49 protein-coding genes (2 of these 49 cut by a window edge) are annotated in these 57202 nt (G+C 72.1%); 32 read left to right on the top strand and 17 right to left on the bottom strand.

Annotated features, from left to right (window positions below):
• Together ACFT4A_RS04190 and ACFT4A_RS04185 are read right to left on the bottom strand one after the other, a co-directional pair.
• A protein-coding gene (locus tag ACFT4A_RS04190) for an RICIN domain-containing protein (protein WP_382825773.1) crosses the window boundary here: on the bottom strand, nt 1-66 show its start. The gene continues 1347 nt to the left of window position 1, outside the view; only the first 66 of its 1413 coding nucleotides appear in the window; it begins with the start codon at nt 64-66; its stop codon lies off the left edge, out of view.
• A gap of 1 nt (nt 67) precedes the next feature.
• Nucleotides 68-1165: a family 43 glycosylhydrolase gene (locus tag ACFT4A_RS04185; RefSeq protein ID WP_382825771.1), complete on the bottom strand. Its 1098-nt coding sequence runs from the start codon at nt 1163-1165 to the stop codon at nt 68-70.
• Nucleotides 1166-1337: 172 nt separating this feature from the next.
• On the opposite strand from ACFT4A_RS04185, the gene ACFT4A_RS04180 reads away from it, so the two are divergent.
• Complete coding sequence (locus tag ACFT4A_RS04180; protein ID WP_382825769.1) at nt 1338-3437, top strand: autotransporter-associated beta strand repeat-containing protein; 2100 nt, start codon at nt 1338-1340, stop codon at nt 3435-3437.
• A gap of 3 nt (nt 3438-3440) precedes the next feature.
• Here ACFT4A_RS04180 and ACFT4A_RS04175 read toward each other — a convergent pair whose 3' ends face one another.
• Genes ACFT4A_RS04175 through ACFT4A_RS04165 form a run of 3 tightly spaced genes read right to left on the bottom strand, consistent with a single transcriptional unit; the run spans nt 3441 to nt 6809 of the window.
• Nucleotides 3441-4268, bottom strand: a complete 828-nt coding sequence (locus ACFT4A_RS04175) for an MOSC domain-containing protein (protein WP_382825768.1) — start codon at nt 4266-4268, stop codon at nt 3441-3443.
• 21 nt (nt 4269-4289) lie between these two features.
• Nucleotides 4290-5411, bottom strand: coding sequence for an aminoglycoside phosphotransferase (locus ACFT4A_RS04170; protein WP_382825766.1), 1122 nt, complete (start codon nt 5409-5411; stop codon nt 4290-4292).
• A 9-nt stretch (nt 5412-5420) separates the two neighbouring features.
• On the bottom strand, nt 5421-6809 hold the full coding sequence (locus tag ACFT4A_RS04165) for an amino acid permease (RefSeq protein ID WP_382825764.1): 1389 nt from the start codon (nt 6807-6809) through the stop codon (nt 5421-5423).
• Between the two features lie 128 nt (nt 6810-6937).
• Here ACFT4A_RS04165 and mmuM point away from each other — a divergent pair, with 128 nt between their 5' ends.
• Both mmuM and ACFT4A_RS04155 read left to right on the top strand, forming a co-directional pair.
• On the top strand, nt 6938-7849 hold the full coding sequence (gene mmuM / locus ACFT4A_RS04160) for a homocysteine S-methyltransferase (RefSeq protein ID WP_382825762.1): 912 nt from the start codon (nt 6938-6940) through the stop codon (nt 7847-7849).
• A 147-nt stretch (nt 7850-7996) separates the two neighbouring features.
• On the top strand, nt 7997-9055 hold the full coding sequence (locus tag ACFT4A_RS04155; RefSeq protein WP_382825760.1) for a LacI family DNA-binding transcriptional regulator: 1059 nt from the start codon (nt 7997-7999) through the stop codon (nt 9053-9055).
• A gap of 5 nt (nt 9056-9060) precedes the next feature.
• On the opposite strand, the gene ACFT4A_RS04150 is transcribed toward ACFT4A_RS04155, so the two are convergent.
• Nucleotides 9061-10566: a hypothetical protein gene (locus ACFT4A_RS04150; protein ID WP_382825758.1), complete on the bottom strand. Its 1506-nt coding sequence runs from the start codon at nt 10564-10566 to the stop codon at nt 9061-9063.
• A 289-nt stretch (nt 10567-10855) separates the two neighbouring features.
• On the opposite strand from ACFT4A_RS04150, the gene ACFT4A_RS04145 reads away from it, so the two are divergent.
• From ACFT4A_RS04145 to ACFT4A_RS04125, 5 genes are read left to right on the top strand one after another with little or no spacing between them, the layout of a single operon-like run.
• A complete protein-coding gene (locus ACFT4A_RS04145; protein ID WP_382825757.1) occupies nt 10856-14266 on the top strand; it encodes a hypothetical protein in 3411 nt (1136 codons plus the stop codon).
• Nucleotides 14245-15894 (top strand): hypothetical protein, encoded by a 1650-nt coding sequence (locus ACFT4A_RS04140; RefSeq protein WP_382825755.1) that lies wholly within the window; start codon nt 14245-14247, stop codon nt 15892-15894. Before ACFT4A_RS04145 ends, ACFT4A_RS04140 begins: the two co-directional genes overlap by 22 nt.
• Nucleotides 15891-17087, top strand: a complete 1197-nt coding sequence (locus tag ACFT4A_RS04135) for a hypothetical protein (protein ID WP_382825754.1) — start codon at nt 15891-15893, stop codon at nt 17085-17087. Before ACFT4A_RS04140 ends, ACFT4A_RS04135 begins: the two co-directional genes overlap by 4 nt.
• Nucleotides 17084-18412, top strand: coding sequence for a hypothetical protein (locus ACFT4A_RS04130; RefSeq protein WP_382825753.1), 1329 nt, complete (start codon nt 17084-17086; stop codon nt 18410-18412). The genes ACFT4A_RS04135 and ACFT4A_RS04130 overlap by 4 nt, the downstream gene beginning before the upstream one ends.
• 20 nt (nt 18413-18432) lie before the next feature.
• Nucleotides 18433-19020: an SLATT domain-containing protein gene (locus ACFT4A_RS04125; RefSeq protein ID WP_382825751.1), complete on the top strand. Its 588-nt coding sequence runs from the start codon at nt 18433-18435 to the stop codon at nt 19018-19020.
• Here ACFT4A_RS04125 and ACFT4A_RS04120 read toward each other — a convergent pair.
• The 5 genes from ACFT4A_RS04120 to ACFT4A_RS04100 all read right to left on the bottom strand — a co-directional run bounded on the left by ACFT4A_RS04120 (nt 18973) and on the right by ACFT4A_RS04100 (nt 27050).
• A complete protein-coding gene (locus ACFT4A_RS04120) occupies nt 18973-20577 on the bottom strand; it encodes a carboxylesterase/lipase family protein (RefSeq protein WP_382825749.1) in 1605 nt (534 codons plus the stop codon). The two genes, ACFT4A_RS04125 and ACFT4A_RS04120, sit on opposite strands and share 48 nt — an antisense overlap.
• Before the next feature lie 92 nt (nt 20578-20669).
• Entirely contained in the window at nt 20670-21917 is a 1248-nt protein-coding gene (locus tag ACFT4A_RS04115) for an alginate lyase family protein (protein ID WP_382825748.1), read from the bottom strand.
• A gap of 27 nt (nt 21918-21944) precedes the next feature.
• Nucleotides 21945-25292 (bottom strand): alginate lyase family protein, encoded by a 3348-nt coding sequence (locus ACFT4A_RS04110; RefSeq protein WP_382825746.1) that lies wholly within the window; start codon nt 25290-25292, stop codon nt 21945-21947.
• On the bottom strand, nt 25289-26809 hold the full coding sequence (locus ACFT4A_RS04105) for a glycosyl hydrolase family 28 protein (protein ID WP_382825744.1): 1521 nt from the start codon (nt 26807-26809) through the stop codon (nt 25289-25291). The genes ACFT4A_RS04110 and ACFT4A_RS04105 overlap by 4 nt, the downstream gene beginning before the upstream one ends.
• A gap of 91 nt (nt 26810-26900) precedes the next feature.
• Complete coding sequence (locus tag ACFT4A_RS04100) at nt 26901-27050, bottom strand: twin-arginine translocation signal domain-containing protein (RefSeq protein WP_382825742.1); 150 nt, start codon at nt 27048-27050, stop codon at nt 26901-26903.
• A 607-nt stretch (nt 27051-27657) separates the two neighbouring features.
• Between ACFT4A_RS04100 and ACFT4A_RS04095 the strand changes: the two genes are divergently transcribed.
• Nucleotides 27658-28671: a hydroxyacid dehydrogenase gene (locus tag ACFT4A_RS04095; protein ID WP_382825740.1), complete on the top strand. Its 1014-nt coding sequence runs from the start codon at nt 27658-27660 to the stop codon at nt 28669-28671.
• 190 nt (nt 28672-28861) lie between these two features.
• Here ACFT4A_RS04095 and ACFT4A_RS04090 read toward each other — a convergent pair whose 3' ends face one another.
• On the bottom strand, nt 28862-29419 hold the full coding sequence (locus ACFT4A_RS04090) for a hypothetical protein (protein WP_382825739.1): 558 nt from the start codon (nt 29417-29419) through the stop codon (nt 28862-28864).
• Between the two features lie 320 nt (nt 29420-29739).
• Between ACFT4A_RS04090 and ACFT4A_RS04085 the strand changes: the two genes are divergently transcribed.
• The 9 genes from ACFT4A_RS04085 (at nt 29740) to ACFT4A_RS04045 (ending at nt 39921) form a co-directional block, all read left to right on the top strand.
• The gene (locus tag ACFT4A_RS04085; protein WP_382825737.1) at nt 29740-30828 is read left to right on the top strand and encodes a LacI family DNA-binding transcriptional regulator; all 1089 of its coding nucleotides are present in this window, start codon (nt 29740-29742) and stop codon (nt 30826-30828) included.
• A gap of 392 nt (nt 30829-31220) precedes the next feature.
• The gene (locus tag ACFT4A_RS04080; protein ID WP_382825735.1) at nt 31221-32558 is read left to right on the top strand and encodes an ABC transporter substrate-binding protein; all 1338 of its coding nucleotides are present in this window, start codon (nt 31221-31223) and stop codon (nt 32556-32558) included.
• A 7-nt stretch (nt 32559-32565) separates the two neighbouring features.
• Nucleotides 32566-33450, top strand: coding sequence for a carbohydrate ABC transporter permease (locus tag ACFT4A_RS04075; protein ID WP_382825733.1), 885 nt, complete (start codon nt 32566-32568; stop codon nt 33448-33450).
• Nucleotides 33450-34367, top strand: a complete 918-nt coding sequence (locus tag ACFT4A_RS04070; protein WP_382825731.1) for a carbohydrate ABC transporter permease — start codon at nt 33450-33452, stop codon at nt 34365-34367. Before ACFT4A_RS04075 ends, ACFT4A_RS04070 begins: the two co-directional genes overlap by 1 nt.
• A gap of 23 nt (nt 34368-34390) precedes the next feature.
• A complete protein-coding gene (locus tag ACFT4A_RS04065; RefSeq protein ID WP_382825729.1) occupies nt 34391-35980 on the top strand; it encodes a family 43 glycosylhydrolase in 1590 nt (529 codons plus the stop codon).
• A 171-nt stretch (nt 35981-36151) separates the two neighbouring features.
• Nucleotides 36152-37576, top strand: coding sequence for a Gfo/Idh/MocA family protein (locus ACFT4A_RS04060; RefSeq protein WP_382825727.1), 1425 nt, complete (start codon nt 36152-36154; stop codon nt 37574-37576).
• A 142-nt stretch (nt 37577-37718) separates the two neighbouring features.
• The gene (locus ACFT4A_RS04055) at nt 37719-38762 is read left to right on the top strand and encodes a LacI family DNA-binding transcriptional regulator (protein ID WP_382825725.1); all 1044 of its coding nucleotides are present in this window, start codon (nt 37719-37721) and stop codon (nt 38760-38762) included.
• A gap of 119 nt (nt 38763-38881) precedes the next feature.
• On the top strand, nt 38882-39304 hold the full coding sequence (locus ACFT4A_RS04050) for a RidA family protein (protein WP_382825722.1): 423 nt from the start codon (nt 38882-38884) through the stop codon (nt 39302-39304).
• 194 nt (nt 39305-39498) lie between these two features.
• Nucleotides 39499-39921 (top strand): helix-turn-helix domain-containing protein, encoded by a 423-nt coding sequence (locus ACFT4A_RS04045; protein WP_382825720.1) that lies wholly within the window; start codon nt 39499-39501, stop codon nt 39919-39921.
• A gap of 28 nt (nt 39922-39949) precedes the next feature.
• On the opposite strand, the gene ACFT4A_RS04040 is transcribed toward ACFT4A_RS04045, so the two are convergent.
• Complete coding sequence (locus ACFT4A_RS04040; RefSeq protein WP_382825718.1) at nt 39950-40486, bottom strand: peptidoglycan-binding protein; 537 nt, start codon at nt 40484-40486, stop codon at nt 39950-39952.
• Between the two features lie 314 nt (nt 40487-40800).
• On the opposite strand from ACFT4A_RS04040, the gene ACFT4A_RS04035 reads away from it, so the two are divergent.
• Nucleotides 40801-41832, top strand: a complete 1032-nt coding sequence (locus tag ACFT4A_RS04035; protein ID WP_382825716.1) for a DUF5954 family protein — start codon at nt 40801-40803, stop codon at nt 41830-41832.
• A gap of 26 nt (nt 41833-41858) precedes the next feature.
• Here ACFT4A_RS04035 and ACFT4A_RS04030 read toward each other — a convergent pair whose 3' ends face one another.
• On the bottom strand, nt 41859-42266 hold the full coding sequence (locus ACFT4A_RS04030; RefSeq protein ID WP_382825714.1) for an SRPBCC family protein: 408 nt from the start codon (nt 42264-42266) through the stop codon (nt 41859-41861).
• A gap of 142 nt (nt 42267-42408) precedes the next feature.
• On the opposite strand from ACFT4A_RS04030, the gene ACFT4A_RS04025 reads away from it, so the two are divergent.
• Nucleotides 42409-42813, top strand: a complete 405-nt coding sequence (locus ACFT4A_RS04025; protein ID WP_382825712.1) for a VOC family protein — start codon at nt 42409-42411, stop codon at nt 42811-42813.
• Here the strand turns inward: ACFT4A_RS04025 and ACFT4A_RS04020 are convergent.
• Together ACFT4A_RS04020 and ACFT4A_RS04015 are read right to left on the bottom strand one after the other, a co-directional pair.
• Nucleotides 42793-43482, bottom strand: a complete 690-nt coding sequence (locus ACFT4A_RS04020) for a helix-turn-helix domain-containing protein (protein WP_382825710.1) — start codon at nt 43480-43482, stop codon at nt 42793-42795. The genes ACFT4A_RS04025 and ACFT4A_RS04020 overlap by 21 nt on opposite strands.
• Nucleotides 43483-43510: 28 nt before the next feature.
• Nucleotides 43511-44446: an AraC family transcriptional regulator gene (locus ACFT4A_RS04015; RefSeq protein WP_382825708.1), complete on the bottom strand. Its 936-nt coding sequence runs from the start codon at nt 44444-44446 to the stop codon at nt 43511-43513.
• Nucleotides 44447-44527: 81 nt separating this feature from the next.
• On the opposite strand from ACFT4A_RS04015, the gene ACFT4A_RS04010 reads away from it, so the two are divergent.
• The gene (locus tag ACFT4A_RS04010; protein WP_382825706.1) at nt 44528-45373 is read left to right on the top strand and encodes an NmrA family NAD(P)-binding protein; all 846 of its coding nucleotides are present in this window, start codon (nt 44528-44530) and stop codon (nt 45371-45373) included.
• Nucleotides 45374-45387: 14 nt separating this feature from the next.
• Here the strand turns inward: ACFT4A_RS04010 and ACFT4A_RS04005 are convergent, their stop codons facing one another.
• Nucleotides 45388-46554, bottom strand: coding sequence for a YihY/virulence factor BrkB family protein (locus ACFT4A_RS04005; RefSeq protein WP_382825704.1), 1167 nt, complete (start codon nt 46552-46554; stop codon nt 45388-45390).
• 52 nt (nt 46555-46606) lie between these two features.
• Here ACFT4A_RS04005 and ACFT4A_RS04000 point away from each other — a divergent pair, with 52 nt between their 5' ends.
• The 11 genes from ACFT4A_RS04000 to ACFT4A_RS03950 all read left to right on the top strand — a co-directional run.
• A complete protein-coding gene (locus tag ACFT4A_RS04000; protein ID WP_382825702.1) occupies nt 46607-48241 on the top strand; it encodes an acyl-CoA dehydrogenase family protein in 1635 nt (544 codons plus the stop codon).
• Nucleotides 48242-48513: 272 nt separating this feature from the next.
• Entirely contained in the window at nt 48514-49791 is a 1278-nt protein-coding gene (locus ACFT4A_RS03995) for a GAF domain-containing protein (protein WP_382825701.1), read from the top strand.
• A gap of 175 nt (nt 49792-49966) precedes the next feature.
• Entirely contained in the window at nt 49967-51277 is a 1311-nt protein-coding gene (locus ACFT4A_RS03990; protein ID WP_382825700.1) for a hypothetical protein, read from the top strand.
• An 81-nt stretch (nt 51278-51358) separates the two neighbouring features.
• Nucleotides 51359-51931: a GNAT family N-acetyltransferase gene (locus ACFT4A_RS03985; RefSeq protein ID WP_189721513.1), complete on the top strand. Its 573-nt coding sequence runs from the start codon at nt 51359-51361 to the stop codon at nt 51929-51931.
• A 126-nt stretch (nt 51932-52057) separates the two neighbouring features.
• Nucleotides 52058-52141, top strand: a complete 84-nt coding sequence (locus ACFT4A_RS03980; RefSeq protein WP_310591794.1) for a putative leader peptide — start codon at nt 52058-52060, stop codon at nt 52139-52141.
• Nucleotides 52142-52269: 128 nt separating this feature from the next.
• Complete coding sequence (locus tag ACFT4A_RS03975) at nt 52270-53967, top strand: nitrite/sulfite reductase (protein WP_382825699.1); 1698 nt, start codon at nt 52270-52272, stop codon at nt 53965-53967.
• Nucleotides 53964-54143 (top strand): hypothetical protein, encoded by a 180-nt coding sequence (locus tag ACFT4A_RS03970; protein WP_215117804.1) that lies wholly within the window; start codon nt 53964-53966, stop codon nt 54141-54143. Before ACFT4A_RS03975 ends, ACFT4A_RS03970 begins: the two co-directional genes overlap by 4 nt.
• A complete protein-coding gene (locus ACFT4A_RS03965; RefSeq protein ID WP_382825698.1) occupies nt 54140-54850 on the top strand; it encodes a phosphoadenylyl-sulfate reductase in 711 nt (236 codons plus the stop codon). The genes ACFT4A_RS03970 and ACFT4A_RS03965 overlap by 4 nt, the downstream gene beginning before the upstream one ends.
• Nucleotides 54851-54873: 23 nt before the next feature.
• Nucleotides 54874-55410: an adenylyl-sulfate kinase gene (gene cysC / locus ACFT4A_RS03960; protein ID WP_382825696.1), complete on the top strand. Its 537-nt coding sequence runs from the start codon at nt 54874-54876 to the stop codon at nt 55408-55410.
• Nucleotides 55407-56342 carry a sulfate adenylyltransferase subunit CysD gene (cysD, locus tag ACFT4A_RS03955; protein WP_382825694.1) on the top strand — a complete coding sequence of 312 codons (936 nt, stop codon included), beginning with the start codon at nt 55407-55409 and terminating at the stop codon, nt 56340-56342. Before cysC ends, cysD begins: the two co-directional genes overlap by 4 nt.
• Before the next feature lie 2 nt (nt 56343-56344).
• On the top strand, nt 56345-57202 hold the 5' portion of the coding sequence (locus ACFT4A_RS03950; RefSeq protein ID WP_382825693.1) for a sulfate adenylyltransferase subunit 1. 477 nt of this gene lie beyond the right edge of the window; only the first 858 of its 1335 coding nucleotides appear in the window; it begins with the start codon at nt 56345-56347; its stop codon lies off the right edge, out of view.

The following is a 57202-nucleotide window of genomic DNA, read 5'->3' as shown; positions in this document are numbered from 1 at the left end:
GGCGGTGGCGAGGGCGCCCGCCAGGGCCAGGCACAGGGCGAGCAGGGTGGCGTAGGCACGTCTCATCTCAGTCACCCGCCGTTATGGCGTCGGCGACCGGGATGCCGAAGTCCGGGGTGCCGTCCGGCTTCCAGCCGAGCTTCTGGATACGGGTGTGGCGGTTGGGGTCGTTCAGCGGGTCGCCGTTGATCTCCTTGTACTGGCGGGCGTGGTAGACGAGGACGTCGGTGCGGCCGTCCTCGGCGACCGTGAAGCAGTTGTGGCCGGGGCCGTACTGCTTGGTGGTGTCGTTGCTGGTGAAGACCGGGGTCGGCGACTTGGACCAGCTGATGGGGTCCAGGAGGTGGCTGTCGGCGTCGGCGGTCAGCAGGCCCACGCAGTAGTTGAAGTCGGTGGCGCTGGCCGAGTACGTCATGAAGAGGCGGCCGTTGCGCTTGAGGACGTACGGGCCCTCGTTGACCTTGTAGCCGATGCGCTCCCAGTCGTACTCCGGGGTGGAGAGCCGCACCTGCGGGCCCTTCAGGGTCCAGGGGTTCGCCATCTCGGACAGGAAGATGCCGGTGTTGTTGTCCATGCCGGGCTCGTGCTGCGCCCAGGCGAGGTAGCGGGAGCCCCGGTGGGTGAACGTGGTGGCGTCCAGGGAGAAGGTCTCCCAGGCCGTCTTGATCTGGCCCTTCTCCACCCAGGTGCCCTTGAAGGGGTTGGGGTGGGCGTTCTCCAGCACCCAGATGCGGATCGCCCAGACGTCCTCGGCGGGCGCGGAGGCGAAGTAGATGTACCACTTGCCGCCGATGCGGTGCAGTTCGGGCGCCCAGATGTGCGCGCCCATGTTCCCGGTGGGGTGGGCGCGCCAGATGACGGACTCGGCGGCCGTGCCCAGGCCGTTCAGGGTGCGGGAGCGGCGCAGGATGATGCGGTCGTACTCGGGGGCGGTGGCGGTGAAGTAGTAGAAGCCGTCCTTGTGCCGGTGGATGTGCGGGTCGGCCCGGTTGGGGACGAGCGGGTTCGCGAAGGGGGCCGGCTTGGGGTGCCTGCCCGGTGTGGCGGCCTGGGCCACCCCGGGGACGGCGGGAACGGCGGCCAGGGCACCGGCGGCTGCGGCACCCTTCAACAGCATTCTGCGGCTGGGGGGTTCGGGCAGAGCGTGGTCGCGGTCGCGGCTCATGCGGGGGGCTGCCTCTCACTGGCGTTGTCTGATATTTCGAACACCATCTGTCATTACGAACGCCGAAAAGGTAAGGGTGTGTCACGGAGAGGTCAACGGGTCTGACGGGACGAAGACGGGGCGGCTCGCCGACTTTCTGTTATCGGCCGCTCTCCCCGACGTCTCCGATCATGTGCGCAGCCCCACCACCCACACCACAGCAGCGGCCGTCGGCGTTCTCGCGGCGGTCGTGTCCCTCGTCGCCGCTCCCCCGGCGGCGGCCGCCGGTCCCCGGGACGTCACGGCCGCCGTGCTCGCCGGGCGGGATGTGACGCTCACCGGCGACACGGCCGTCACCGTGCCGCCCGGGACGACGACGTACGGCGGCGTGTTCCGGGGTGAGGGGACGCTCACGGTGCGGGGCAGCGGGACGCTGGTCCTCACCGGGGACAGTGACTTCACGCTGCCCCGGTCCCGGCAGCGGCAGACGGTGCGGACGCTCGGCGGGAACCACCCGTATGTGACCGTGGCCCGCCCCGACCCGCCCGCGATCACCGTGGAGCGCGGGGCGACCCTCCAGTACGGCGACGGCGGCACGACCGGGCTCATCGGCCACTTCCCGTACGGCACACCGGCGTTCCGGCTCAACCAGGACAACATCCGGGTCGACGGCACCCTGCGGCTCGCCCTGAAGAGTGCCTACAACCTGGGCACCGTCAGCGGCTCCGGGCTGATCACCCAGCCGCGTTTCCTCTGGGGCACCTGGGACCTGTCGGGGACCCACTCCTTCTCCGGGGTGATCGACAACGGCACGCAGGCGAACGCCGGGCGACCGGAGTACGCGACCTCGCTGCCGCGCGTGCGCAAGATCCTCAACCAGGGCACCTGGACGGTCGACACCCCGCTGGGCAGGACCGTCACCATGGGCATGGACTTCTACCAGCACGAGTACGGCAGCGACATCAACGTCCAGTCGCGGCCGGGCGGCAAGGTCGTCCTGACCGGGCAGTACAGCTGGTCGGACCGGGGCGGCGACACCGACCCCTCGCTCAGCGACCCCGCCCTGAACTGGACACCGGCCCGCAAGAACGTCAACAAGCGCGGCACCAACATCAAGGGCGCGAACGTCCAGTGGGGCGACGGCACCACGCGCGAGATCTTCATGCCGGGCACCGCGGAAACCGTGTACATCAACCTCCTCGCGGCCCGGGAGCGTTCGAAGCTGACCTTCGACTACAACGGCCCGGTGACGCTCGGCGCCCCCATCGGCGGCGGCCGGTTCCACGACACGCTCTCCGCCCCCGGCGCCGGCGACATCGTCATCGCCGGAACCCCCGGCAACGACGTGACCTTCGCGGCCGTCCAGTACTACGACGGCTCCACGACGGTCGAGAAGGGCGCGGTCCTGCGGCTGGGCAGCGGCAAGCGCGGCGGCGACGGCGGGCTGTACACGCGAGGCGCCCGCTCCGAGGTCGTCAACAATGGCTCGCTCGTCCTGCGCAACACGGACAGGCCCCTCACCCTGTCCCGCATCGGCGGCAGCGGCTCGCTCACACAGTCGGGCGCGGCCACGACGACTCTGACGGGCGGCGCGGTGACGTACACCGGGACGACCACGGTCTCCAGGGGCACGCTGGCCCTGCGCCGAGGCGCCACCCTCACACACAGCGAGGCGATCCGGCTCCCCTCGGCCGGAGCCCGGCTGGACACGGGCCGGGCGGGCCTGCGCGTGTCGACCGCCCTGAGCGGCAAGGGCACGGTCCGAGGGGCGGTCACCAACGAAGGAACCGTCACGGCCGGGCTCACCGTCAACGGCCCCTACACGCAAGGCGCGAAAGGCTCCCTGCTCCTGCGGGACGAGCCGCTGACGGTGACGGGCGCGGTGCGCCTGTCCGGAGATCTCGACGTGTCGGCGGCCGGGAGGCGGCCCGCTCGCGTCATCCCCGTGCTCGACAACAAGGGCCGCTCCAAGCCCTCGGGAACCTTCACCGGCCTGAAGGAGGGCGCCCGCCTGAAGCTGGCCGGCACCACGTACCGGATCAGCTACCGCGCCGGCGACGGCAACGACATCGCCCTGACAGCGGCCAACGCCGCCGCGAGCCCGTCCCCCACCGCGTCCGGCTCGCCCGCATCCGACGCGGCGACGCCCCGCAGCGCCGGCGCGTCGGAGAACATCGGCTTCGGCTGGTGGCCCTACGCACTCGGACTGGCCCTCGTGGTCAGCCTCGCCGTACCCATGGCGGCGCGACGGGGCCGGGGCGGCGGGCGTCATGCGGGCCGGGCGCGGCGGTGAGGCTCACACCTCGGACTCGCCCCACGACATGACGGCCGCCTCGTCACCGACCGACACCTTGCCGGGCCGGAGCACCGCGTACTTCGTGCCGAAGGCGATGCCGCCCTGGGACGCACGCCGGTAGGCGGCGAGGGTGCGGAGGGGCTCCGGGCCCGCCCTGGTTCCGGAGTGCTGGTCGACCAGGGTGACCGCGCAGCGGATGGAGAGCTTCGCGTAGCCCAGTTCGGTGTCGCCGATGCGGATGTGGTGGGCGCGGTCCTCGGTGTGGGGGTCGTCCCAGCCGTCGATGACGAGGTTGGGGCGGAAGCGGTCCATGGGCAGTGGGCGGGTGCCGCGCTCGGTCAGTCTCCGGTTGAGCAGGTCGAGGGTGGAGCGGGAGACGAGGTGCAGCGCGCAGCTGTCGGCGTAGCCGGAGGTGCCCGGTGTCATGCCGTCGGTCACCCGGTCGTGCTCCGGCGGTACGCGCACGAGCCGGCTCGGGGCGCCGAGCACGTCCGAGAGCCAGGCGGCTGCCGCGTCGCCCTGGTCGATGCCCTGGAAGGCGTCCCCGAACAGGTCGACCTTCTGCCGGGCGCCGGAGGTGTCCACGCTCAGGTGCAGGACCTCCCGTCCCGGTGCCCGGAGTGTGAGTCGCCCGCCGTCGGCCGTGACGGCCGGCCGGATGAGGGCAAGGCGGGGGTCCCGGCGCTGGGTTCGGTACACGCCCTCCTCGCTGACGACCATGAAGCTGCGGTCGTGTGCCAGTCCTGCGGGGGTCAGCAGCGCCTCCTGGACCGAAGTCCCGGCACACCCTTTGAGGGGGTAGTACGTCAACTCGACCACGCGGGCCATGCGTTTCCCTTCTGTCTGCCGTCAGCGTCCGCTGGGCGCCTCGGGAAAGCCGAGCAGGGGAGCCAGCAGCCGGGCCTCGGCCGCCCAGTCGGCGAGGAAGGCGAGGGTCAGGCCGCGTTCGCGGTAGCGGAGTGCGGCGGGGACGGTGCCCGCGCCGCCGTAGTCCGTCTGCTCGTCGTCCGCGCGGGCCAGCATCAGCGCGGTGAGCCAGTCGTACTTCACGGCTGAGGCGCAGACGCCGAGCCGTACGAGGCGTTCGTCTCCGTGCCAGCCGCTGTGGCGCAGGCCGTGCACATAGGCGTCGTAGGCCGCCTTGGCCAGGCCCGGGAGGTCGGCGGCGGGGACGAACAGGTCGAAGGCGGAGTCGGGGAGGTAGTTGCCGAGGTCCTCGCCGAGCGCGCCGTCGCCGGTGAACGCCCAGTCGAACAGGACGCTGTCGCGGCCGTCGGAGCGGACGTTGGCGGGCCACTGGTCGAGGTGGGAGAAGGCGCGGGGCAGGGATTCCATGACCGTGAGGAACCACTCGCGGTCATGGTGGAGGCGGACCATGTCCGCGCGCAGGCCCGCCGGGAAGTGCTCCCGGACCAGGGGGTGCCGCCAGGCCTCGTCGTCGTCGAGCAGGTCCTGGCCCGTCGTCCGGTCGGCCGTGTAGTCGCGCAGGAAGTTCTGGGACAGCCACGGGTGGTCCTCCCCCGCGGCGACGGCCCCCTGCGCGGCGCCGAGCCGGTGGGCGTGTTCGACGTGCCGGTCGAGCGGCCAGGCCGTCGCGGGTGCGCCGGACACGTCCTCCAGCCACAGCGCCACATCGCCGTCGGGGCGGTCGACGCAGGCCAGCAGCCGGGGCGCGCGGAAGCCGTGCCGCTGCCAGACCTGGGCGAGCCCGGAGCGGTAGACGTACGCCTCGCGGCGCCAGAAGTTCCAGTGGCTCGGGTCGTTCGACGCCGCCCAGGCGACGCTGGTCTCCTTCGTCCGCGTCAGCACCTTCAGAACGGCCGAGCGCCCGCCGCCGGTGACCCGCCACACTCCGGCCGTGACGCCGTTCCACGGGTTGTGCGTGAGCGGTTCGAACACCGCCCTCCCGGCCGGGACTCCCAGGACCTCACGGACTTCGGCATCAGCGACAGCGACAGCGACCTCGGGCATCCCCCGATGCTATGCCGAGGCCCGCGCCGAAGGAGTGTCCTTGCGTCCGCGCAGCCACACGTACACCGGAATCCCGGCGAACAGGAACAGCACGCCCTGGTAGACGGCCGCGTACCCGGCGCCCGCGATCAGCCAGAAGGAGAAGCCGAAGGAGAGGGCCGCGACGATCAGGTCGCGGGTGAGGCCCGCGGGGCGGACGCGGTCCCGGGAGCCCTGGGCCAGCCAGTAGAGCTGGGCCGCCGCCGAGAGCAGATACGGCACGCAGCCGGTGAAGGTGGTGATCAGGACGAGGACGCGGAAGGTGGTGTCCGGGCCGGCCGTGTAGTTGAGGGCGATGAGCAGCGAGCCGAGGACCGCGCAGGCCCACACGCCGAAGCCGGGGACGCCGCCCTTGCCGAGCTTCGCGAACGGTGCCGGGAAGAGTCCGTCGCGGGCGGCGGCGTACGGCATCTGCGCGGCCATGAGGATCCAGCCGTTGAGGCAGCCGGTGATCGAGGCGACGGCGACCAGGGCGATGGCGGTGCCGCCCCAGGAGCTGCCGGTGATGGCGTTGACGGCGTCGGCGAACGGGGCGCCGGAGTCGACGAGCCGGTCGTGCGGGACGAGGCCGAAGACGGCGACCGTGCCGAGGATGTAGACCACGGCCGAGGCCAGGGTGCCGAGAACGCTCGCCCGGCCGACCGTGCGCTCCGGGTCGCGGACCTCGCCCGCGCTGACGGCGGCCGACTCGACCCCGAGGAAGCTGTACAGCAGCAGCGCGGCGGAGGCGGCCAGCGCGCCGGAGACGCTCTGGCCGGAGGCGTTGAACGGCCCGAAGTTGTCCGCGTCGACGAAGAACAGGCCGATCGTGGCGAGCAGGAGCAGCGGTACGAACTTCAGGATCGTCGAGACGACCTGCACCGCGCCGACCCACCGTGTGCCCGCGAAGTTCGCCGCGGCGGGCAGCCACAGGGCGGCCATGGCGACGGCGGCCTGCAGGGCGTGGTTGCCGTGCAGGGGTATGAGCACGTCGACGTAGCCGACGACCGCGACGGCCAGGGCGGCGATGCTGACCCAGCACATCGTCCAGTACGACCAGGCCGACAGGAACCCGGCGAACTCGCCGAACGCGTCGCGCGGGTAGACGTAGAGACCGCCGGTGACCGGGCTGCGCCGGGCCAGCTTGCCGAAGAGCAGCGCGAGCAGCACGGCTCCGACCGAGAGCACGAGGAAGGCGAGCAGGCTGATCGTGCCGTAGGGGGCGACGGTGGCCGGCAGCGCGAAGATGCCGCCGCCGATGATGTTGCCCATGACGAGGGCCGTGGCGGCGGCGAGGCCGAAGGTGCGGCGGGGAGCGGGGGCCGCCGCGGTGGCCGGCTCGGCGGGCTCGGCGGCCTCGGTGGGGCTGGGGACGGTCATGAGGGTTCCTGACAAGCGGAGGGGGAGGGTCCTGATCGTAACCGCCATCCCACATGGTGGTCGACCTGTTCATGTACTGGACACAATCGGCTGGGTTCCGCCGCCGGATCTCGATTACCGTCGTGCCTATGACGAGCACCATCACCCTCGCCGAAGCCCTCGCCGCCGGAACGGTCGTCCTCGACGGCGGCATGTCCAACCAGCTCGAATCGGCCGGGCACGACCTGAGCGACGAGCTGTGGTCGGCGCGGCTGCTCGCCGAACAGCCGGAGGCGATCACCGAGGCGCACCTGGCCTACTTCCGGGCGGGCGCTGACGTGGCGATCACCTCCAGCTACCAGGCCACGTTCGAGGGCTTCGAGAAACGCGGGATCGGCCACGACCGGGCGGCCGAACTCATGACGCTCAGCGTGGAGCTGGCACGGGAGGCGGCCCGCCGGGCACGCGCCTCCCGGCCCCTGTGGGTGGCGGCCTCGGCCGGCCCCTACGGTGCGATGCTCGCGGACGGCTCGGAGTACCGGGGCCGCTACGGGCTCACGGTCGACGAACTGGAGCGTTTCCACCGCCCGCGTCTGGAGGTGCTGGCGGCGGCCCGCCCGGACGTGCTCGCCCTGGAGACGGTCCCCGACGCCGACGAGGCCGCGGCGCTGCTGCGGGCGGTGCGCGGGCTCGGGGTGCCGGCCTGGCTGACGTACTCCGTGGCCGGTGGCCGCACGCATGCCGGGCAGTCGCTGGAGGAGGCCTTCGCCCTGGCCGCCGACGTGGACGAGGTCATCGCGGTCGGCGTGAACTGCTGCGCGCCCGAGGACGTGGACACCGCCGCGGCGACCGCGGCGCGGGTCACCGGCAAGCCGGTCGTCGTCTACCCCAACAGCGGTGAGACCTGGGACGCCGAGGCCCGCGCCTGGACCGGCCGCTCCCGGTTCACCGCGGACCAGGTGACGGGCTGGCAGCAGGCGGGGGCCCGGCTGATCGGCGGGTGCTGCCGGGTGGGGCCGGAGGCGATCTCGGGGATCGCGGGGACGCTGGGCGCGGCGTAGCCGGAAGCCCGGCACCAGTCCGCGCACGCCCCTCCTTCCCTCCCCCGGCCACTGCTAGCCTCCGCCCATGGGAACCGGTTGCCATGGTGTTGCCGCAGCTCCCGAGGGGGCGGGTGCGGGCCGGTGCCCGGGAGAGACGAGGCGGGCATGACGAGGAAGAGCGGGGACGCGAGCCGCAGCACCATCCGGGACGTGGCGCTGCGCGCGGGCGTCTCGGCGTCGACGGTGTCACGGGTGCTGGGCGGTGTGTACCCGGTGAGCGCGGCGACCCGGGGGAGCGTGATGCGGGCGGTCCGTGACCTGGACTATGTGGCCGACGCGCGGGCGAAGGCGATCGCGGGTGTCGGCACGCCCACCCTCGCCTTCGTGCTGGAGGACATCACCGGCCCGTCGTTCGCGCACATGGCCCATGGCGTGGAACGCGAGGCGACCCGCCTGGGCCATCTCTGCCTGGTGTGCAGCACGGAGGGCGATGTCCGGCACGAGCTGGAGTTCGTCGAGATGATGCGCGCCCAGCGGGCCGCCGCGGTGATCCTGGTCGGGGGCAGCGCCGACACCCCCGAGTACCGCGAACGCACCCATCGCATGGCGGACTCCCTCGCCTCGGCCGGTTCCCGCCTGGTCCTGTGCGGCCGGCCGCCGCTGGACCCCGGTGCCCCGGTGACGGTCATCGAGTACGACAACGAGGGCGGCGCCTACACGCTGGTCGCCCATGTGCTCGCCCAGGGGCACCGCCGGGTGCTGTTCCTCGGCGGCCGGGCGGACCACACCACGGCCCTGGGCCGCGAACGCGGCTACCTCGCCGCCCACCGGGCCCGCGGCCTCACCCCCGACGAGTCCCTCGTCCTGCACGGCGACTTCACGCGCGACGCGGGCCACCGCCTCATGCGGCAGGCGCTCGAGGACGATCTCGGCTTCACGGCCGTCGTGGCCGCCACGGACATGGTCGCGGCGGGCGCCCTCACCGCCCTGCACGAGGCGGGCCTGTCCGTCCCGGGCGATGTCTCCCTCGCCGGCTACGACGACATCCCCTTCGCCCGCGATCTCCACCCCGCCCTGACGACGGTCCACGTCCCCTACGAGGAACTGGGCCGTCTCGCCGTCCGCACGGCCCTCGAACACACCCCGGGCGCCGCGGACGAACACCTGCTGCTGGGCACGCACGTGGTGGTACGGGACTCGGTGGGCCCGCCCCCGGCCCGGTGACTCCCTCAGCCGTGCACGTCGCTGCAACGGTTGTCGTAGGAACCGGGTGTGCAGAAGATGCCCGCCACCGAGTCTCCGATGCCGAGGCTGACCGCGCCGTAGGGCACGCGGGCGACGGTGACCGCGTCGCCCGGGGTGTGGCCCCGCTCGTGGGTGTTGGAGCTGAGCACCTTGCCGCGCAGGGCGCCCCGGGGTCCTTCCTTCAGGGTGCCGGTGACGACTCCGCCCCAGGTGGAGGTGGCCTGGTCGTCGCAGGGCGGGGCCTCGGTGGCGCAGTCGCGCAGGAGCCGGTAGCGGTAGGTGAAACCGCCCTGCGCGGTGATCTTCAGTGAGCCCTGGGCCCAGGTCCAGGTGCCGGTGACGGCCTTCAGTCCTTCGCCCTTCGTGGGGATCGGCTTCGGGGCGCGGCCTGCCGGGGTGCCGATCCAGACCCGGGTGCGGACGGGCGGGTGGCCGTCCGGTTCCGGGTCGGTGCCGAAGGCCAGGAGGGTGCCGTCGTACTCGGCGGCGGCGTCCACCCGTACCGACTGCCGGAACCCGTCCTTGCCGCCCGTCGACTTGGTCCAGTTCCGGCCGTCCGCCGAGGACCACAGGGCGCCGGTGCTTCTGGTGGGCGTCTCGGCCGACCCCAGCGCCAGGAATCCGCCGCGCACCGCGACGACGTCGCTGACCGTCCTGCCCTCGTCCCGGGCCCCGTCCGACGGGCCGGCCGTGCCCGCGCGCAGGGCCAGGGGCCGGGGCGGGCCGGCCTGTCTGCGCCAGGTCGCGCCGTCGGCGCTGTGCAGGGTGAAGGAGGCCGAAGTGCCCCAGGGATCCGTGCACTTAGCCCACACCGTGAACCCGTCCTCGTCGGCGAGGGCGGCGACCTCGGGTGCCTGGTCGGGCCACTGGGGGCAGCCGACGTCGTGCGGAGCGGCGAAGGCGCCCGTGTCCGTGGCGCTCCAGACGCGCAGGCTGCGGCCCCTCTTCTGCTCGGTGTTCGGTTCGAACGGCCCGCCGTCGTGTCCGACCACTACGGTGCCGTGCGGTCCCCGGGCCGCCGCCAGCACGATGTCGGAGGAGTCCGCCTTCGGCAGTTGTTCCGCCTTTTCCCACCGGCCTTTTCCGCGGTAGCGGATGGCCACGGGGAAAGTCTCACCGTCCCGGAAGAGGGACCCGGCGGCGATGACCTCACCCTCGTGCTCGGCCAGGACACTCGCCGACATCTGCTGCTCCGAGGGCCGGGACCGGCGCCATGCGATTCCGTCCGTGGAGCGGTATAACTGCGCGTTGCCGCTCTGCGGGCGGGCCGCGAGAAGGAATCCGTCCTTCGCCGCCACGAGTGCGGTGTCCGACAGACCGAAGAAGGCGGGCGGCAGGTCGGCGAGGGGAATCTGACGCCATTGCGCGGTGGCCACATCGGGGCCGGGCCGGTCGTCGCCGCCTCCGCCCTGACAGGACGAGAGCAGGAGCACGGCGGTGAACAGGCACAGAAGCTGCCGGGGACGCCGGGTCGGGGGCGTGGTGGCCACTGCTCTCCTTCGGTCGGGGTGCCGTTCCGGGAAAGGAAGGATGACAGAGCTTCGGAGTTCCTGCGGCATCTCCGTACACACGACAGGGAGTTCGACTTCTCTCGCACGTGAGGACGAATCAATGCGCCCCTGAAACTCCTGTTTCTCGTGCTTCTGATGATGCGTCTGCGATCTCGCGCAAGCGTCCGAGAATCCAACTCCCTCTCGAATTCAGGGTTTCTGGCTGCTTTCCGCCCTTGTTTGCTGCCAAGATGACCTCCCACAAATAGTGCAGTCATGAAAGGCAGTCGTGGCCGAAGACCCCTTGCTCCCCTCCGCGGTCCGCGCACTGCTGCACCGCCTGCCGCCCGGGACCAACACCTGGGATCTCAGAGACCCCCTCACCGGCAAACATCAGCCGCTGTGGGGCTTCCTCACCGACTGTGTCGCGAGGGACGACGAGGCGACGCTGCGTCAGGTTCTGGCCGATCAGACGCCGTTGCACGACATCCTCGACGAGGCCCACTCCTACACCCGAATAGAAGAAGCCGCGAACGCTCCCCTCGTCGTGGGCGAACCGGCCGCGGCGCGCGCGTTACGTGCCTACGCCGCTCTCGGGCTCGCCCTGGTCGGGGACGCCGACGCCGCCGGGCACCATCTGCGCATCGGAACGTCCTGGCTGGCGCGCAGCTTCGCCGCCGCGCGGGCGAACGGCCCTCAGGCGGCGGAGTGGACCGCGCCGGACGGCTCGCGGCACGGCGAGCGGCTGGCCTCGCTGATCGCCTCCGACAGCGTGGACGACTCGCTCCGGAGCCATCTCGCCCTCATGCTGATCGCTCTCGACGGGGCGCTGCCCAAACCGCTGAGCGGGCCACGCCTTTCGGTACTCGCCGAACGGGGCGATGTCGGCGCGCGCTTCCATCTCCGGCTGGACCTGGTCCGCGGGCTGCCCGCCGGGCTGCTGCCGGATCCACGCGTCATGTCGGGGTTCCTCGGCGACGAGGGATTTCGCAGTGCGCTGGAAGACGCCTGGCGGATCGCGCGCCCCGCGAAACCGAAAGGCGCCGTGCTCTGGTCGCTGCGGACCGGGGACGGCCCCGTGGACCACGTCGGCGACTCCTCCTTCGGCGCGGCCTTCGCCGTCCTGCTGTCGGAACTCGGCAGGACCCGGGGCAACCCGCTCGGGCCGCTGCGGTTGAGCAGGGTCAATCCCCGTACGTCCGTCGTCGGGGCGATGTCCGCCGAGAACACCCGCGTCATCCAGTCCGTGACCGGGTACCGGGCCAAGCTCAGCGCGGTGCAGGACGGCGAACGCGTCGTCGTACCGGAACGGGACGAGCGGCAGGTCCGTGACCTCGGCGGCGGCGCGAGTGTCGTCGGCGCGGCCACCGTCGAGGAGGCCGCCAAGGCGGCCCGGCGGCTCGACGTGCGCGCGGCCTCACGGCTGGTGGCCGGGGTGCTGGCGACCGGCCTCGTCGCCTCCCTCGTGGCGTGGGGCTTCGCCAGCGGCGAGAGCGAGCGGAACAACCGCCGGGCGGTGGCGGCCGGACTCGCCGCGCAGGCGGTCCGCATGCGCGGCAGCGAACCGCGCACGGCCGGTCTGCTGGCCCTCGCGGGGTACCGGATCGATCCCGGGAACAAGGACGCCGAGAACGCGATCCAGGAGGTCCTGGAGACCAACCGCAACACCGTGCGCAGCTGGAAGGCCGACCGGACCGTCAACGTCCTCGCCGTCGACGACGCCGGGCACCGGGCGTACACCTCGGGCATCGCCGACACGATCCAGGTGTGGGACACCGGGTCGGGGCGGAAGCTGGCCGAGGTGAAGGGGCGGGCGGCCGGTCTCGTCCGGGGCGTGGAATCGGGCATCCTCGCGGCCCATGACGGCAGGGACGTGAGGCTGTTCGACGCCTCCGGCGACAAGCCCGAGAAGCTGGGGACGGTGAAGGCGCCGTCCTGTACCGGTGCCTACAGCGAGATCGTGGGGATGGGCTTCACCGACAACGGGTCAGGGCTCACCACCGTCTGGGACGACGGCGCCGTCAGCGAGATCGAACCCGCCAGTCGCACGCTGACCGGCTGTACGCGGCTCAGGGATGTCGCGGGAAAGACGCTGCTCGGACGGCTGCCGACGACGAACCGGCTGGCGATGAGCGCGGACGTCGTGCCCTCCTATGCCGGCCCCGGCGGCGGCGCGGACCAGGCCGTCCTGCTGCTCACCACGAACGAGGTGGTGTCGGTGAACCTCCGCACGAAGAAGGCGGCCACACTCCTCCCCGCCGAGGACGTCCCCGGCGGCGCCTCACTGGTCCAGGCGTCGCAGGACGTGGTGACGGTGGCCACCAGTGGCGGGGTCCTGGCCTGGGACCGCACCCGCAAGCGCAGCACCTATCCCCTGGGCGGACTGTCCACCCGGCCCACGGCGATGGAACTGGACGGCGACGACGTCGTGATCGCCGGCCCGGGCGGCACGGCCGTGATTCCCGTACGGTCCTCCCCCGACGGCGCCTCGGCACCGCTGTCCGTGCCGAGCGGCGGGCGCACCGTCGCCGCCGTACGGGCCGGAGACGGAACGGTCGTCACGGCGGGAGAGGGCCGCGTCACCGTGCTCGGCAACACCCCGGTGCACCGGGCCCTGCCCCCGGCGCAGCCGTCCACGGGCTCCGTCTTCGGCCCGGGGAACATCCTGCTGCTCACCGACTTCATGACGAACACCTCTTACGGCGCCTACTCGATCGACCTCGACTCCGTGCCCGAGACGATCAGCGCCGCGGGAGCCTCCTACGAGCACGTGACCGAGTACTCCGCCTCGGGCTCGTACATCAACGCCCTCGCGCTGTCGGACAAGTTCGTGGCCGCCGTCGGCCAGAGCCGAGGCATCGGGACGGTGACCTTGTGGAAGCGGGACGGCACGTATCTCCAGCAACTCGACATGTCCCCCGAGGAGGACCGCAAGCGCGCACAGCTTCCCGAACGCATCGTCTCCCAGGTCGACTTCGTGCCGAAGCACCACCTGCTGGTGGCTCGGCACGTCAGCGGAGACGTGGGGATCTGGCGGACCGGGACCTGGCGGCGCCTGGGCACGATCGACCTGGCGGCCGGTACCTCGGACATGGCGATCCACGGCAGGACCGGTGTCTTCACCGAGGGCGAGGGCGACAGGACCCGGCTCGTCATGGTGGATCTCGTCACCCGCCGGAAGCTGCGCTCGGTCGCCGCTCCCGGCGTCATGCGGGTGTCGTACTCGCGGGACGGCTCGCGGCTCGTCACCCTCGACATGACCAGCGGCACCGTGCGGCTGCTGGACGGCAGGAAACTGACCGCGCTGGGCGACCCCCTTCGTATGCCCGAGGGCGAACTCGCCGTCGACAGCGCGATCTCGCCGGACGGCCGGCTGGTGGCGACGGCGATGGGAGACCGCGTCCTCGTCCACAACCTCGACTCCGGGCAGCAGTCGATGCCGCCACTGCGCGATGTCAACGGCACCGACGTGGTGCAGGTGAAGTGGTCACCGGACGGTACCTATCTCGCCGGGGCCTCCCTGCCTCCGCAGCGCGAGCACAAGCAGCCGGGCGCCGTCAACATCTGGAAGATGACCGAGGGTTCCCTCGAGAAGCGCATGTGCGACTGGACCGACGGCGGTCTGTCGCGCGACGAGTGGGAGAAACACGTGGACGAGTCCGTGTCGTACATCGAGCTGTGCGAGGACGTGAGCGGGTGAAGCGGCTCGGCGCGGGGGTGAGACGGGCGGCGGCCCTGGTGGTGGCGGCAGCGCTGCTGGGCGCGGGCTGTGACGTGCCGGGCGGCGGGGACGACGCGTCGGACGACGGGAACCGGCCGAACGCCGCGCACGGTGCGCCGGTGCTCGCCTTCGTCCGGCCGGTGGCCCGGGAGATCGTCCTGGCGGACGCGGCCGGCCGGACCTGGCGGGGCGCGAAGCTGACCGCCCGGGCGGACGATGTCCGGTGGTCCCCCGACGGCTCCGCCCTGGCCTGGATCGACGACGAGGACGACAGCCCCGACGGACGGCGCCTGCACCGCCTCGACATCGCCTCGGGGCGCGAGCGGACAACGCCCTGTGCCTGCCGGGGAGTCGGCTTCCTCGGTGACGCCGCGGCCACGGTGAACACCAGCGGCGACGCGCTGCTGCTCTACACCGCCGACGGGCGGGTCCGGCGCGCACAGCTCAGCACCCCGGTGTCGCCCTACGCCCGGGTCGCCGCCGGCGGCCGGGACGCCGTGACGATCGCCGACCTGCTGCCCGAGGAGAAGGCGGGCCGCGGCCAGTTCCAGATGCTGGCGGTCGACCGGTCCGGAACGGTCCGCCCGTTCCGGCCGGCCGGTGCGCCCACGGCGTTCAGCGAGGGCGTGCAGTCCCCCGACGGGCGACGCATCGGCTGGTCCTCGCACGACTCCGGCGGAGCCTGCTGGAACGTCGGGAACGTGCGGGTCGCGGCCTACGGGCAGAAGGGCCGCGAGGAGCCCGAGCGGCCCGCCTACGTCGCGATGACCCGCGCCCTGCTGGAGGACCGGCTGCACGTGACCGGTCTCGCCTGGGCGGGCGAGGGCCTCACCGCGACGTTCGGGCCGATGGAGGGGTGCCAGGCCGTGCCTCCCGAGCGCTTCGTGTCGTACTACCTGCGCGACGGCGCGTGGCGCTACATCGGCTCGGGCATGCTCGCGGTCGGCTACGGCGCGAAGGGCCGGGCCGCGCGGCTCCTGGCGCCCGAGCGGCCCCGGCCCGAGAATCCCGACGAGACGTATCATCCGCCGCTCGGCGACCTGGAGTTCACGGACGGGGACGGTGAGCGCCGGGTCATCGGCACCCGGGTGTCGTCGTTCGTGTTCACCTCGGCGGAGAGCGCCGGGGCCGCCGTACCCGAGGCGGCACCCCAGCCCGCACGGACCGGCGTGGCGAGGACGACCGACCGCGGGGAGCCGGTCCCGGCCCATCTGCGGGCGCTCGCGCAGCGCATCAGGGACGCGGCCGAGGACGACGACGTGGCGGCGCTGCGGGCGCTGTGCGACCACTGCGACGACGAGACCCGGGCGGCCCTGCGGAGCGCCGAGGGCCGCCGCGAACTGGTGCGGCTGCTGAGCAGCCACCCGGGCCTGAAGGAAGGCGGCATCGTGTTTCCGGGGCTCGCGGCCCACCGCTGCGTCGACCACCCCGCGCAGGACATCACCTGCACCGCCGCGCAGATCCACGACATCGCGCTGCTGGACATTCCCGAGGCGGACCAGGACACCTACGAGGGCACCGTGTACGAGGCGGATTTCGAGCAGCGGCTGCAACTGCGGACGGGTTCGGGCGGCAAGGCGCTGTGGGTGGGGAGGTGGGCGCCGTGACGTGCGCCGACGAGATCGAGGGCCCGGAGCAGGACGGCGCGGATTCGGCGGCGGAGGCGACGGACTGCCTCTGCGGCCGCGGCTGTCCGCCGTACGCACCGGGCCCCGAGGCGGTGGAGTCACGCGCCTCGCACGGGCCGGTGATGGCGGGGGACGTGCTGCGCGGGGAACGCGTCGTCGGCTTCGCCTACACGCAGCCGCCCCACGGTCGCCTGCCCGAAGCGCGGGACGACCGGCTCCTGACCGAGGCCGATCACCAGCCGGATGCGCCTCCGCAGCGCCCGGTGCCCACGGTCAGGCCACCGGGTCCGGGCGACGAACGGCTCCCCCACGACCGGCTGTCGGCGCGTGCGGTGGTGCCCGCCGCCCGGCGGTCCCGGTGTCTGCCGGCGGCGGTGGACGGCCTGCTGGCCGACGGGTCCGCTCCCTGGGCGCGGGTCCTCGGTCCCATCGCCCGGACGGTACGGGAGGCCGGGCACGAGCTCTGGCTGAGCGGCGGGGCGCCCCGGGAACTGCTGGCGGGCAACGGCCGTGAGGCGGTCCGGGATCTGGACCTGACGGGCACCGCGCCGGCGGGCCGCTTCGCGGAGCTGGCACGCCGGACCCTGGAGGAGGACGGCGAGACGTACGAGCTGAGGGCCAAGGTGAGCCCCGACACCCTGGTCTGCACCGTCCACCGCGACGACCGGCCCACCCCGCTCATCGAGTACCGGGGCCTCGGGGTCGGCGGCTTCCGCTTCCCGGCCACCGGCACCGACCTCGTCGCCGACAGCCTGCAACGGGACTTCACCGTCAACAGCGTCCTCTACGACTTCGAGCGGCACCTCGTCCTCGACCCGAGCGAGCGCGGCCTGCCGCATCTGTCGGTACCGGGGCGCGCCCTCGTCCCCGTCAGCCCCTCGGGCGACCCGCTGGTGCAGGCCGCTCTGGCAGTGCGGGCGGTGAAGTTCCTCGCACGCTGGCAGGCCGACGGGAAAGTGGACACACGCGAACTGCGCGCGTGGACCGACGAGTTCCCCGAGGACCTGGCCGACCACGTCCGGGAGCGAGGAGACCAGGCATGGGACCAGCTGCTGGCCCTGCACCACGAATGCCTGGGCGGCGTCCCCGCGCAGCGGCAGACGGCGGTGGCGAGCATGCTCGGAGCGGGCGTGGAGCGGCTGCTGAGGACGCTGCTGGGGAGCCCCGAATGAACGGCCCCGCGCACCGGCCCCTCTCCGGCTGGGTCGCCCGCCTCGGCGCCCCTGGATCCGCAGCGGGGTCGCACCGCGTCACCGGGCCGGTGAACGACGGAGCCGAACGGACCGACGCGCGCACGCTCCCCCTGTTCCAGGACCCGGCGTGGCGCAGGACGGGCCTGGTGGCGCGGCGGGACGGCGGCCCGGACGTACACGCCCTCGCGCTCAGCCACCCCGGCCGCGGCATCTCCTACGTGGAGCTGGACGACCTCGGCCGGCCCCTGCCCGCGAGCGCGGAGGGCACGGAACTGGTCGCCCGTATCGAGGAACGCTGGGCGGCCCCGCCCTCGGAGCCGGACGTCCTGCGGGTCCTCGCCGGGGAGAGCCTCGACCTCAGGCATGCCCTGCTGTACCGGCTCGCCTCCGAGACCGCCGCGCCCCCCGTGCTCTTCCACGCGCTGCCCTGGAGCGATCTGGACACCGTCACGGGCAATGTGCTGGCCGTGCTCGACGGGGCCACGTCCGTGGAGCCGCCCGGGCTCGAACTCCGCCACTGGTTCACGCCCGCGGCGACCCGGCTGGCCGGGCCCCTGGCGGTCCTGGAACGCGGTATGCGGGAGGGGCGGGACCCTGCCGCTCTGCGGCATGAGGCCGTCTCCCTGCTGACGGGACTGCTGTCCGCCCCCGCGGAGAGGATCCCCGGCCACACCTCCCAGCGGCTCGCCCTGCTGGCCGACCGGCTCGGCAGACGGGACCCGCTGCTCCGGCACACGGCCCGGGTCGTCGCCTCCCGGCTGCGCCCCGGGCCCCGGACCGGGCGCCCGCCGTCCTTGTCCCTCCGCCTGGAGGCCGTGCTGCCCGCGGCGGCCAGGCGGACCGAGCGTTCCTACGGGACCACTGCCGAGGACGAGCTGTTCGAGGCCTCCGCCGAGCACACCCCCGGGGGCCGGGTCCGCGTGACGCTGACGCTGCCGAAACCCCTCCGCACGGCCGAGGAGAGCTGGATCGACGCCTCGGACGGCATCGTGGCGCCGTTCGTGCTCCGCGCGGCCGACGCGGCACCCCGGCGGTACTGGGTCGCCCTGCGCAGCCGGGAGAGCGCCCTGCTCGGTGTCGTCGAGCTGTTCGCCCCGCAGGACCGGTTCGAGCTGGTCGCGGACGAGCCCCCCGTGCCGTTCGCCGCGCTGCGCACCGTGCCCGCGATCGAGCTGGTGCCCTCGCTGCACGCGTCCTCGAACGCCACCCTGCGCCTGTGGGAGGCGGCGGCGAGCACCCTGCCGCCCGACCACGCCGTTCCCGTGGCCCTCCGGCTCCGCCGGGAGGACATCGCCCGCCGGTGACCGACGACGAGGAGGCACACGTGGCAGAGAACCCCGAGCCGGACACGCAGGCCCGGCGGGCGGCGATCGCGGACGAGCTGCGCAGGCTCGAGGAGAGCGCGATGTACAGCGCCCAGACGCAGTTCGAGACGGCGAAGCACTGGCGGGGCGTGCACCTGATGATGGGCATCCCCACCAGTCTGCTGGCCGCGGTGGCCGGCACGACCGCGCTGGTGGAGTCGACGGGGCGGATCGCCGCCGGCATTCTCGCGCTGGTGTCGGCCGGAATCAGCGCCGTCATGACCACGGTGAACGCGCCGCTGCGCATGTCCCACGCCACGGGCTGCGCCAACGCCTATCTCGAGGTGCAGACAGCCGCCCGGCAGGCCCGGACCGTGGATCTGCCCGTCATGCCGGTCGACGAAGCCCGGGTCGTGCTGGCGGAGTTGACCGCCCGCCGGGACGAACAGAACCGGGCCGCGGATCCCCCGGGCCGACGCGCCTACCGGCGCGCCCAGGCCAATATCGGGCGCGGTGGCCAGACGTACGCGGTGGACGACGAACGTCCGGTGGCGGGACGGTCAGTGCCGGCGGAGCGCCCCGGAGCGGCGGAGTCGTCGTACGGCTGAGCGCAGTTCCGTACCGCGTGGGGGCGAAGCGTCGGCGGGGACCGATGCGAGCGTGGGTTCCTCGGGTGTGGCGGCGTCGGTCGCCCAGAGGGCGAGTTCACGGTCCCGGGGGCCGTACGCCGTATAGGCCACAGCGTCCTCGGCGTCCGGTGCGCGGTCTCCGAAGACGCGCACCGGATGGGCCGCGTCCCAGCGCTCCCAGCCCGGGTCGCCGTCCGTGGCGAAGCGCACCCAGGCCGTGTGCATCGCGTCGGCCAGGTCCTGCGGGGCGCCCTCACCGGCCAGTTTGCGGGACTCGGGGACCTCGCCGGTGTCGAAGACGAAACCGAGCTCCAGGGCGTGGCAGGCGCCGAGGCCGGGGAGGGTCGAGGGCCAGGCGAATTCGTAGACGTACGAGGGTTCCGTCCGGGCGTCGGCCAGGTGGTGCAGGGGGATGCGCAGGAGGTGGTCGGTGACGAGCTGGCCGACGAGGTCCGCCGTGCCCGCCCCGGGGTGCAGGGCGCGGTAGCCGCGCGGGACCTCGCTGCCGCAGTGACAGCGGGCCATGGCACCGGCCAGGGCGACGGCTCCGAGGCGGTCGACGCGCTCCAGGAGGCCGCCCGGGACCAGCCACAGCCGGTACTCGTCCCGGGTCCAGCCCGTCAGCAGCTCGACCCCGGGGGCCGCGCCGCCCTCGGTGAGGGCCTCCAGGGGGTCGCGCGGGACGGTGTCGCCGTCGACGACGATGCCGAAGGCGGGGCCGCCGACGACCGGGCTGCTCAGCCTGCCCACCTCGGCCTGGGTGCTCAGCAGCAGGTCGCGGTCGACGGCGGCGAAGGCCTCGGCGGTGGCGGGGATCTTCAGCCGGGTGGCCATACGGCGCACCATCCGCCGTACCTTGGCCCGCTCGGACGCCTCGGGCGGCCCGCTCTGCAGGACCGCCCGCCGGACCAGCCCCTGGGTCTGCGGGGCGGCGATCAGGGCTCCGATGCTGATCGCCCCGGCGGACTGGCCGGCGAGGGTGATGCGGCCGGGGTCACCGCCGAAGGCCTCGATGGCCTCGTACACCCAGGTCAGGGCGGCTATCTGGTCGCGCAGGCCGGGGTTCGGGGGCGTGTCCGGGAACAGTCCGTAGCCCTCGACGCCCAGCCGGTAGTTGACCGAGACACAGACCACGCCGTCACGGGCGAAGGCATGGCCGTCGTAGACGGGTACGGCGGAGGAACCCCTGGTCAGGGCGCCGCCGTGCAGCCAGACGAGGACCGGGAGGCGGGCTCCGGGGGCCGGCTCGGGAGTCCAGACGTTGAGGTTGAGGCAGTCGTCGCCGGGCACGACCGGGTCGGACAGATAGTGGGCGAAGGCGCCGGAGTACGGGGGCTTCGGCGGGGTGGGGCCGAAGGCGCCGGCGTCCCGGACGCCGTCCCAGGGCGGGAGGGGGACGGGCGGGCGGAAGCGGCGGGGGCCGAAGGGGGGCGCCGCGTACGGGATGCCGCGGAAGACCGCGACTCCCCGCTCGAACCTGCCCCGCACGGCCCCGTACGGGCTCCTGACCACGGGATCCGTCTGGTCTGCCGTCATCTGCCCACCAGCCCTTCGCCGAGCTCGTGCACCGGTATCACCAGAGCACCACATCGCTCACGGGTATTCCGGTGCACGAGCCGGTTCGACGGCTATTTGGCGTACATCAGGGTGCCGAACCCGAGCTGGTCGTAGCCGCCGCTGTCGCTGCCGTAGTCACCCCCTCCGCCCTCGGGGGCCACGGAGAAGCACATCTGGGAGATGTACTTGTCGTCGAGGAGCAGCCGCCTGCCGTAGTGGTAGTGGAGCATCGCCCACACGGGTCGGACCTGGCCGCGCGACCCGGCGCCGGGCACGGTCTGCGACTGCGGGGAGCAGTTCTGGCCGCTGCCCCAGTTGTAGGTGGTGAAGGGCACGTCCATGTTCAGGTTGTACTTGGCGACGTACTGGGCGGCCTTCATGAAGCGGCGGCCGTCGTACGAGTAGAGGTCCTCGCCCTGGTTCCAGGCCATCTCACAGATCGCGCCCATCTGACCCATGCCCATGACGGTGTGGCCCTGGTCGCGGCCGGACTCCTGCCACTGGCCGAGGTCGTAGCCCTCGACGTTGCCGTACAGGAACGGGACGGCGTTCTTGATGGAGCCGTTTCCGGCGCCGCTCTTGAAGTAGGTGACGGCCTGGTCGTACTTGGCGCCGTCGTTGTTGAGGATGCCGATGGCCAGCACGGAGGCCATGTTGCACAGATCCCAGTTGGCCCAGTAGTTGGTGATGCAGGCGTCGTTGTGGCCGGTCAGGAACTGGTTGTTGAGCGGGTAGAAGACGTTGGTCATCATCTCCTGGAAGGCGGCGAGGTCGAACGCGCCGTAGTCCCGCATGAGTTCGGCCGCGTTGGCGAACTGCCAGCCGTAGAGGCCGGCGGCGAGGAAGCGGTCGGCGTTTCCGGTGACGGTCGTCAGGGTCGTCGCCCAGGCGTTGAGGATCCGCGCGGCGCACTGGGCGTTGGCCTCGGTGCCGCCGACCCTCCAGCGCAGGGCGTTCTGGTAGGCGGCGGCGATGTCGTTGTAGAGGAGGCCGTAGTTCTGTCCGGTGCCGCCGCGGATGATCGTGGCGGTGGCGCGGTTGGTCCAGGTGGACTGGGAGTGGGAGTTGGCGACGAGCTTGTTCCAGCCGGACAGCCAGGGGTCGTCGCCCGCGGCGACCCTGACCTTGGCGCGGTTGATGTCGCCGGCGTTGTGGAGCATGCCGGGGTGGGTGAAGGTGCCGGGTGCGGCGTCCGCCGTGGTGGCGGTGGCTCCGGCGCCGAGGGCGAGGGCCGCGGTGAGGCCGCCGGCGGTCTTGAGCAGACCGCGGCGGCTCACCTGGCCGCCCTCGTGGTGCGTGTGGGGGGAAGTGCGGCTCATGTGGGGGCTTCTCCGTTCGGTGGAGGCCTACAGGGGGGTGATGCTCACCTCGTCGAACTCGGTGGTGCTGCGGGCCAGGGGGTCGCGGGAGCAGACCACGAGGCCCACGTGATAGGGGGCGTCACCGAAGCCGGGGAGGTCTCCCTCGGCGAGGGGGGTGAAGGTGGCGCCGCCGTCGGTCGAGGCGGATGCGGTGAAGTGCGTCCCGGTGCGCCTCAGCCGCAGCAGGCAGGGGGCGGCGACGGCCGCGTTGCCCGTGAAGGTGGACTTTCCGGCGACGGTCGGGCGCAGCATCAGCTGGGCGCTGGTCCCGCCGGTGACGATCGCCCCGGCCGCCTGGTCGAACGGCGACAGGGACTTGGCCATGAGCAGGCCGACCCGGTCACCGGTGGCTCCGGTGCGGGAGACCAGCCGGACGGTGACCTCGCAGTCACCGCTGACGGGCCGTCGTACGAACTGGCCCGTCATGCCCTGGTTGTTGACCGTGAGGTCGGTCCCGGCGCCCCGCACCACGAAGGTCCCGTCCTCGTGGGCGGTGGAGCCGGGGGTCTGGACGGCGACCACGCCGAGGGTGCCGTAGGCGCGGTCGTCGAGGATGACATCGCCCAGGTCGCCGTAGCTCCAGGGCGCGGGCGTCGGGGTGTCGACCGTGACGGTGAGGGTGCCGGTGGTGTCTCCGGCGGCGTTGCCCGCGCCGGTGGTGACGGTGAACACGCCGGTCCGGGTGGGGGTTCCGGAGATCAGGCCGGTGCGCGGGTCGACGCGCAGCCCGTCGGGGAGTGCCTTCGCCGTGAACCGGATCGGCTCGTGCGCGGCGCGCAGGAGGTGCTGGAAGGGGACGCCCTTGTTCGCGAACGCCGCGGTGAGTGAGGTGAGTCGGGGCGCCGACGGCGTCGGCATCACGACCTTCGCCGCGTCGGACAGGGGCCCGCGCCCGGAGCTGTTCGTCTTGGCGACGGCGTAGTGGTACGTCGTGCCGGGCCTGCCCGTGGCGTCGGCGTACCGGACGCGGGTGCCGAAGCCGACGGGGCCGATGCCGGTCGCGATCGTCTCGAACGGCCCCTTGGCGGAGGCGGAGCGCAGCACCGTGTAACGGGCCGACAGATCCGGGTCGGTCCAGGCCAGCTCGACCGCGTCGGCGCCCGCGACGGCCCGGAGGTCACCCGTCGCCCGGGCCGGGCGCGGCACGGACCAGAGGTCACCGCCCGTGAGGGAGGTGACGCTGACGTTGTCGAAGGCGCCGGTGCCGGTCTCGGCGTAGTTCTCTGCCACCCCCAGGCAGGAGGTGAGGGTGAGTCCGACGTGTACGGTCCTTCCCAACTCCACCTGGCTGGAGCCGACTTCGGTCCAGCGGACGCCGTCCGGGGAGATGGCGCCGGTGCAGTGGTCGCCCCGACGGGTCACACGGACCCAGTACGGCATGCGGAGCCGGTAGCCGTCGCCCGCGCCCTCGACGTACGGGGCCTGAAGCGGGGTCGCCGACTCGGGCAGCTCGCCGAGGGAGGAGATCGGGAAGGCGGCGCCGGTCGTGATCGTCTGCTGCTGGGACGGCGGCACGGGCGTACTGCCGGTGCCCTTGACCCCGGCCCCCGCCTTCGCCCGTACGCTCCACACGCCGCTCCAGGTGTGCAGCGGCAGGCCCTGGATCAGCATGGCGGCGTGGGCCGCGTCCGCGTCCAGGCCGGCCCGTACGGTGACGCCGATCCTGGAGTACTGGGAGCTGAGCGGCCACACGATCCGCGCGGTGATGGTGCCGTCGCCGCGCAGCGGCAGATGGGCCAGGCGGTGGGTGTCGGCGGTGCCGGAGGCCTCCAGCACGAACCGCTCGCCGTCGAACGCCGCCGAGCCGGGGATCCTGACGTCGCCGATGTCCCGGGTGGACCAGGGTGTGGGCAGGCCGGGCACTGCGGAGGCCCATGCGGAACTTCCGCTCCAACCATGGGAGTTGACGGCTTCCACGGTGTAGTACGAGATGCGGCCCGGGCGGGCACGGCGGTCGGTGTACGTCGTCCTGCCGACCCCGGTGGCGATCTTCTCGTACGGCCCGTCGGCGCCGCTCGCCCGCAGGACGGTGTACGACTCGGCCCACGTCGAGGGCAGCCAGGCCACGGTGACGGACCCGTCGCCGCCGACCGCGGTGACACCGGCCGGGGCCGTGGGCACGGACGGGGCCGGGGCCTTCGTACCGGCGAAGGTGAGGGTGCCCCAACTGGGTAGGTCGTCGTTGCTGCCCTCGACCACGCGGGCACCGTCGGCGCCCCGGAAGACGGCCGCCTTGGTGTACGGGGTGTCGAGGCCGCGGACACCGGCGTAGTGCGCGTACGCCATCTCGTAGATGGGGGGCAGGGTGCCGCGTCCGACAGCCGAGACCGACGTCTTTATGTACTTGCCGGTGCGGTCGAGGTCGGGGACGAACGGGACCTCGCCGCCGAGGTTGTAGCGGGCGGCGTACTCGACGTTCCTCAGCAGCCGGTTGTCGTCGAAGGCGTACAGGTCGACGCCCTGGTTCCAGGCGACCTGCGCGGCGTCGGCGAGCAGGCCGACGGCGAGTTGCTCGTGGCCCTGGTCGCGGCCGGACTCCTGGCCCTGTCCCGCGTCGGTGACGATGCGGTGCGGGACGCTGCCGTTGCCGGCCCCTGCGGCGGCGAAGCGCAGGGCGTCCTCGAAGAGGGTGGGCTCCTCGCAGAACACGCCGATGGCCAGGATCGACTGGACGGAGGTGAGGTCCCAGTTGCCGTTGGCGTAGAGCATGTAGCCGGAGATGGCGGGATACCAGACGCGCAGGAAGGACTCCTCGCAGCGGGCGATGTCCTCCTTCGCCCAGCCGTCGTAGCCGCTGTGGCGCAGCAGTTCGGCCGCGTTGACGAACTTGAAGGCCTGGAGGCCCGCGCCGAGCGGCCCGTCCGCTCCGGTGACGGCGGTGAGGGACGCCGACCAGGCGTTGAGGATGTCCCGGGCCTTGTCGGCGTAGGCACGCTCGCCGGTGAGACACCACATCAGCGCGGTCTGGTAGGCGGCGGCCGAATCGGCGACGGCCTGGTTCTGGTAGTTGGAGGGGCCCCGGCCCCAGGAGGTGATCTGGCCGGTGTTCTGGATGGTGTACGTCGACTTGGAGCGCGCGTGGGCGGAAAAGGCGAGGTAACCGTCGTAGACCGGTGTTTCCTTCGCGGCGACCGCCGTCTTCATCCGGGCCAGGTCGTCGGCGCTGTGCAGCAGTCCGGGGTGCGTGAATGCCCGAGGAGCGGCGGCTGTGGCGGCCCGGGCGGTGCCGGGAGCGAGCAGGCCGCTCGCGCCGGACACCAGCAGCAGGGCGGCGGCACCGCCGAGGAAGCCGCGGCGGCTCGGTGCGATCGGTCTCAGGGGGCTGGTGCTCATGATGCGGCGGCCGCCTCGGCGGTGGTGAGGAACTTGAGGTTCAGCACATGCTCGTTGGCGTGCATCGGGACGGTGTCGGTGGTGAGGTACCAGGTCGGCTTCTTCATCGAGTCGGCGATGACCGTCCCGTTGACGACGAGGTTCTCGAAGGTGACGTCCTTGATGGCGTGCTTGGCGTCGTAGCCGAGCAGCAGGCAGGTGGCGAGCGGCTTGCCCGTGTAGGAGAGGTCCTTGACGTGGACGTTCTGGATGCCGCGGCCAACCGAGGTGTTGTACTTCGTGTTGTACATGATCCGCATATGGATGAGCTGGCCCCAGCGGAAGTCCTCGACGCGGACGTTGTCGACCTTCACGTTCTTGATCAGGTTGCTGTCGCCGGGGTTGAGGGCGATGCAGCCCTGGTAGCCCATCTGGGGCTCGCGGTGGTCGCAGATGTCGAGGTTCCTGAAGGTGAGGTTCTTCAGTACCTCGGGGTTGTCGGTGTTGCCGTGGGTTCCGACGTTGATGGGGTGCGCGACGTCCGCCCAGAGGGTGGAGTTGCGGACGGTGATGTTGCTGGTGTCGCCGTAGTACTCCCAGCGGTGGGTGTAGAGGGCGATGCAGTCGTCGGAGTTGCGCATGAAGACGCCGTCGATGACGACGTTGCTGCTGCAGAAGACGTCGATGCCGTCGCCCCAGCCCTTGGAGCTGAAGGAGCCGAGGCCCTTGATGGTGACGCCGGTGGCCTCGCCGAGCTGGACGGCGTAGCCGTTGGGGTTGAGGACGGTGACGGCGCCGATGGAGATGTTCCGCGAGTTCTCCACCAGGGCACCGCCCGCCGCCGTCCCGGCGAGCACGCCGCGGCCGGCGATCCCCGCGTGCTCGACGTTCCGGAAGACGATGGTCGCCTTGAGGACGGCGCCGCCGTCGAGGTACACGGTCTTGCCGGAGGGGACGTTCAGATAGCCGTCGGCGGTGGTGTGGACGCCGGGGCCGTAGTAGAGGACGTTCGGGTCGTCCTGCGCGGGGATCTTCTTCTCGATCGCGCGGGCGAAGAGATGGAGGACGTCGAAGATGTCGTCGTTGATCTGCACGACGACGTTGCGCGGCCGGTCGAGGGTGAACCGCAGGGTGTCGCCGCCCACTTCGGGCTTGATGCCGTAGGAGTCCGGTCTGACCCGGACCTTGGTGGTGCCGCCCTTGAGGTAGGTGACCTCCACCTCGACCGAGCCCTGGAAGTCGAAGTACGCCAGTGACGAGTTGTAGATCTTGCTCGACCCCGTGGTCGGGTTGATCTCCCCCAGCTGGGGCCGCCAGATGTCCAGCGTCTGCCACTCGCCGTCGGGGGCGGTACGGACCCGCACCCTGAAGTTGGTGTTGGTCGGCATGGCGGCCGGGCGGGGGTAGGTCACCAGCTTCGGCGCGGCGGCGGACGCGTCGGCCCGGGCGGCCGTGGCCGTGAGGTCGGTGAGGCCTGCGGCGAGGGCGGTGGCGCCGGCCGCCTGGAGGGCGCCTCGGCGGGACAGGGACGGGGTCATGGTGAGCTCCTTGCGGATACGAAGACGGGAGACGGCCGAGGTCACTTCAGGCCGGTGGTGGACATGCCGGCGACGAAGCCGCGCTGGGCGATCAGGAAGCGGGGCGCGTGACGGTCTCGCCGCCGCTGACACCGATGGAGACCTGCATCGCGCAGCCGCTCAGCGTCGCCGCGCAGGCGCCCGCTGCCGAGAGGGCGAGGAATCGGCGGCGGCTCAGGGAAGCACCAGCACGTGGGTGCATGAACGCACACCTCCTTGCGTTTCCGGCATGCATAGCAACCGGTTGTTGTGCGTGGGGCAGAGCTTCTTCCGGTCGGCATGGCGCGTCAAGGGCCTTGACGAATTTTCGAAAAGACTGTGTAACCTCGGCGTCATCAGCTTGAGGGCGGGTCAGACCCTGCTTTCGGTCGACGTGATCAAGCCATCGAAGAGTGCCCCGACCGTCATGACCAGGGGATGTTCGCGAGGTCCAGTCGGCAGCGGCTCGGGAACCGGTTGCCGAACAGACCATCTGGCCGTCGCGACGCCGACGGCGGTGCGCCCAGGCCCCGCCGACCCTCGCCGAAACCGCAGTAATCGATTTCCACGGCGAGTCTCGTGGCGAGCCGCGCGGACGGGTCGCCACCCCGGCCCGATCCGCCCGACCGCACCCACCCCACTCCCCCACCCCACCGACCTCACCCTCGCCAGTCGGGCCACAACCTGCTCTCATCACGGGCGTTGCGCCGAACCGGCACCTCCCTCCACCATCCCCGCCCAGCCGATTGACCGCCGCTTCCCGGCGGATCTACGGTAGAAGGCGCTTTCTGAAACAGTTTCCGTTCTCCGTCCTCTGCTCCAGGAGAGTCATGCCCAGCCCTCAGCTGCCGCGGACCGTGTTCGCGATGGACCCGGTGCACCTCCCGCTGCTCTTCCCTCCGCCGCTGATGGAGCGACTGAGGCGTACGGCCGACGTCGACCCCGGACTGGTGGTGCGGGACTTCGCCGATCCGGCCGCGGCCGGCGCCCTGGCCTGTGCCGAGGTGCTGATCACCGGCTGGGGCTGCCCGCACCTGGACGCCGGTGTCCTCTCGGCGGTCCCGAGGCTCGACGCCGTGCTGCACGCGGCCGGCTCCGTCCGCTCCCTGGTGGGCGAGGCCCTGTGGGAACGCGGGGTCACCGTCTCCAGCGCGGTGACGGGCAACGCGCTGCCCGTCGCGGAGTACACGCTCGCGATGATCCTGCTGGTGGGCAAGGACACCTTCGACCACCGCGAGCACTTCCGCCGTACCCATGCCTACCCGGGCCCCGCCGAGACCGCCGCGACCGGCAACGTCGGCCGCCGCGTCGGGGTCGTCGGCGCGTCCCGGGTGGGGCGCCGGCTGCTGGAGCTGCTGCGGCCGTTCGACCTCACCGTCCTGCTGCACGACCCGTATGTGAGCCCGGCCGAGGCCGCCGCGCTCGGTGCCGAGTCGCTGTCGCTGGAGGAGTTGCTCAGACGCAGCGACATCGTGAGCCTGCACGCCCCCGACATCCCCGAGACCCACCACATGCTCGACCGCGACCGGCTCGCCCTGGTGCGGGACGGGGGCGTGCTCATCAACACCGCCCGCGGTGCGCTGGTCGACCACGAGGCGCTCACCCACGAGCTGGTCTCGGGCCGGCTCAGCGCGGTCCTCGACGTCACCGACCCGGAGCCGCTGCCCGCCGGCTCGCCGCTGTACCACCTGCCCAACGTGTTCCTCACCCCGCACATCGCGGGCTCCCTCGGCAACGAACTGGAGCGGCTCGGCCGCATCGTGGTGGAGGAACTGGAGCGGCTGGTGGCGGGTGTGCCGCCGGTTCACGAGGTACGGCACGCGGATCTGGCGCGGGTGGCGTGACGCCATGGCGGGCGGGCGACCCGGACTTACGGCAAGCCGGGCGGGACCGGCCCCCCGCCCTGGTGGACACGCCATGACAGCTGGGCCTTTCGGCGACGCGGCAGGGAACCCGCGTGCGCTCCGGCCGGGCGTCGACGGCCGGGCGACCGGGCGACGCGGAAGGACCTCGAAGTCGGCCGGCGAAGCGGCCTCAGTCCGGGGACGGCCTTGTCACTCCCAGGTCCTCACGCATCGCAGTGCGCATTCTGGACAGGTCCTGCCAGCCCTGCCTGATCTCATCCCGCACGCCCTCGATGTCGTCGCCTTCCCGTGTGGTGCCACGGGTCAGGCGGGCCAGGACGCCGTAGACGGAATTCAGGTCGCTGTCGACCCGCTTCACCTCTGTCAGCACGAGGTCCGGCACGATCATCTGGGCCTCGGCGTATCGGCGACGGTAGTCCACGCGGGCCGCCTCGACCGTGGCCAGCGACTCCTGCGGGTCGTACCCGATGCGCAGTACGTGGGAGTGGTCGTTGAGGGTCGCCAGATAGTGGCGGGCGGCGGCGTTGAACTCCGTGTACGCCGCTCTGCGGGTCTCCCGGCCCGACTCCGCCAGCCGGGCGGCGATCTCGGCGCGGCGCGTCCCTTCGAGCCGTTCCCACTCCTCGCGGCGGGACACGTCCCCGCGGCGCTGGGTCAGCCACGCCGACCCCAGCGTGCCGCCCACGCCGACAACCGCCACCAGCAGGCCCGCCACAGCCGAGTCCATCGCGCCTCCCCCGTGCCGCCGGCGCTTCCGTACAGCCACTCAGTGTGCCTGCCGGAGGGACGCCGCCACAGACCGCGTCGCGGCTCGGTGACCGGCGGCGTGGGAACGCGACGCGGGTCGTCACCGCACGGCGGGCGATTCCGGCACGCGTCATGCCGGGCAGGGGCGTTCCACCGCTGTCCACAGGCCCTCCGGCCTTGGAGTAACGATGGGATACGGTTTCCGCACAGTGCCGAAACGACCGATGCAGTCGGCGCGGCCGGGCCCGCCACCGGCCGGACGGCAACGGGCCGGGCCACTACCGTGAAGGAGCCGCAAGGGTGAGTCAGCGCAAGGCGACGAGTGACGCCGGCCGGGCGACCATCCGCGATGTCGCGGAGCGCGCGGGCGTCTCCGTGGCCAGCGTCTCGCGGGTGCTGTCCGGCAACTACCCGGTGTCGGAGGAACTGCGCCGCCGGGTGATGAAGGTGGTCCGGGACCTGGACTACGTCACCAACGCCCACGCCCGCTCCCTCGCCGGCGGCGGCACACCGACGGTGGCGATCCTCATCAACAACATCACCGGCGCCGCGTTCGCGCACGTCGCGAAGGGCGTCGAGGGCGCCGCCACCCTGCGCGGCTGGCTCTCCCTGGTCGGCACGACCGGTGACGACCCGGAGCGTGAGCTGGCCCTGGTGAACATGATGCGGCAGCAGGGCGTGGCCGCCGTGATCCTGCTCGGCGGCGCCTACGACTACGACGAGTACCAGCTGCGCATGGCCCGCTTCGCCCGTTCCCTGGACGCGGCCGGCTCGCATCTGGTCCTGGTGGGCAGGCCCCCGCTGGAGGGCGACGTCCCGGCGACGACGGTCGACTACGACAACGAGGGCGGCGCCCACGCGATGGCCAGCCACCTGCTGTCGGCCGGTCACCGACGCGTCCTCGTCCTGCCCGGGCATGCCGAACTGACCACCGCCCAGGGCAGATTGAAGGGAGCGCAGCGGGCCTTCGAGGCGTACGGCGTGCCCTTCGACCCGGGCATGGTCCGGCACGGCCCGTACGACTACGAGCACGGCTACGAGGCGGTCGAGGCGGCCCTGCACGACGCTCCGGACTTCACCGCGGTGCTCGCCGGCACGGACGTGGTCGCCGCGGGCGCCGCGCAGGCCCTGCGCGCGGCGGGCCTGCGGGTACCCGAGGACGTCTCGATCGTCGGCTACGACGACATCCCGCTCGCCTCCCAGCTCACGCCCCAACTGACCACCGTGCACGTGCCGTACGAGGAGATGGGCCGGGTCGCGCTGCGCGCCGTGGCCGACCGGCGCGAGGGCGGCGCGGGCCGTCGCAAGAGCGCCGACGGCGATCATCTGGTGCTGGGCACGCATGTCGTGGTCCGCAACTCGGTGCGGCCACCGGCTACACGCGTCTGACCGCTGACGCTGACGCGAAGTCGAGTCGTTACGTAACCGGTTTCCCGAGACTTTACGGCCCCTCACGGGTGCCGTCGGCGTGCCCGCCGCAGCGCGGACCGGCGGCTCCGACAGCGCCTTGACCTGTGCGTATACCGAGCCGGACGCGAGGCGACCCCGCGCACCCGGCGATAACCCACCGGACAATCCGCCGTAACAAATTGACGCGCACCTCTTGCTCTGAGCGGATCCGTCCGCCTACCGTCCCAGCAACCGCTTACTACAGCTTCTGCTTGGCCGACCCCCCGCAACCGCGAGCCGACGGTTTTCCGGCCGCCGTTCCCGGCCGGCATCACCGAGCCGCCGCCGTCCTCTCGTTCTGAGAACGTCCTATTCCGAAGGATCACGGTCAGATGAACTTCACCAGCCCCCGGAGAAGGTTCGCCTCCGCCGCTGTCGCGGGCATCGCGCTGACAGGTCTGCTCTCCGCCTGCGGCGGATCCGGCTCGGGCGACGACGCCGCGTCGAAGTCCGGTCCGGTCACCCTCCCCTTCTGGGGCTGGGCCAACGGCCAGGAAGCGGTCGTCAAGGCGTTCAACGCGTCACACAAGGACATCCGGCTGAAGTACACGAAGGTCACCGACCAGCTGACCATGCAGAAGCAGCTGACCAACGCGGTGAAGGCCGGCAACGCGCCCTGCCTGGTGCAGAACACCGCCGAGTACGTGACGAGCTGGGTGTCGCAGGACGCGCTCGCCGACATCACGCGGTACGTCGAGGGCGAGCAGGACAAGTTCAACACCGGCGCCTGGGCGAGCGCGCAGGTGCAGGGCAAGCTCTACGGCGTTCCCACCAGCTCGGCGCCCCAGTTCACGATCTACCGCACCGACATCTTCGAGAAGTACGGCCTGAAGCCCCCGGCCACCTGGGACGAGTTCATCGCCGCCGGCAAGGTGCTGAAGAAGCACGGCATCAAGATCACCAACTACGCCGGTGAGGACCCGAGCACGCTGGAGGTGCTCGCGATGCAGGCCGGGGCGCACTGGTACGCGATCGACGGCAACGCCTGGAAGGTGGACTTCCAGGACGAGGGCACCCTCAAGGCCGCGAAGGTGATCCAGGAGATCATCGACAACGACCTGAACGCCAAGCTGTCCTTCGCCGACTACGCGGCCGTGCAGCGCAGTTACGACACCGGTGCCACCGCGACCCGGCAGATCTCCACCTGGCAGATGGCCGGCATGGTGCAGAACTTCACCAAGTCCTTCGGCGACTGGGCCCTGGCCCCCTGGCCGACGTACCAGGGCGAGGCGGCCAAGACGCCGGCCGGCACCAACCTCACCGGCAGCGTGACCCTGGTGACCAAGCAGTGCGAGAACCAGGAGCAGGCGGCGAAGGCGGCGCTGTGGATGTCGACGAACCAGGACGCCGTCAAGACGATGGCGAGCCCGGAGACCGGCAACGGCGTGATGCCCGCGCTGGCCGACAGCAAGGCCTACGTCGGTGAGTCGATCTCGCGGAAGCTGCTCGGCGAGAACTACGCGCCGGCGCAGAAGGTCGTGACGGACAGCCTGGGCACGGTCACCACCGACTGGACCTACGGCCCGAACTGGACCGCGATGTTCACCGAACTCCAGGCGGGCTGGGCCAAGGTGGTCAACAAGCAGGAGAAGGTCACCGACCTGCTCGCGCACATGCAGGAGTGGACGGTCAAGGACCTGAAGTCCCGCGGTATCAGCGTCAAGGGCTGAGGCATCGATGACTCGCTCCCTGCGCTGGAAGGGCGCCGCGTTCACGGTGCCCTTCCAGCTCGGCTTCGTCTTCCTGTATCTGCTCCCGATCGGCTACGCCGTCCACGAGTCGCTGTTCACGGAGAAGCAGTCCGGGCTCGGCCTCGGCGGCGCGACCACGGAGTTCGTCGGGCTCGAGAACTACACCCAGGGCCTGACCGACTCGGCGTTCATGAACTCCATCCTGCGGGTGGTGCTCTTCGCCTGTGTCCAGATCCCGTTCATGCTGCTGATCAGCCTGCTGCTGGCGCTGTTCCTGGACGCGCTGACCTCCAGGGCGGCGAGCCGGTTCCGGATCCTGCTGCTGGTGCCGTACATGATCCCCGGGGTGGTCGCGGCGATCGTGTGGGTCAACCTCTACAGCCCGGACGTCGGTCCGCTCACCCCGATCGGCAAGACCCTCGGCTTCGACTGGAACTTCTTCGCACCGTCGATGGTGTGGCCGTCCATCGGCAATCTGCTGACCTGGCACGGCATCGGCTACAACATGGTGATCATCTACTCGGCGCTGCAGGGCGTGCCGCGCGAGCTGTTCGAGGCGGCCCGGCTGGACGGTGCCTCCGAGCTGCGGATCGCGCGCAGCATCAAGATCCCGTTCGTGCGCGGGGCGCTGGTCCTGACGGGGCTGCTGTCGATCATCCAGATGCTGCAGATCTTCAACGAGCCGGCGCTGTTCCGGAACATCACTCCGCAGACGGTCAGCGACAGCTTCACCCCGATCATGATCATCTACAACCAGGCCTTCAACGCGGGCGAATACCACTACGCCGCCGCGCTGTCCGTGCTGCTCGCGCTGATCCTGGGCGTGGCCTCCTTCCTCTTCTACCGGCTCACCTCGAAGGAGGCCGACTGATGGTGCTGACCGAGCGGACCGCCACCGAGCGGTCCGAAGTCCGCGGCGTCCGGCGTCTGTCCCGTCCGGATCCGGCCTCGCGCGGGCGGGGCGGCCAGCGCTTCCTTCTCGTCGGGCTGGCCCTGGCGAGCGTGTACAGCCTGTTCCCGGTGTGGTGGCTGATCGTCGCCGCGACCAAGGACCGCACGGCGCTGTACCAGAGCAACGGGCTGTGGTTCTCGGGCTGGCACCTGTGGGACAACCTGCGGCAGGTGTTCACGTACCAGGACGGCATCTTCCTGCGGTGGACGGCCAACTCGTTCCTGTACGCCGGTGTCGGCTCGCTCGGCGGCACGCTGATCGCCCTCGCGACCGGTTACGGACTGGCCCGCTTCGACTTCCCGGGCCGTAACGCGATCTTCGCGTGTGTCGTGGGCTCGTTCCTGATCCCGATCGCGCTGCTCACGCTCCCGCTGTATCTGCTGTTCTCGGCGATCGGCATGGTGGACACCCCCTGGGCGATGCTGATCCCCTGCCTGATCAACCCGTTCAGCGTGTATCTGGCCAAGGTGTACACCGAGGCCACGATCCCCTACGAGCTGCTGGAGGCGGCCCGGATCGACGGCGCCGGCGAGCTGCGGATCTTCTTCAGCATCGTGCTGCGGATGATGACGACGGGCGGCGCGACGGTGTTCCTGCTGGCCTTCGTGAACACCTGGAACGCCTTCTTCCTGCCGCTGACCGTGCTGCGCGGCAAGGAGAACTGGACGCTCAACCTCGGCCTCTACAACTGGACCGGCACCCGGCTGGAGTCCGGCATCGACCTGACCGGTCTGGTGCTGACCGGAGCGCTGCTGTCCATCGTGCCAATGGCGATCATGATGGTCGCGATGCGCCGCTACTGGCGGTCGGGCGTGACGCTCGGCGCCCTCAAGTGATCAACTCCCCGGGGAGCCCTCACGTGACCGTCCTGCACAACCCCGTCCTCCGCGGCTTCGCCCCCGACCCCTCACTGATCCGGGTCGGCGACTGGTACTACGTGGCGACCAGTTCCTTCGAGTGGTTCCCGACGATCCCGGTGCACCGCTCCCGCGACCTGGCCCACTGGGAGTACGCGGGGCACGTCGAGGGGGCGGCGCCCGGGGGCTCGCTGGCCGGGGTGCCCGACTCGGGCGGCATCTGGGCTCCGTCGCTGAGCTGGGACGGGGAGCGGTTCTGGGTGACGTACACCGTCGTACGGTCGGTCGGCACGCCGTACTTCGATCTCGACACGTACGTCTCGACGGCCGCCGAGGTGGGCGGCGGGTGGAGTGCCCCGCGCCGGGTCGCGAGCCACGGCTTCGATCCGGCCCTGTTCCACGAGGACGGGCGGCTGTGGCTGCTGAACCTGCAGAACGACCACCGGCCGGGGGGCCGCAGATTCGCGGGGATCGTCGCCACGGAGCTGGACCGGGACACGCTGGCACCCGTCGGGGAGACGCGTCTGCTGCTTCAGCACGACCGGTTGATCGAGGGGCCGAAGCTGCTGCGCCGCGAGGGCTGGTACTACCTGGTGCTCGCCGAGGGCGGCACGGGCTGGGAGCACGGGGTGCGGGTGGCCCGCGGCAGGGAGCTGACCGGGCCGTACGTGCTCGACGACCGGCCGCTGCTGACGACACGGGACGACGAGGGCGTGCCGTTGCAGAAGGCCGGGCACGGCGAGCTGGTCGAGACGCCGGACGGGCAGTGGCTGCTCGGTCATCTGACGGCCCGTCCGCTGCACACGTCGCACGGCCGCCGTTGCACGCTCGGACGGGAGACCGCGATCCAGGCGGTGACCTGGGACGCGGAGGGCTGGCCCCGGCTGCGGCAGGGCGGTTGGCACCCGGCGGTGGACGTCGATGTGCCGACCAGGCCGCACCCGCTGCCGCCCGCCGCACCGCCCGAGGACCTGTCCTGGCCGTGGAGCACCCCGCGCGAGGCGCCGGACCCGTCCTGGGCCGACACGACGGCACGCCCGGGCTGGATCCGGCTGCGCGGCCGGCACGGGCCGGAGTCCCGCTGGGCGACCAGCCTGCTGGCCCAGCGCGTCACCGAGCACCAGGCGGAGGCCGAAATCACCGTCGAAGCAAGGCCGGTGACCTTCACCCAGGCTGCGGGGCTGGTGCTCTGGTACAACCCGGAGGCGTATCTCAGCCTGGATCTGACCTGGTCGGAGCCGGAGGGCGAGCCGCAGTGCGGGCAGCAGTGGAGCGGGGGTGGCCGTACGGTGCTCAGCCTCGTGGAGCGGGATGAGGGTGGTGCCCGGCAGGTCGCGGTGGTGGACGTGCCGGTGGCGGAACCGGTGACGTTGGGTGTGACGGTCGAGGGTGCCGACGCCCGTTTCTGGTACGTACGGGACGGGGTGCGTACGGCGGTCGGAGCGGCCCTGGACTTCAGCCGGCTGTCCGACGACCACGGCTCCCGGCTGCGCTTCACCGGGGCGATGGCGGGCATCCACGCCCGGGACCTCGTCGACGCGGCGTTCACGGCGGACTTCACGGGGTTTCGGCTGACCTGCACTCCGGGCTGAGCGCGGCGGCACGTTCGGGGTATCGACAGCCGATGCTCGATTCTGCTCGGAACGGCTCCCCATCGAGCACGTATTGACATGTCACGGTCGAAGCCCGCAGAGTCATGCCCCGAAAGTTCCGACAGTGCCCCGGCAGTGATGCGAGCCACCTCATCGAGGAGTGTTGCCGTCATGTCCGAAACACCCGCTGTCTCACGCCGACTGCTTCTGGGCGGAGCCGTCGCCACCGGTGCGCTCGCGGCCGGGATGACCGCCGCGGCCCCGGCCGCCTCCGCCGCGACCGGGCAGGCGCCCCGCCGCCGGCCCGGGCAGAAGTCGATGATCGGCGTGCCGTTCGAGGCCCACAGAACCGTCCGCGTCGGAGTCATCGGCCTGGGCAACCGCGGCGGCGGCATGGTCGAGGGCTGGGCGGCCGTGCCCGGCTGCACCGTGACCGCCGTCTGCGACATCCGCGCCGACCGCGCCCGGCGCGTCGCCGACCGGCTGGTGGGCAAGGGCGAGCCCCGCCCCGCGGAGTACGGCGGATCGGCCGACTCCTACGCCCGGATGCTCCGGCGCGACGACATCGACCTGGTGTATGTCGCGACGCCCTGGGAGTTCCACCACGAGCACGGCAGAGCCGCGCTGCTCAGCGGCAGACACGCCGTGGTGGAACTCCCCGTCGCGACCGAACTGCGCCAGCTGTGGGACCTGGTCGACACCTCCGAGCGCACCCGCAGGCACCTGCTCCTCGCCGAGAACTGCAGCTACGGCCGCAATGAACTGGCCATGCTGAGGATGGCGCACGCCGGGGTGTTCGGCGACATCACCAACGGCCATGGCGGCTACCTCCACGACCTGCGTGAACTCCTCTTCTCCGACACGTACTACACCGACTCCTGGCGGCGGCTGTGGCACACCCGCAGCACCGCGTCCCTCTACCCCATGCACGGGCTGGCGCCCATCGCGGCGGCCATGGACATCAACCGCGGCGACCGGCTGGCCACCCTGACGGCCACCGCGACCGCCCCGAAGGGCCTGGCCGACTACCGCGAGCGCTTCGTCCCCCGGGACCATCCGTCCTGGAAGGAGACGTACATCAACGGCGACCTGGTCACCTGTCTCATCGAGACGGAACGGGGCAGGATCGTCCGGGCCGAGCACGACGTGAGTTCACCCCGGCCGTACAGCAGGATCAACACCCTCGCCGGCAGCCGCGGGATCGTCGAGGACTACACCGGGCCCGCCCCGACCGGCGCGCGCGTCTACCTGGAACCGGACCACGGCGGCCACACCTGGCGCGACTTCGCCGACTACCGCAAGGAGTACGACCACTGGCTGTGGCGGAAGGTCGGAGACGACGCCGCGAACAACGGCGGTCACGGCGGCATGGACTACGTCCTGCAGTGGCGCACCGTCCAGCTGATGCGCGCCGGGCTGGTGCCCGACATCGACGTGTACGACTCGGCCGCCTGGTGCGCGGCGGTGCCGCTGAGCGCGGCGTCCCTGGCGAGGCGGGGCCGCCCGGTCGAGATCCCGGACTTCACCCGTGGCGCCTGGGCCGGCAGGCGGCCGGGCCTCGACTCCGACCCGACGGAGATGCCGCCCGTCGGCTGAGTCCTGCTCCGGATCGGCCGCCACCGCCGACGGCACCCCGCCCGGGCGTGATCGGCCGGCATTCAGTCGCCTGTCTACCCGCCGTCCTGCGCCGCGCCTAGAGTAGGAAGCGCTTTCTGCCCGGTGGAGAGGTGGGTTCCCGATGGTCCGTACGGCGAGTGCGAGCGTGGCGGCAGGTCCGACGCTGGCGGTCGTGGCCCGTGAGGCGGGGGTGTCGGTGCCGACCGCGTCCAAGGTGGTCAACGGCCGGGAGGACGTGGCGCCCGAGACCCGCCGCCGGGTCACCGAGGCGCTCGACCGGCTCGGCTATGTGCGCAGACCCCGGTTCGACGCGGCGAAGGCGCCCCGGCTGGTCGACCTGGTCGTGCACTCGCTGGAGAGCTCCTGGTCGGGCGCGGTGCTGCACGGAGTGGAGGAGGCGGCGCACGACGCGGGCCTGGAGGTCGTGGTGTCGGCCGCCCTGACCCGCTCCCGGGTCGGCCGCCCGGAGCGCGGCTGGCTGGACAAGCTGGTCGCCCGGGGCTCCTCCGGGGTCCTGTTCAACCTGGCCGAGCTGAGCGACTCGCAGTACGCCTGGCTGGAGCAGCACCGCATCCCGTTCGTGATGATCGACCCGGTCCAGGAGCCGCCGGAGGGCGTGGTCTCGGTCGGGGCGGCGAACTGGCAGGGCGGTCTGACGGCCACCGAGCATCTGCTGTCCCTGGGGCATGAGCGCGTCGCCGTCATCGCGGGCGACCGGCGCACGCTGTGCAGCAGCGCCCGGGTCGCCGGTTACCGCTCGGCGCTCGCGGCGGCCGGGGCCGGGCACCGCGCCGAGTACCTCCGGTACGCCGGTTTCGACGAGAGCCTGGCACGCCTCCGCATGCTGGAACTGCTCGACCTGCCCGAGCCGCCGACGGCCGTCTTCGTCTGCTCGGACCGGATGGCGCTGGGGGTGTACCAGGCCCTGGCCGAGCGAGGGCTGAAGGTCCCGCACGACGTCAGCGTGGTGGGCTTCGACGACCTCCCCGAGGCCCGCTGGGCCTCCCCCGCCCTGACCACGGTCCGCCAGCCCCTGTCGGAGATGGCCGCGACGGCCCTGCGCTCACTGCTGCGCATGATGGACGGGAACCGCCCGGAGAGCACGCGGACGGAGCTGTCGACACGGCTGGTGGAACGGGCGAGTACGGCTGCGCCGCCTGCCTAGGGCCCGTCCGACGGGGGCGATGGGCCGGAATACGCCGGTGGACATGGGGAGTTGGCGAGAGTGATCAGGGTCGTCGCCGGTTCGGCGGTGGCCGTACCCCGCGAAGGGACCGACTCGTCATGACGCGCGACTCGCGCACGATCACCAACCCGGCCGCGCTCCACGACCCCACGCCGTTCGGCTACAGCCACGCCGTGTCGGCGCCCGGCGAAACCGTCTTCATCGGCGGCCAGTACGCCTCCGACGCGACCGGCACCCCGGTACCCGGGGACTTCGCCGCACAGGTGGAACTCGCCTTCGACCGACTGAAGTCGGCGCTGGAAGGCGTCGGGCTCGGCTACGAACATGTCGTACGGCTCGGCACGTTCATCGTGGACCACGACCTCGACAAGCTGGCGGTCCTGGGCAAGGCGCTGCACGCCCGCTTCGGGGAGCGGCTGCCGGCGCAGACGCTGAGCGGCGTCGCCTCGCTGGCGTTGCCGGGCATGCTGTTCGAGGTCGACGCCGTGGCGGTGCGCCCTGGTACGGGGGACATCGGCTGACGGGCCCCGCGGTCGCCGTGCCCCGGCGCGCCGTCGTCGAGCGGTGGTCGCTCGGTCGGCCGTCTCACACCCCCTGAGCGCGCCGCGCGCCCGTCGCCACGGGGAACTGGTCCGGACGGGGCGGCGTCGAACGATGCGGTGGGGAGGGGCCGTTGCCCGGGGGCGGGGTGGCGGCGGGCAGTGGGGGGACGACCATGACACGCTGGCAGCCGCTTCCGGACGCACTGCCGAGGGAGGCACGGCATCTGGTCGAGCAACTGCGGGCCCTGAAGGACCGCACGGGTCTGAGCCTGGCCGAGCTGGCCCGGCGGACGGCGTACAGCAAGTCGTCGTGGCAGCGGTATCTCAGCGGGGCCAAGCAGCCGCCGAGGGGCGCGGTGCAGGCGCTGTGCCGGGTGGCCGGGACGGATCAGGCGCGGCTGCTGGCGGTGTGGGAGCTGGCCGACCCGACGTGGCCGCGCGGTGCGATGGTGCCGGCCGGGCAGGGGGTGGACCTCGCGACGCCGCCGCCCGGTGCCGAGTACCGGCGGTGGCGGGCGGCGGCGCTGGTCTCCTTCGCGGTCATCGTCGTACTGCTGGCGGGACTGCTGTGGGCCCTGCCGAGGTGGAGCGGGTGACTCGGGGGTCACCCGCCCGTCAGGGCATTCAGCCGACTGTGCGGTAGTGCGCGTTCTTCCAGGGCCCGACGTTCTTGAGCTTCACCTGGTACTTGCCGCCCACGCGCTTGAAGTTGACGTTCCGCGCGTCGCCCTTGTACTGGACGATGTTGCCCGGGAGGCTCTGCAGCCGGGTCTGGGCGAAGTCCCAGCTCTCGCTGACGACGGTGCCGTCGGTCTCGGGGAGGTTGTGCCGGCTCTGCCACCACTGCGTGGCCGACTCGGTCTCCGGCCCGAACGAGCCGTCGATCTGGCTCTTCTTGAAGGGCCGCCACTCGCCCTCGTCGTCCTCCCACAGGGCGCCGTCCGCCCACAGGACGGTCTCCCACAGGGCGATGGCGTTGCCCCTGGCGTAGGCCTCGACGCCGAGGTTCTCCTCGTCCTCCCAGTCGTTGGTGACGGCACCGCCGCCGTCGATGCCGAAGTAGGGAGCGGCGTTCGCGGCCGGTGCCAGGGCGATCCCGGTGGCCCCGCCCCCCAGCAACACGGCCGTCACCATCGCCATGGCCCGATTGCGCATGCTCATGCGGTGTTCCTTTCCGAACCGCCGTCCCCCGCGGGTCACCCCTGGGGCGGCTCGTCTCGTTTGGCACGGCACAGCGTGGCGTCCGGCCCCCGGCCCCGGCGAGCCTTCCCGGCGTCCACGGACCGTCCAGGGACGGCTCGGGCGCGGGGCGGCGGCGTCCCGGCGGAGCGTGGGACGCGCGGGGTCTGCGTGGGCCGGTCCGGTCCGGGCCGGTCCGGCAGGCGGTGCCCCGCGTCCGCGCCCGGTTCCCAACAACTGCATTTGTTGCATCGCCCGGCCTCCTGCGCGCTCCTCGCGACCGGGACAATGCGTGCATGGATGATGACTGGCAGCAACAGATCGACGCTCTCCAGGAGGAGCTGGTCCGCCGCGACGACCCGGCCGCCTGGGTGCGGGAGGCCGACGCGATGGACGCCTCGCGGCGCTATCCCGCGCTGTCGCTGCGCGGGCCGGTCTTCGGGGTCGCCGCGCAGGATCCCGCCCTGGGGCCGGAATGGCGGCTGCTGAAGCCGGTGACGGACGGCATGCCGCAGGTGGCCCGGGACGGACTGCACTCACACCTGTGGTTCTCGGCCAAGGACGACACCGACGACCCGGCCGTCCGGCGCGAACTGCTGGCGGCCGTCGCGGTGATGGAACGCGAGCCGGTGAACGAGGTGGAGGCGTGCGGCGTGCGCTACCGGGTCGTGCGCGGCGACGAGTTCGCGCGCTGCGACGACGACGGTCTCGAACCGCCGCGCCCCACCGACCTGGAGCCGGCCTCCCGGTCGTGGGACAAGCGAGCGAAGGACACCCCCTCCCCGGACGTCGGCTTCCTCCTCGACCCGGCCCGCCCGGACGGCCTGGCGGCGGGCGCGCTACGGCTGGGGTTGAGCGACTTCGCGTACAAGGGAGCCCGTTTCCCCTCCGACGTCCGCGAGGAATCCGAGCGCGCGGTGGTCACGCACCCGGATCCGGTGCTGCTGCCCGTCGGATTCGGCGTGGTCGAGCGCGGCCGTCACGGCTGGCAGCCCTGCGGCACGCTCATGGCCACACCCCACGACGCCCGGCGGCTGCTCCACAACGGCATGTCCGAGATCTGGGCGATGCTCTACCAGTACGACGAGGCCAAGAAGGCCCGGTACGCGCGCGCCGCCGAGGAGTACAAGGCACTCGACCGCGCCGACGAGTTCCGCTTCGACGACCGCCTCTTCCGGATCTGCCGCGTCGAGCGTTTTCTGCGCATGGGGCCCGACGGGCCGGAAGGCCCGCGCCCGTCGGACATCGACGAGTACGGCCCCATGAAGATGCACCCGACAATGGACGAGGACGGCACCATCCACTACGAGTCGGAGACGGCGGACTAGGGAGAACCTGGGAGGACTGGGGAGGACTAGGAGCGTTCCATCAGCCGCTTGAGGGCGCTGAGGTCGGCGGAGACCGCCTCGGCGTCGCGGCGGAACTCCTCGTCGCTCATCCCGGGCTGCCGGCGCAGGGTGAACACCACCTCGCAGCCGGGGCCGTCGGCGATCACCCGCATCGGGTTGTGCACGGTCTGCCCGGAGGGGAGGGTGACGTCGTGGTCGAGCACGCCGAACTCGTTCCTGGGCGTGAACACGACCACGACCCGCCCCATGGGCGACTCCCCCACCCACTGGCCGTCCACCTTCTCCATGGAGCCGGCCAGCCCGGAGGCCCAGCCGGGGACGTTGACGGGGTCGGAGACGTAGTCGTAGACCTCCTGGGCGGGGCGGTCGATCGGGATGCCGAGGTGCCGGGATCGCTGTGTCGTGGTCGTCATGGCGGCGACGTTACGCGGGCGGCCCGGGGATGGTCTTGAACGGATCGGACACGGGTGCGGGCGTGGGGGGCGGGGGGGATCCAGTGTTCCGGTGTCCGTTTCCTTCAAGACCGGCCGCCCCGGGCCTGCCTACGGTGGCCCCATGACCGCACGATTCGATGCCATCGGCCTCGTCGTCTCCGACATGGCCGCCTCCGTCGCCTTCTACCGCCGGCTCGGTTTCGCCTTCCCGGAGGGCGCCGAGAACCAGCCTCACACCGAGGCCGAACTGCCCGGCGGGCTCCGGCTGCTCTTCGACACCGAGGAGACGGTCCGCTCCTTCCTCCCCGCGTGGGAGCCGCCCGCCGGCGGGGGCCGCGCCTCGCTGGCCCTGCGGTGCGACGGGCCGGCGGACGTGGACGCGGTGTACGAGGAACTGGTGGGCTCCGGGTACCACGGCGAGCTCAAGCCCTGGGACGCCTTCTGGGGGCAGCGGTATGCCGTCGTGCACGACCCGGACGGCAACGGGGTGGACCTCTTCGCCCCGCTAGCCGCGTCCGGCGAGTAGCTCGCCCAGCGGCAGCCCCGCCAACTCCCTGACGTCGCGGGCCAGATGGGCCTGGTCGGCGTATCCGGCCCGGGCGGCCGTGTCCGCGAAGGGCACGCCGTGCCGGGCCAGTGCGAGGGCGCGGCGCAGCCGCAGGATACGGGCCAGGGTCTTGGGACCGTAGCCGAAGGCGGCGAGCGAGCGGCGGTGCAACTGGCGGGCGCCCAGACCCAGTTCGTCGGCGGTGGCGGCGACCGGACGGCCCGCGTCGAGGGCCGTGACGACCTCCCGCAGCACGGGGTCCGAGGGTCCGGCCCCGGCCGCCTGCCGCAGCGCCACCTCCTCCAGGCCGCTCGCCGGGTCGGGGGCCGCGTTCACCCGGTCGGCCAGGCGGCGCACCTCCGAGGCCGGCCACAGATCCGCCAGCTCGACCCGGCGGTCACGCAGCTCGCGCGCCGGTACGCCCAGCAGCGCGGGCGCCGTCCCCGGGTAGAAGCGCACCCCGGCCCAGGCACCGGTCTCGCCGCCCGTCAGATACGCGTGGGTGTCGGGCCCGGCGACCAGCAGCCGCCCTTCGTGCCACAGCAGGTCCATGCACCCGTCGGGCAGCACGCGCCCCACCCCGTCCCGGTCCGGGGTGTTGGTCCACACGACCGCTCCCGCCAGCCGCGACGCCCACTCCACGTACACGTGGCCAGGCTACGCCGCCCCTGCCCCCTCACGCCGCCCGTGCCCGGTACTCCACCGGGCTCACCCCGTACACCCGCTTGAACGCGGTCGACAGGGCGAACGCGCTGCCGTAGCCGACCCGGCGGGCCACCGCGTCGAGCGTGTCGTCGGAGTCGCGCAGCCGGTCGGCGGCCAGGGCGAGGCGCCAGCCGGTGAGGTAGGTCATCGGGGGCTCGCCCACCAGGCCGGTGAAGCGGCGGGCGAGCGCGGCGCGGGACACTCCCGCCTTGGCGGCGAGCGAGGAGACGGTCCACGGGTGGGCGGGGTCGTCCTGGAGCAGACGCAGCACACCGCCGACGACCGGGTCGGCGAGGGCCCGGTACCAGGCGGGGGCCTCCGCCTCCGGGCGGGCGAACCAGGCCCGCAGCGCGGCGATGACCAGCAGGTCGAGCAGCCGGTCCAGGACGACCTCCTGGCCGGGCTCGTCCCGGACGATCTCCTCGGCGACGTACGGCGTGAGCGGGCAGGCCCACACGTCGGACGGGAGGGTGAGCAGCGGCGGCAGGGCGTCCAGCAGCCGTCCGCCGACCTCGCCCCGCATCGGGTACGTGCCGATCAGCATCACGGTGGCCCCGTCGAGCCGGTCGCCCCAGGTGCGCACGCCCAGGTCCATGGAGCCGTTGAGGGGTCGTCCGTCGGGGTAGCGGCACTCCTGGTCGGGCAGGATCAGCGCCTGCGGGGCCGTACCGGGGTCGTCGGCGCAGGTGTACGGGTCCGGGCCGCGGGCGATGGCGAGGTCCCCGGCCCGCAGCAGGGCCCGCTCGCCCCGGTCGGGCACCACCCAGGCCTCGCCGCGCGCGACGAGCATCACGGTGAGCGGGGCCCGGTCCTCCACCCGGACCGCCCACGGCGGGTCGAAACACGCCCTGATCATGAACGCGCCCCGCGCGCGGGGGCCGTCCAGTAGCCCTGCGACTGCGTCCATGGGGCCAGATTAGACGCGGGCGTATGGGAATGAGCCGTTCAGCGATGGTTCCGTGCCGCGTACGGCAGTTGACTCGACGGCATGACGAACACGACACGGAACACGCAGGGCATGACAGTGGTGGTGACGGGCGCCTCGGGCCGTACGGGGAGCCGGGTGGCGCGGGCCGCGGAGGCCGCGGGGCTCACGGTACGGGCCGCGTCCCGGGCGACCGGCTTCGACTGGTGGGACCGCTCGACCTGGGCGGCGACCCTGCGCGGCGCCGACGCGGCCTATCTCGCCCACCCCTCGGACGTCGGCGCGCCGGGCGCCGCCGAGGCGGTCGGGGCGCTGGCGCGCGAGGCGGTCGGGCTCGGGGTGCGACGGCTGGTGCTGCTGTCCGCGCGGGGCGAGGACCAGGCCCTGCCGACCGAGGAGGCGCTGCACGCCTCGGGGGCGGACTGGACGGTCGTACGGGCCGCCTGGTTCGCGCAGAACTTCAGCGAGGGCCCGCTGGTGGCGGAGCTGCGGGAGCGCGGTGAGCTGGTGTTCCCTGCCGACGAGGTGCGGGAGCCGTTCCTCGACGTGCGGGACATCGCGGACGTGGTGGTGACGGCGCTGACGGACGGCGACCGGTACGTGGGCCGGACGATCAGCCTGTCCGGGGCGCGGCTGCTGACCTTCGGGGAGGCGGTCGCGGAGATCGCCGGGGCGACGGGGCGGCCGCTGACGTACCGGGCCGTCTCGACCCGGGACTACGGCGAGGCGATGGTCGGCTTCGGTCTGCCACCGGAGGAGGTCGCGGCCATGACCGGCATCTTCGACACCCTCCTCGACGGCCGCAACGCGCACCTCGAGGACGGTGTACGGGAGGTCCTGGGCCGGGCACCGCGCGCCTTCACCGACTTCGTGCGGGAGGAAGCCGCCGCCGGCACCTGGAAGGCGTGACGCGGGCGGGTCCCTCAGTGCTCGGAGGGCGGCGGCGCCTCCCCGTTGGCCTCGCTGTTCTTCGCGTGGGTGCTCTTCACATGGGTGCTCTTGACATGCGTGCGCAGGCGGGCCGAGACGTCCTCCGGAGGCAGGAAGCGGGACCAGCGTTCCGGGAACTCGGAGGGCATGTCGGGGTCGGCCTCCCCCTGGGCGGCGGCGCGGGCCACGTACTCGGCGACCTGCGCCTGCCGCAGCCGCTCGTTGGCCTCGCGGGCCGCGGCCGTGGCGGCGGCCGGCCAGACCCGGTCGATGGCGGCGTTGACCGCGGCCCCGACCAGCACCGCGAACGCGGACACACCGATCCACAGCAGCACGGCCACGGGCGCGGCCAGGGAGCCGTAGATCGTGGGGCCCTCGACCGTGCTGGTCAGGTAGATCCGCAGCAGGAAGCTGCCGAGCACCCACATGCCGAGGGCGACGAGCGCGCCGGGCACGTCCTCGATCCACGGGGAGCGCACGGGGACGGACACGTGGTACAGGGTCGTGAGGAAGGCGATCGACAGCAGTATCACCACGGGCCAGTACAGGACCTGCACGACCGTCGTCGACCACGGCACGATCCGCACCACCGCGTCCGGTCCGGCCACCATCAGCGGCAGCGCGACGGAGCCGATCAGCAGGGCCACGATGAACAGCGCGAAGGCCAGCAGGCGGGTCTTGACGATGCCCCGGACGCCGTCGAGGCCGTACATGACGGTGATGGTGTCGATGAAGACGTTCACGGCGCGGGAGCCGGACCACAGGGCGAACAGGAAGCCGATGGAGATGACGTCGGGCCGGCCGCCCTTCATCACGTCGTGCAGGATCGGCTCGGCGATCTCCCTGACGCCCTGGTCGGAGAGGATCGTGCGCGCGGCCTCCAGGATGTTGGCCTCGAGGCTCTCGATGGTGTCGGCGCCGGTCCAGGCGTCGACGTAACCGAGCAGTCCGATCATGCTGAGCAGCAGCGGCGGCACCGACAGCAGCGTGAAGAACGCGGCCTCGGCGGCCAGGCCCAGGATGCGGTACTCGATGCAGGAGTTGACGGTGTCCTTGACCAGCAGCCAGGCGGTCCTGCGCTTGGATACGTTCCGGTAGAGGGCCCGCGCCCGGTGGAGGCGTCCGGAGGGTGTGTCGGGGGTTTCACTTCCTGGCTGCACCCCCTAACGGTATCCGTCGCGCCCGAGCGCACTCACCCGGTAGGTTCGCAGCATGGCTGGCAGCACCCACTCCGTGAGCAACCAGGTCCCGCCGCTGGTCGGGTACGACGTCTTCACGGCCGACCGGGCCCTCACGGCCGGGGTCGAACGTCATCTGGATCCGGATCTGCGCGACGAGGTGTTCGGCGAGCTGGCGGCGCTCGGGCGGGCCTCCGGCTCGGCCCAGGTGCAGGAGTGGGGGGCGCGGGCCAACGAGAATCCGCCGCGGCTGCGCACGCACGACCGGTACGGCGAGCGGATCGACGAGGTCGAGTTCCATCCGTCCTGGCACCGGCTGCTCGGCAAGGGCGTATCGGCCGGTCTGACGGCGGCCTGGGCGCGGCCGGACGGGCACCTCCGGCGGGCGGCGGCCTTCCTCGTGTGGACGCAGGTCGAGGCCGGCAACGGCTGCCCCCTGTCGATGACGCACGCGGCGGTGCCCGCCCTGCGCACGGACCCGGAGCTGGCCGCCGAGTGGGAGCCGCGGCTGACGTCCATGGTCTACGACCGTGAGCTGCGTCCCGCCCATCTGAAGGCCGGCGCGCTGTTCGGGATGGGCATGACGGAGAAGCAGGGCGGCAGCGACGTCCGGGCGAACACGACGTCCGCACGGCCGCTCGCCGAGGACGGGACGTACGAACTGACCGGGCACAAGTGGTTCTGCTCGGCGCCGATGTCCGACGGCTTCCTGGTGCTGGCGCAGGCTCCGGACGGGCTGACCTGCTTCCTGGTGCCGCGGGTGCTGCGCGACGGGACGCGCAACGTGTTCCTGGTCCAGCGGCTCAAGGACAAGCTCGGCAACCGGTCGAACGCCTCGGCGGAGGTCGAGTTCGACGGGACCTGGGCGCGCCGGGTGGGCGAGGAGGGGCGCGGGGTGCGCACCATCATCGAGATGGTCGCGGCGACCCGGCTCGACTGTGTGCTGGGCTCGGCGGGGCTGATGCGGCAGGCCGTGGCGCAGGCGGTGCACCACTGCACCCACCGCGAGGCGTTCGGCGGGAAGCTCGTCGACAAGCCGCTGATGCGCAACGTCCTGGCCGATCTCGCGATCGAGTCGGAGGCGGCGACGACCCTGGCGCTGCGGCTCGCGGCCGCCTACGACGACGGCGGCGAGCAGGCGCGGGCGCTGCTGCGGATCGCGGTGCCGGCCGCCAAGTACTGGGTGACCAAGCGGTGCCCGCCGGTGGCGGTGGAGGCGGCGGAGTGCCTGGGCGGCAACGGGTACGTCGAGGAGTCCGGAATGCCCCGGCTGGTGCGGGAGTCGCCGCTCAACTCGGTCTGGGAGGGCGCGGGCAATGTCCAGGCCCTCGATGTGCTGCGGGCGTTGCAGCGGGAGCCGGGCGCGCTGGACGCGTATCTGCGGGAGGTCGGGCAGGCGCGCGGCGCCGATCACCGGCTCGACGGGGCCATCAAGAACCTGCTGACCGAACTGGCCGATCTGGAGGGCGTGGAGGGGCGGGCGCGACGGCTGGCGGAGCGGCTCGCGCTGGTGCTCCAGGGGTCGCTGCTGGTCAGGTTCGCGCCGCCGCAGGTGGCCGACGCGTTCTGCGCCGCCCGGCTGGGCGGTGACGGGGGCGCGGCCTTCGGGACGCTGCCGCACACGCTGGATCTGGCGGCGGTGGTGGAGCGGGCCCGTCCGGTGTCCTGACCTGCTGTTCCGATCTGGTGTGCCGATCCGCTCGGGCGGGAGCGGGGGTGGTGCTGCGCCGACACGGCACCACCCCCGCAGCACTGGCCCGTTCGAGCCATCGAACGCCGCTCGGGACGGCGCTGCTCAATTTTCAGCCACGGCCCGGTCGTTCACCAGGGTTGCGAGGGGTTGCAACTTGATGCCGACTTGTGGGCGGACTGCGCGCGTCCGTCCGGGGCAGGCGGCACTATGAGACGGACAGTCAGAAACGGCTCCGGGGGGACACGCCGATGGACGTCACGCAGCTCGCCGCCGTGAACGCCACGCGGGCGGCCCGGGTCCTCGACGAGGTCCGTTCCGCCCGGCTCGCCGGGCAGCCCGCTCCCGTGGCGCCGCGGCCGGTGATCGAGCAGTCCTGGGAGCGGATGCTGCGCGGCGGCGTCGACCCGGACCACGACTTCCGGGCGGGGCTGCTGCCCCTGGAGGAGGTCCGGCGGCGGCGCGAGACGACGGCGCTGCGCCATGTGCTGCCGGTGCTGCGGGAGGGTCTGCTGGCGGTCGCGGACATCGCGCACCACATCATGGTGGTCGCCGACGAGGAGGGCCGGGTGCTGTGGCGCGAGGGCAGCGCGCCGGTGTTGCGCAAGGCCGACGGGCTCGGGTTCGAACTCGGCGCGGACTGGCGCGAGGACGTCGTCGGCACGAACGGTCTGGGCACTCCGGCGGTGGTACGCCGGCCCGTCCAGGTCTTCGCCTCCGAGCACTTCGTGCGCTCCCAGGCCGGCTGGACCTGTGCCGGCGCTCCCCTGACGGATCCGCGGGACGGCCGGCTGCTGGGCGTGGTGGACGTGAGCGGGCCGCTGGAGACGATGCACCCGGCCACGCTCGCCTGGGTCGACTCGGTGGCCAAGCTCGCCGAGGCCCGGCTGCGGGAGATGCACGTGGAGTCGCTGGAGCGGCTGCGCGCGGTGGCGGCGCCGGTGCTGGCGCGGCTCGGCGGGCGCGCCCTGGTGGTCGACCCGGACGGCTGGACCGCCGCGGTGAGCGGGATGCCGTACACCCGACGGATCGCCCTGCCGAAGTCGCTGTCGGCGGGCCCGCGGTGGCTGCCGGCGCTCGGGCTGTGCTCGGTGGAGCCGCTGGCCGGGGGCTGGCTGGTGCGGGCGGGCGCCGACGAGCCGGTGCCGCCCGGGGCGACCAGGATCGTGCTGGACCTCAGACGGGCACGCGGCTGGTCGGTGGAGGTCTCCGGGGGTGCCGGGTCCTGGGCCCGTGAACTGAGTCCCCGGCATGCCGAGTTGCTGTACCTCCTCGCCGTCCACCGCACCGGCCGCAGCGCCTCCGGCCTGGCCGGGGACGTGTTCGGCGACCCGGCCCGCACGGTGACGGTGCGCGCCGAGCTGTCGCGGATACGGCGGTATCTGGGGGCGCTGCTGGAGCACCGGCCGTACCGGTTCGCCGAGGACTCCGAGGTCGAGGTGCTGCTCCCGGACGACCCGCGCGATCTGCTGCCGTACTCGACGGCACCGGCGGTGTGCGGGCTCCGCACCTCCGCACCGGCCCCCTGAGGTTCACCGGACGTGTCGCCCGACTGTCGCCCAGGGGTACATCTTTCGCATATTTGCGGGGTCTTCGTCCGCCACCCCGCTCACCTGCCGTAGCATCCCTCTACGGGTCACCCCACCTGCTCCTCCGTCAACGTATGGATCATCAGGCGCAGTTGGCCCGCCTCAGGAGGGCGTAATGAAGCATCGCGGCAGACACCGGCGACGCAGGCGGGGCAGGGCGGTACGGGCGACGCTGGCCGGGACGGCCCTCGCGCTCACCGCCGCAGCCACCCTGATCAGCGCTTCTCAGGCCGAGGTCACGGACGCCCCGGGGACGCTGAAGCCGCTCAGTGCGACGGCGGAGTTCGGGCGGCTGCCGCTGGCCGAGCGCCGGGTGCCGGAGCGGTGGCTCGACCGGCTCTCCTCCGAGATGGGCCGCCCCGTCGGCGTCGGCACGGTACTGGAGAGCGCCGACCGCCCGCTGCGGAACGCGGCCGACTGCTCGACCGCCGAGAAGCAGGCCCTGCCGGTCGAACCCGCGGCCACGCGCGCGTACTGCTTCGGCGGCGCCGACACCCGGGGCTGGCGGCCGGGCGCGGTCACCACCTCGGGGGACGCGGACGACGACGGCCGCTGGGGCGGGAACCGTGTGATCCTCTCCGGCTGGACCAACGGCGCCGAGGGCGGCTCCATGGACGGCCCGGCGCCCGAGCGGGGCCTGGCCAAGGTCGCCTTCGTCGACGCGAACGACCCGGAGCGGCTCCGCTACACCTGGGCCCTGCTGGCCGTCCCGGTGGACGGCGGGCACGACTACCGGGGGCTGGTCTCGCCGCTGTCCGGCATGGTCTGGTACCAGGACAAGCTGCTGGTGACGACCCGCGAGGGCGACCGGGACGCGCTGCACGTGTACGACATGGACCGCATCCAGCGCGCCACCGTCGAGTCCGACGCGGTCGGCCGGGTGCGCGGCGGCTGGGCGGCGCACGGCTACCGGTACGTGCTGCCCGCCGTCGGCTCGTACACCCTGCCCGGCGGTGACGACGTGCCGCACCCGGCCACGGTCTCGCTGGACCGCAGCACCTCCCCCGACAGTCTGGTCGCGAGCGAGTGGGTGCCCGCGGACGGCGACCGGCGCACCCGGCTGTGGCGCTACCCGCTGAGCCGTGGCCCGGTCCCGTCCGGCCCCCTCACCACCGACGCCTCCGGGCACGCGGACCCGGTCGAGGCGTTCGAGACGAAGACGACCGACGTGCGGGGCGTGCTGGCGTACGGCTCGGGCTGGTATCTGGACCACGCGGCGGGCTCACCGGGCGGGCACGGGACGCTGTGGCGCCAGGACCCGGAGAGCGCCCGGGCGACGGAGTGCGGGACGGACGAGACCCGCCAGTGCTGGAGCGGCCGGTCGGGTTCCCTGTCCTACTGGGAGGAGACGGGCGAGCTGTGGTCCCAGTCCGGCCGCATGCTGTTCGCGCTGCCGCTGTCCTCGGTCGACCGGGCCCTCGACTAGGGCGCGTCCGGCGGGGTGCCGACCATGGTCATGACGCCGGACGTTCGACAGGTCGTCATACCTGATGATTTCCTGACCCTCATGCCGACCATCGCCGTGACCACCTGGTCCCTGGAGCAGACCGCCCCGACCGACCTGCTGCCGGCCGTCGCGCCGGAGGGGGACGTCCGGGTCGTCCGCTCCGAGGTGCCCTCGCCCGAGTTCAGCCGGTTCCTGTACGCGTCGGTGGGCGGCGACATCCGCTGGACCGACCGGCTGAGCTGGTCGTACGCCCGCTGGCAGGAGCACCTGGAGCGGCCCGGCGTGGAGACGTGGGTGGCCTACGACCGGGGCACGCCCGCCGGGTACGTGGAGCTGGAGGCGCAGGACGACGCGGTCGTGGAGATCGTCTACTTCGGACTGCTGCCCGGCTTCCGGGGCCGGCGCATCGGCGGGCACCTGCTGTCGTACGGCACGGCCCGGGCCTGGGACCTCGCGGACCGCTGGGCGGGACTGACGCCGACGAAACGGGTCTGGCTGCACACCTGCAGCAAGGACGGCGAGCACGCGATGGACAATTACCAGCGCCGTGGGTTCCAGCTGTTCGACACCAAGGTCGAGGAGGAGGCGGACGTCGCCGCTCCGGGACCGTGGCCTGGGGCGTTCCCCGTCTGACCTGGTCGGACACCCTGGGGCGACCCAATGTGACCAAGGACACGCATGTCTTGGATTTCGAGACACGAGTGTCCGCATCTTGGACGAAGCTGGACTGTGTCCAGATCGCCGTGACACGCTTCCGTCATGTCTGGAACTGGAATTGCCTTGGTGAGTCGGCGGCACGTCGACCTCGGCCGCATGTCCAGCGCCATCTGTCCGGCGCGCTGAGAGCACTCACGCAGCCCGGCATCCCCTTTCTCGTCTCCTTTCCTGCGCAATGACGCGCCCGTATCACCGTGCGCCCGCGCGCGCAGGTCAGAGCCGCTTTCCCGCCTGTCCCGAAGGACGTATCAACCATGGCCGCCACCCCGCAGAAGCCTGCCGCCGCGACTCCCCGCCGCAAGGTGAGCCGTCACCGCGGTGAGGGTCAGTGGGCCGCGGGACACTTCACCCCGCTCAACGGCAACGAACAGTTCAAGAAGGACGACGACGGTCTCAATGTGCGGACACGCATTGAGACGATCTACTCCAAGCGGGGCTTCGACTCGATCGACCCGAACGATCTGCGCGGCCGGATGCGCTGGTGGGGTCTGTACACCCAGCGCCGCCCCGGGATCGACGGCGGCAAGACCGCGATCCTGGAGCCGGAGGAGCTGGACGACGAGTACTTCATGCTGCGCGTCCGCATCGACGGCGGCCGGCTCACCACCCGGCAGCTGCGGGTGATCGGCGAGATCTCGCAGGAGTTCGCGCGCGGGACCGCCGACATCACGGACCGGCAGAACGTGCAGTACCACTGGATCCGGATCGAGGACGTGCCCGAGATCTGGGACCGGCTGGAGGCCGTCGGCCTGTCCACGACCGAGGCCTGCGGTGACACGCCGCGTGTGGTCATCGGCTCGCCGGTCGCCGGTATCGCCGAGGACGAGATCATCGACGGCAGCTCCGCCATCGACGAGATCAACCGCCGCTTCATCGGCAGCAAGGAATTCTCCAACCTGCCCCGCAAGTTCAAGACGGCGATCTCCGGCTCGCCGCTGCTCGACGTGGCCCACGAGATCAACGACGTGGCGTTCGTCGGCGTCGACCACCCCGAGCACGGCCCCGGCTTCGACCTGTGGGTCGGCGGCGGCCTGTCCACCAACCCGAAGATCGGCGTCCGGCTCGGCACCTGGGTGCCGCTGGACGAGGTCCCGGACGTGTGGGCCGGCGTGATCGGCATCTTCCGCGACTACGGCTACCGGCGGCTGCGCACCCGCGCCCGGCTGAAGTTCCTGGTCGCCGACTGGGGCCCGGAGAAGTTCCGCCAGGTGCTGCAGGACGAGTACCTCAAGCGTGAGCTCGTCGACGGACCGGCGCCCGCCGAGCCCGTGCAGCGCTGGCGCGACCACATCGGCGTGCACCGGCAGCAGGACGGCCGCTTCTACGTCGGCTTCGCCCCGCGCGTGGGACGCGTCGACGGCGCGACCATCACGAAGATCGCCGACCTCGCCGAGGCACACGGCTCGGGCCGGGTGCGCACCACCGTCGAGCAGAAGATGATCGTCCTCGATGTCGAGGAGGACCAGGTCGAGTCGCTGGTCGAGGGCCTGGAGGCGCTCGACCTGACCGCCCGGCCGTCCTCGTTCCGGCGCGGCACCATGGCCTGCACCGGCATCGAGTTCTGCAAGCTCGCCATCGTCGAGACCAAGCAGCGCGGCTCGCAGCTGATCGACGAGCTGGAGCGCCGTCTGCCGGACTTCGACGAGCCGCTCACCATCAACCTCAACGGCTGCCCGAACGCCTGCGCCCGTATCCAGGTGGCGGACATCGGTCTCAAGGGACAGCTGGTCGTCAACAGCGAGGGCGAGCAGGTCGAGGGCTACCAGGTGCACCTCGGCGGCGCGCTGGGCCTTCAGGCGGGCTTCGGCCGCAAGGTGCGCGGTCTGAAGGTCACCTCCGAGGAGCTGCCCGACTACATCGAGCGCGTCCTGAAGCGGTTCGAGGCGGAGCGCGAGGACGGCGAGCGGTTCGCCGCCTGGGCCGCCCGGGCCGGCGAGGAGTCCCTGACATGAGCGAGCGCGCCGCCCCGTTCTACTGCCCCTACTGCGGTGACGAGGACCTGCGTCCCAGCGAGGAGGGGCACGGGGCGTGGGAATGCGCGGCGTGCAGCCGGGCCTTCTCGCTGAAGTTCCTCGGACTGCTGTCCCAGGGACTGAAGCGATCCGACTCCGGAGGGGCAGAGATATGACGACCACTCAGGAAGAGCGCAGCACCGAAGAACTGAAGGCGCTCGCCGAGCAGGCGGGCCGCGACCTGGAGGACGCCTCCGCGCTGGAGATCCTCACCTGGGCGGCCGAGACGTTCGGCAAGCGCTTCTGCGTGACCTCCTCCATGGAGGACGCGGTGGTCGCCCACCTCGCCTCCCGGGCGATGCCCGGCGTGGACGTGGTCTTCCTCGACACCGGCTACCACTTCGAGGAGACCATCGGCACCCGCGACGCGGTCGACGCCGTGATGGACGTCAACGTCATCACGCTCACGCCGCGCCTGACGGTCGCCGAGCAGGACGCCGAGTACGGCCCGAAGCTGCACGACCGCAACCCCGACCTGTGCTGCGCGATGCGCAAGGTGCAGCCGCTGGAGGAGGGCCTGAAGGACTACCGGGCCTGGGCGACCGGTCTGCGCCGCGACGAGTCCCCGACCCGGGCGAACACCCCGGTGGTCGGCTGGGACGAGAAGCGGCAGAAGGTGAAGATCTCCCCGATCGCCCGCTGGACCCAGGACGACGTGGACGCCTACGTCACCGAACACGGCGTCCTGACGAACCCGCTGCTGATGGACGGCTACCCCTCCGTCGGCTGCGCTCCCTGCACCCGCCGGGTGCTGGAGGGCGAGGACGCCCGTGCCGGCCGCTGGGCGGGGAGCAACAAGACCGAGTGCGGGCTGCACGGATGACGACGACGATTCAGGAGACCGACGTGACGACCGGAGCCACCGTCTGGCTCACGGGTCTGCCGAGTGCCGGCAAGACCACCATCGCCCACGAGCTGGCCGGCCGGCTGCGCGCCGAGGGCCGCCGCGTCGAGGTGCTCGACGGCGACGAGATCCGCGAGTTCCTCTCGGCGGGCCTCGGCTTCACCCGCGAGGACCGGCACACCAACGTGCAGCGGATCGGCTTCGTCGCCGAACTGCTCGCCCGCAACGGCGTGCTCGCCCTCGTCCCGGTCATCGCGCCCTACCAGGACAGCCGCGAGGCGGTGCGCAAGCGGCACCAGGCGAACGGGACGGCGTACGTGGAGATCCACGTGGCCACGCCGGTCGAGGTCTGCAGCGAGCGCGATGTGAAGGGCCTGTACGCCAAGCAGGCGGCGGGCGAGCTCACGGGACTCACCGGGGTCGACGACCCGTACGAGGCACCCGAGTCGCCCGATCTGCGCATCGAGTCGCAGAACCAGACCGTGCAGGAGTCCGCGGCGTCGGTGTACGCCCTGCTCAGCGAAAGGGGACTGGCATGACGACCGCGGCCACCGTTTCCGAGGAGACCGACAGCCCCTACGCGCTGTCCCACCTCGACGCCCTCGAGTCCGAGGCCGTGCACATCTTCCGCGAGGTGGCGGGCGAGTTCGAGCGGCCGGTGATCCTCTTCTCCGGCGGCAAGGACTCCATCGTCATGCTGCACCTGGCGCTGAAGGCCTTCCGGCCGGCGGCGGTGCCGTTCTCCCTGCTGCACGTGGACACCGGGCACAACTTCCCCGAGGTCCTCGACTACCGGGACCGCACGGTCGAGAAGCACGGACTGCGGCTGCACGTCGCCTCCGTCCAGGACTACATCGACCGCGGTGTGCTCAAGGAGCGCCCGGACGGCACCCGCAACCCGCTGCAGACCCTGCCGCTGACCGAGAAGATCCAGGCGGAGAAGTTCGACGCCGTCTTCGGCGGCGGACGCCGCGACGAGGAGAAGGCCCGGGCCAAGGAGCGGGTGTTCTCCCTGCGGGACGAGTTCTCCCAGTGGGACCCGCGCCGGCAGCGCCCGGAGCTGTGGAACCTGTACAACGGCCGGCACGCCCCCGGTGAGCACGTGCGCGTGTTCCCGCTGTCCAACTGGACCGAGCTGGACGTGTGGCAGTACATCGCCCGCGAGGGCATCGAGCTGCCGCAGATCTACTACGCCCACGAGCGTGAGGTGTTCCAGCGCAGCGGCATGTGGCTGACCGCCGGCGAGTGGGGCGGACCGAAGGACGACGAGACCGTGGAGAAGCGCCTGGTGCGCTACCGCACGGTCGGTGACATGTCCTGCACCGGGGCCGTCGACTCCGAGGCCGACACCATCGAGAAGGTGATCGTCGAGATCGCCGCCTCCCGGCTCACCGAGCGCGGCGCGACCCGCGCCGACGACAAGATGTCCGAAGCCGCGATGGAAGACCGCAAGCGCGAGGGGTACTTCTAGAGATGAGCACCATCACGACCGAGGAACTCGCGGAGACCACCCTGCTGCGGTTCGCCACCGCCGGCTCCGTCGACGACGGCAAGTCCACCCTGGTGGGCCGGCTGCTGCACGACTCCAAGTCGGTCCTCACCGACCAGCTGGAGGCCGTGGAGCGCGCTTCGGCGAGCCGGGGCCAGGAGGCGCCGGACCTCGCGCTGCTGACGGACGGTCTGCGGGCCGAGCGGGAGCAGGGCATCACCATCGACGTGGCGTACCGCTACTTCGCCACGCCCCTGCGGCGGTTCATCCTCGCCGACACCCCCGGCCATGTGCAGTACACGCGGAACATGGTCACCGGCGCCTCGACGGCCGAGCTGACGGTCATCCTGGTCGACGCGCGCAACGGCGTCGTCGAACAGACCCGCCGGCACGCCGCCCTCGCCGCCCTGCTGCGCGTCCCGCACGTGGTCCTCGCGGTCAACAAGATGGACCTCGTCGGGTACGAGGAGAAGGTGTTCGCCGCCATCGCCGAGGAGTTCACGGCGTACGCGACCGAGCTGGGCGTCCCCGAGGTCACCGCGATCCCGATCTCGGCGCTCGTCGGCGACAACGTGGTGGAGCCTTCCGCGAACATGGACTGGTACGGCGGCCCGACGGTGCTGGAGCACCTGGAGACGGTGCCGGTCAGCCACGACCTGAGCCACTGCCACGCCCGGCTGCCCGTGCAGTACGTGATCCGGCCGCAGAACTCCGACCACCCGGACTACCGGGGCTACGCCGGTCAGATCGCCGCCGGTTCGTTCCACGTCGGCGAGCAGGTCACCGTGCTGCCCTCGGGCCGCACCTCGAAGGTCGCCGGCATCGATCTGCTGGGCGAGCCG

This window comes from Streptomyces sp. NPDC057099, from assembly GCF_042671245.1.
Lineage (GTDB): Bacteria > Actinomycetota > Actinomycetes > Streptomycetales > Streptomycetaceae > Streptomyces > Streptomyces purpurascens.
Note: the sequence above shows the minus strand (reverse complement) of the source record. Positions and strands in the feature narration are given on the sequence as shown.

Coding starts and splice junctions, on each gene's coding strand:
- ACFT4A_RS04185 (WP_382825771.1), bottom strand. CDS start 1,165: ATGAGCCGCGACCGCGACCACGCTCTGCCCGAACCCCCCAGCCGCAGA.
- ACFT4A_RS04175 (WP_382825768.1), bottom strand. CDS start 4,268: ATGGCCCGCGTGGTCGAGTTGACGTACTACCCCCTCAAAGGGTGTGCC.
- ACFT4A_RS04170 (WP_382825766.1), bottom strand. CDS start 5,411: ATGCCCGAGGTCGCTGTCGCTGTCGCTGATGCCGAAGTCCGTGAGGTC.
- ACFT4A_RS04165 (WP_382825764.1), bottom strand. CDS start 6,809: ATGACCGTCCCCAGCCCCACCGAGGCCGCCGAGCCCGCCGAGCCGGCC.
- mmuM (WP_382825762.1), top strand. CDS start 6,938: ATGACGAGCACCATCACCCTCGCCGAAGCCCTCGCCGCCGGAACGGTC.
- ACFT4A_RS04155 (WP_382825760.1), top strand. CDS start 7,997: ATGACGAGGAAGAGCGGGGACGCGAGCCGCAGCACCATCCGGGACGTG.
- ACFT4A_RS04130 (WP_382825753.1), top strand. CDS start 17,084: ATGAACGGCCCCGCGCACCGGCCCCTCTCCGGCTGGGTCGCCCGCCTC.
- ACFT4A_RS04120 (WP_382825749.1), bottom strand. CDS start 20,577: ATGACGGCAGACCAGACGGATCCCGTGGTCAGGAGCCCGTACGGGGCC.
- ACFT4A_RS04115 (WP_382825748.1), bottom strand. CDS start 21,917: ATGAGCCGCACTTCCCCCCACACGCACCACGAGGGCGGCCAGGTGAGC.
- ACFT4A_RS04110 (WP_382825746.1), bottom strand. CDS start 25,292: ATGAGCACCAGCCCCCTGAGACCGATCGCACCGAGCCGCCGCGGCTTC.
- ACFT4A_RS04105 (WP_382825744.1), bottom strand. CDS start 26,809: ATGACCCCGTCCCTGTCCCGCCGAGGCGCCCTCCAGGCGGCCGGCGCC.
- ACFT4A_RS04100 (WP_382825742.1), bottom strand. CDS start 27,050: ATGCACCCACGTGCTGGTGCTTCCCTGAGCCGCCGCCGATTCCTCGCC.
- ACFT4A_RS04095 (WP_382825740.1), top strand. CDS start 27,658: ATGCCCAGCCCTCAGCTGCCGCGGACCGTGTTCGCGATGGACCCGGTG.
- ACFT4A_RS04090 (WP_382825739.1), bottom strand. CDS start 29,419: ATGGACTCGGCTGTGGCGGGCCTGCTGGTGGCGGTTGTCGGCGTGGGC.
- ACFT4A_RS04080 (WP_382825735.1), top strand. CDS start 31,221: ATGAACTTCACCAGCCCCCGGAGAAGGTTCGCCTCCGCCGCTGTCGCG.
- ACFT4A_RS04075 (WP_382825733.1), top strand. CDS start 32,566: ATGACTCGCTCCCTGCGCTGGAAGGGCGCCGCGTTCACGGTGCCCTTC.
- ACFT4A_RS04070 (WP_382825731.1), top strand. CDS start 33,450: ATGGTGCTGACCGAGCGGACCGCCACCGAGCGGTCCGAAGTCCGCGGC.
- ACFT4A_RS04060 (WP_382825727.1), top strand. CDS start 36,152: ATGTCCGAAACACCCGCTGTCTCACGCCGACTGCTTCTGGGCGGAGCC.
- ACFT4A_RS04055 (WP_382825725.1), top strand. CDS start 37,719: ATGGTCCGTACGGCGAGTGCGAGCGTGGCGGCAGGTCCGACGCTGGCG.
- ACFT4A_RS04050 (WP_382825722.1), top strand. CDS start 38,882: ATGACGCGCGACTCGCGCACGATCACCAACCCGGCCGCGCTCCACGAC.
- ACFT4A_RS04045 (WP_382825720.1), top strand. CDS start 39,499: ATGACACGCTGGCAGCCGCTTCCGGACGCACTGCCGAGGGAGGCACGG.
- ACFT4A_RS04040 (WP_382825718.1), bottom strand. CDS start 40,486: ATGAGCATGCGCAATCGGGCCATGGCGATGGTGACGGCCGTGTTGCTG.
- ACFT4A_RS04035 (WP_382825716.1), top strand. CDS start 40,801: ATGGATGATGACTGGCAGCAACAGATCGACGCTCTCCAGGAGGAGCTG.
- ACFT4A_RS04030 (WP_382825714.1), bottom strand. CDS start 42,266: ATGACGACCACGACACAGCGATCCCGGCACCTCGGCATCCCGATCGAC.
- ACFT4A_RS04025 (WP_382825712.1), top strand. CDS start 42,409: ATGACCGCACGATTCGATGCCATCGGCCTCGTCGTCTCCGACATGGCC.
- ACFT4A_RS04015 (WP_382825708.1), bottom strand. CDS start 44,446: ATGGACGCAGTCGCAGGGCTACTGGACGGCCCCCGCGCGCGGGGCGCG.
- ACFT4A_RS04010 (WP_382825706.1), top strand. CDS start 44,528: ATGACGAACACGACACGGAACACGCAGGGCATGACAGTGGTGGTGACG.
- ACFT4A_RS04000 (WP_382825702.1), top strand. CDS start 46,607: ATGGCTGGCAGCACCCACTCCGTGAGCAACCAGGTCCCGCCGCTGGTC.
- ACFT4A_RS03995 (WP_382825701.1), top strand. CDS start 48,514: ATGGACGTCACGCAGCTCGCCGCCGTGAACGCCACGCGGGCGGCCCGG.
- ACFT4A_RS03990 (WP_382825700.1), top strand. CDS start 49,967: ATGAAGCATCGCGGCAGACACCGGCGACGCAGGCGGGGCAGGGCGGTA.
- ACFT4A_RS03985 (WP_189721513.1), top strand. CDS start 51,359: ATGCCGACCATCGCCGTGACCACCTGGTCCCTGGAGCAGACCGCCCCG.
- ACFT4A_RS03980 (WP_310591794.1), top strand. CDS start 52,058: ATGTCTGGAACTGGAATTGCCTTGGTGAGTCGGCGGCACGTCGACCTC.
- ACFT4A_RS03975 (WP_382825699.1), top strand. CDS start 52,270: ATGGCCGCCACCCCGCAGAAGCCTGCCGCCGCGACTCCCCGCCGCAAG.
- ACFT4A_RS03970 (WP_215117804.1), top strand. CDS start 53,964: ATGAGCGAGCGCGCCGCCCCGTTCTACTGCCCCTACTGCGGTGACGAG.
- ACFT4A_RS03965 (WP_382825698.1), top strand. CDS start 54,140: ATGACGACCACTCAGGAAGAGCGCAGCACCGAAGAACTGAAGGCGCTC.
- cysD (WP_382825694.1), top strand. CDS start 55,407: ATGACGACCGCGGCCACCGTTTCCGAGGAGACCGACAGCCCCTACGCG.